This is a genomic window from Apibacter adventoris, from assembly GCF_002964975.1.
GTDB classification, from domain to species: domain Bacteria; phylum Bacteroidota; class Bacteroidia; order Flavobacteriales; family Weeksellaceae; genus Apibacter; species Apibacter adventoris.
The window spans coordinates 1-57671 of the sequence record NZ_PSZM01000025.1 but is presented as its reverse complement, the minus strand read 5'-3'; the positions used below and the strand labels follow the sequence as shown (position 1 = coordinate 57671).

Here is a 57671-nt window from a genome sequence, read left to right as displayed (position 1 = left end):
TTTAACCTTGGAAAGTAACGGGAATTCAGTTTTCATAGACTGGATGCTATCACAAAATAAGACCAAAGACGGAGTCATTATCTTTTACCGTCGCGATGCGATGAGTAAACTACAGGAAGTAAAATTTGAGAAAAGCTACTGCATCTCTTTCGAAGAAGAATTTGATGCCACAGATAACCAGCCGATGCGTATACGCTTACAATTATGTTCCAAGAAGCTGAGTATAGCCAATATCAGCTATGAGAACAGTTGGAAACTGGGCTGAGCAAAATAACCCCAGGGAGAGGGTCAGGGTATATTTTTAAAAACCAATAAAAAAGGAGGAAAAGCCAAGTCCTTTCCCGAATTAAAACCCTAATATATGAGCATAATAGAAGATCCGAATAAAAAGGCACCTCAGGTAGACCTGAGTAAACTCACAGAAAAGCTACAACAATCTGCCCTTGACTCAGCCGAGACGAAACTGGATCAAGCCACCCAAGGCATCCGAGAAGAGGTAAAAAAAGTACAGGAAACAGCCACCCGGGTACAAAACAAACTAACCCGGGTAAACGAAGAACTTAGCCCGATAAAAGGCAACACCTTTGAAATCATCCCCCCGGAAGTATTGGAAAAACAAAAAGCCTTAAGTAGTTTAGTAACCTACGGAGGGGATTTAAAGAGCCTCTACGGCGACAGCCATCTGGTATGGAGCACCGTACAAATAGGCGGGGAATACGTACTAACCGATAGTCATTTTACTCTGAGCATACACTAGCAGGTAGGGACTCATGACAGCTTTGAAATTTTGTGTCCCAGTGAGGCCTTCGGAGAAAAAGACAGCTATCCCTTAACGAATACCCGTAAATATTTAGGGAAACGCTGTACCCTGCAACTCAAACAATACGGACAGACCACCTATATCTTTACCGGAATCATAACCCAGATCCGCAACAAACGTATAGACGGTTATAGCCATATAATCTTAGAAGGAAAATCCCCAACCATCCTGTTAGAGAATGGCTTGGATTGCCAGAGCTTCGAAAAAAAAGGACTTAAAGAAATTATTGAAGAATCTACCCGCGAATATCCCTCCGACCTGATTCAGTGGGATATACGTCCTCACCTACAGGAAAAACTGCTATATACCGTACAATATCGGGAATCCGATTATCAATTTATCAGAAGGTTAGCCACAAGATATGGAGAATGGTTTTACTACAATGGCACCCAGCTGGTCTTTGGCGGTTATGGAGGCAAGACCGTAGAGCTGGTAGAAGAACAAGACCTGTTCGAATACGAACTGAAGATGCAATTAGTCCCCCAAAAGTTCACCTATACGTCCTACGATGCCAAGCAGGCAGAGAACTACACCGTAGAATCCGAAAGTGTAAGCGTACAAGGCACCAAGAACCCCTTTCAGCAATATGCAGAAGAAGCCTCAGCCAAGACCTACAACAAAGTCCCCCTTTCCTTATACAACCAAAGTTTGATGGAAAGTGGCAGGATGGAGCTTACCTCTGCAGTAAAAAGACAGAAACAGAGCCGTCAAAACGTATTTTATTTAGAAGCCAAGACCCATAATCCGAACATACGTTTAGGCGATATTGTGAAGCTCAAAGCTTGGATGCCGGGACATGAGATCTTCAAGAACGGAGAAGTTCCCTTAGAGAGCTACCGCATTATAGAGATCACCCATAACTACGAAGGCATGGAAGGATATCATAACTTCATAGTAGGGGTACCCAAAGAAATAGAGACCCCTCCTTATATGGAAGAAGACGCCATACCCCAATGTGAAGAACAGTCGGCTACGGTTATGGATAACAACGATCCGGAAGGGATGTCAAGAATACGAGTGCAGTTTCTATGGCAGAAGCCCTTTAACGGAATGACCCCATGGATACGCTCCATCACGCCCTATGCAGGAGCCGGCAAAGGGATGCATGTAGTGCCCGAGATAGGCGAAGAAGTGATTGTGAGCTTTGAGAATGGGAATGCAGAGAAGCCTGTTTCTTTGGGAGCGATGTTCAACGGAAAAGGAAAATCCGGTCATGGCGGTAAGGGAAACTATATCAAAGGGATACAAACCCCTACAGGAAATAAGCTACAGTTTAACGATCAAGAAGGTAGTGCTATGCTTACGGATCAGCCTGGTTCTGTAAGTATGAAGTTTGATGGTGGAGGAAACTCATCTATAGGAGCTGCTGCTACGCAAGCTATTACCGTAGGTGCTAAAGAAGGAAGTCCAGATGGAGAAGCTAAATTATTAATGGATAATGCCGGAAATATTACCCTGAAAGCGAATACCAATATTACCTTAGAAGTGGGTAGTAATAAAATTTCAATTAATAATGACGGAACTATAACAATTAATGGAGATAAAATTCTTTCAACCGCCAAAACCGGATTTGGTGTTAACGGAGGAGAAACCGTTTTAATTGCTTCCAAAGCTAATCATATTACGGGAGGACCTACTAAATTGGACGGGGGAGATGTATTTGTTAATTAATCATATAACGGATAAAGTATTATGACAGTACAAATAAAAGAACCGTTTAATGAACAATATACACTCATTATAGATTCGGATATGCAGGCGGTAGATATGCATATTACTACAACTACACAGATGCGTTGGGATTTTACGGTAGTAAAGGTTACAGATCACTCGCTGGAAATTCGTCTGATATTACTAGATCATATTTTATTAGAGACTAATAATCCTATGGTAAAAGAAGTTGCCCAAGTCTCTCAGGTCTTCTCACGCATGTATAATGAACTGCATCTAACAATAGACAAAAAAGGAATGATAAGCCAGATACATAACCTGGATGTAATACAGCAAAAGTGGGAACAAACTAAGAAAGAGTTACTGAAATCTGTAGAGCATAGCCCCGATATTAAAGGCATTATTCAGATAAATGATGAATTATTTGCTGCACCTGATAAGATAAAGCAAGCAATACAAGCCAATGAATTCTTTACTACCTATTTTTCTTATGTGTATGGGAAAGAACTTCCTTATATAGCAAAAGGAATAGTTAAACCTAATTTTTTTAATTCAGCTAATGTGCAGTGGGATCTTTCAATAACAACTGTTGATTCGCAACTCATTCATTTAGAGATGAAGCCTTCATTTTTATTGTCATCCGGATTTTATAACAAAGCTTATGGACAATTTGCCGAAAAAATAGATATATCTAAGCTGTTTACTCAAATGAAAGAAACAGGAAAATATCAAATAGAATCTGGAAGCGGGCGATTGGCAGAAGCAATTATCCATAGAAAAGAAGAAGCCGCTGCTAATCTTTATACAAAAGTATCTTATCATTTTATGAGCGAAGAAAAATATAAAGAAAAATTGAAGAATAAATCTCAAAAATATACTGAAGAAATTAAGGCAGTACAGGAGCATATTTCTACCCAAAATGTAAAAGAAGTAAATGGGAAAAAATATACGAAAGAGCAATGGGAAAGTTTTGAGAGAAAACAATGGGAAATTTATGCAAAAAAGCATAATATCTCGGGTTTTGATGATAAGAATCAAAAAGATTTGCCATCCGGCAGATTTCTGGCAGATGATTAACTATAATAGAAGCAATGCAAGTAGGAAGAATTACCATATATTTTATAAAAAATAAGACTTTTATAGACTCTCATGTCATATGTCATACACTGGCTATGCAGAAAATAACACCCAATAAACAAAATGAGCAGGTAAAGATAAAAACCTGGGGGATTCGTTGTATGATGTATGATACCAGAATGCGAATATTTTTTCTCAGACGAAAACAGGTTCTAATAAAAGCAGAATAAATCATGGGAAATAAAATAATAACAGAAAAAGATTTTTGGATATGCACCCTGGGAAATGTGCCGGCACAATTGCAGGGAACCCGTGAGGGAAGCAAGAAAAAATCCGGAGAAAAATATATAACGGTTGAAGACAAAGCAACCAGTAGCTGGATAGACTTCGGTTGTAAAAAGTATATGTTATTGATGGCCATAGTAGCTGCCGTTTTAGTGGTAGGAGCTGTGGTGTTAGGAGTGGTTACCGTGGCTACCGGAGGGGCAGCCCTTATTGCTATAGGAGCACTGGCAGGATTAGCAGGGGCAGCCATTGGTGCAGTAATGGGAGGTTTACTTTGCGGGCAGAAAATGGGAGGTGGAAGAAAATGGCTGGGAAATAAAAAAGACCTGATTATTCAGGGTTCTCCGGGAATTACCGGTGGGCATCAGATGAAATGCAAAGCCGGAGGAGTAATAACCTTTGCACCGCATATTAAGAATTGGTCGCAGGCCGTAAGCTTAGGTGCGGCTAATTACATTGGCGGATTAATGGAAGGAATGATGGCAGGTGCTGCCATAGGAATGGGAGGTGCAGCCCTAAGCGGGGGGAGCAGTGTTTTTGCTTCTGCCGGATGGAGAGGATTGGGACGTGCTGCTCTGAACTTTGGAAAATCTATTCCTACTAATTTAAAGGTAAATTTTATAGAAAGTTTTAGTAAATTTGGATTAGGAATGCGAGGAGTTATGGGAGTGCAAAATACGGCTGCTACCTATGGAAATACAGGAGAGGCCAGCATTACCGATTTTGCCAAAGGAACCGTAGCTATGGAAACTGGTGCTTACGACTCGGCTAAAAATATCGCAACAGGGCAGGGTACCTGGCAGGATTGGGTAGGAATGGCCATGATGATAGCCCCTGTAGGACAAGGAAAACGGGAACTGGAAGATTCGTTGTTTAATAAAGATGCGGAAGGAAAAGCTAAAGATGCCGAAACCACCAAAGACGGAGATAATGAAACCGCAAAGGTAAAAAGCCAGGAGGGTGAAGCCCCTGCCCAAAGTAGAGATGCAGAGGCGTTTGAAGGTGATTCCATGAAAAGGGAAGCCAGATATAATGCAGAAGGCGAAAGAATGATGACTTCGCGTGAATTTAAAGATTTTAGAAAGAAAATGGCTGATTTGGGAATAAAAATAGAACTAGATACAAAAGGTAAAATATTAGGAGATAAACATGTAGCTGGATTTGATTCTAGTAAAAAAACTTTGTATTTAAAGAAACCACCTAAAACTTATGATGCCATGCACGAAGGATTTCATGCCGAACAATGGTCTAAATTAGGAGATGAAGCTTATAATAAGCAAACAAGATTGGAAAAAGAAACGTATGTTTATGAGCAATTGATGAAAAATAAAGAGATTTTAACTCCTCAACAAATTAATCATGCAGAAGCTTATATTTATTATGTAGAGAACGGTTATTGGCCTTATTTTAATAAGAAAATTAATTTATATGAATTTTAAAATTTTTTGTAATGAAATTGAAAAAAGAAACAGTTTTACAGATTGTTAAAGATTATCAAGATAGATACCCGAATATTAAAGGAAATGGAAATTTTAAGATTCAATCATTCTTAGCAAAAAAAGATAATCAAAAAAATAATATATGGTTTGTTACTGAAGATAATGAACTATTTGGTGAAATACATGAATTTATATATGTTATTTCGGATGAAAAAGGAGAAGTAGAATATACAATGAATGAATTGGGAACTAAAAATCCACATATTCCAGAATCGGACGAAACATGGGATAAATTTACCGATGAAGATATAGAACGGATGAATAATGGAGAATGGGATGATAAATGGGATAATTACTAAAATACTATTATTATAAAAAGCAGAACTTATTCTGCTTTTTTATTTAAGACGCCTAGTCCTCCAAAGACGGAGATAGTGGAACCGCAAAGTTAAAAAGCCAGGAGGGAGAAGCACCTGCCCAAAGCAGGGATGCAGAGGCATTTGAAATGGGAAAAGATGCTTATGTAGACCCATATTTTGATAAGGGAGAAGTCAATGTAGAAACACAAAAAACACTTGAAGGGCAATTTACGGATTATGACTGTACTGCTACGACATTGGATATGATTCTTAAAGATATGGGATATAGCAATATTGAAAGAATAGACTTAATTCATGCTTTAGAACAAAATTTTGGAAGTGGTGTGGACATGTTAAATATACCAAAAGCTATTGAAAATTTAGGTTTAGATATTAATACTACATCTGGTAAAGTATCATATGAACAGTTAAAAATAGGTCTAGAAAATGGAAATTCAGCTGTAGTTAGTGTAAACAATGGACAAGGTGCACATTCAGTTATTATTGATAGAATTGAAAATGGACAAGTAACTGTTAGAGACCCTCTTCCAATAAATAGAGGCTCTTCATATACAATTCCCGAAAAGACATTTCAAGATGCATGGGGAAGATTTGAAAATCAAACGGGTAAAGTTGTCATATTTTAAAAATAAACATTATGTATAAAATAGCTATTTATAAAGACGTAAAAGAACAATTAGATATTAATGTATTAAAAGAAATAAACTCTAATCAATTATATAATTTAGGACAAGCACAAACAATATCAAAAGAAATTAGAAAAAAGGGGGGGGTTTCTTGGATATATGATAATAAATATGATAAAGTTAATATCTCTTATCAAGAAGCTGAGCATAAAGTATTTAATTTCATAGAGAATAAGGGAAATTATTCAAAAACAATTTTAAAAGGGCTTGATACACCTATTTATTATTGTTTTAAAGTTGAAAACTATTTATTAGATATAGAACCAAATTTTGAATTCTTTTATATTGATAAATTAGATGGTCATTTCTTAACTATGGATGAGGTAAAAGATTATCAATTAGTAATTAATAAGATTTTTAGTTAATGTATTAAAATAGAAGATAAAATTTTATTAAAATAATAATTAAGGAAGAGGATTAAATATTCTCTTTTTTTTAACTTTAAAAATTTAGACACTGAGGCCAATAAAGACGGAGATAGTGAAACCGTAAAGGTAAAAAGTCAGGAGGAAAAAGTCCCTGTCCAAAGTAGAGAGGCAGAGGCGTTTGAAATGTGATTAGGTAAATTTGAAGGAGATACAGCAAGAGATTACTATGGAAGTGAGATTCTCATCCGGCAGAATGGCAAGCTATGATAGACGATTTAAAAGCAATGGTGTTGAGATAATTTATAGGGATGGTGATTTATGTGACTTGCTATTAATAAATATGGTATTGAAATTCCTGTTATGCAGCATTTGAATTATAAGAAGCTAAAATTGTAGTCCTAAAAAAATTTTGATTGATTCTCTGTGTTGTAAAAACTTCCTTATCAATTGCCACGGGAATTGTTTCTAGAGTATTAATTAAATTTAATATTTTTCTTTTCTCTAAATCTGCAATCAAAAGCTCACTTTGATAGGCTAATTTATCCCAATTGTTAATATATTCATTCCATATATCCCTATCCAGTTTACTAGTATTAGTTAAACCTACAATTCCCTTAGTCTTTAAGTTTTCATCAAAACTTCCAAAATTACCTATCTTCATTTTAACCGAATTGGGACTTCTTCCTATTAGTTTTGAAATATAAATTATATAAGGATTAGTTGAGGTTGCTTTAGAAAAAGGAATCTGACAATATAATCTTAGTACAATTATCGTTTGATCTCTTGTCCATTTTTCCATTTCTTTTCTTTTTTATTTCTAAATCTTCAACATCATATTCAATTAAAAGATTATTTAAAAGTTCAAAAGTTATATCAGTTTTTCCTAATAATATAGTTGAGAATATTTCAATCCTATCATCAACTGATAAAGAATTTAACATATTATCATCTCTAAAAAAAACGCATGAAATTATCACGATTCATATTTACGAAATTAGCCATATATATCTTTTTACAAATGTATAACATTTAGTTATCTTTTTTTATAATAAAGATAAGCGTTATATATAAATATAATATCAGCGTTCAATTAAACCACGGAGCAGAAAACTGATTATTTGAATCATTATAGTTCTATTAATCAATAAGATATTTTAGTAGAAAAAGTCACAAGCCATTTTTTTCTTAATGCTTGTTTGAAAATCTATCGAGAAATACATGCTATATTTATATTATCTGCTAATGCAAAAGATTGTAAATTGTTTATAAGATTACTGAATAATTTTCATTTCTTTTAGTAATCTGCTTGCTCCTGCATATTTATCTATAATAAATAAAATATAACGAATATCAACCATAATATTTCTACAAATAGATGGATCATAATTCAGATCACTCATAGTACCTTCCCACACACGGTCAAAATTTAATCCGGTCAGGTTTCCGAAGGCATCAAAAGCAGGACTTCCTGAGTTCCCTCCTGTAGTATGATTAGTGGCGATATAATTAACCGGTAAGTTTCCGTCTTGCTCATATTTACCATACTCTTTACTTTTATACAATTCAAAAAGCTTTTGGGGAACATCAAATTCATAATCACTCGGTATATATTTTTCTATTACTCCCTGCAAGGTTGTAAAAGGTTTATAATATACTGCATCTTCAGGAGAATATCCATCAATTTTTCCGTAAGAGACCCGAAGAGTCGAATTAGCATCCGGATAAAACTTTTTTTCCGGAAAAATTTCCAATTGAGCCTTCATATAAATTCTCTGTAAGCTATCTAGTTTTGATTGGTTTGCTATAAAATTTGGTACAATAGATTTTCTATAGATTTCATAATAAGGCTTCATAAAATTGATCACTGGGTCTTGAGACAAAGTTTCAGCAATCTCTTTATAATTACCGGATGAAAGTATTTGTATAATATTTCCGTTTTTTCCTGTAAGGGATGATTTTTCCCATAATTGAGTGATGAAATCTTGAGCAGATACATTATCTTTATAATTTTCATACCCGGAAGCCTGAAATACTTTTTCAACATTTTGAGAATACATAAATAATAATTTAGCGCTTACCTTAGCATCTATTTCAGCATCATAATTTTTATACAGTTCTGATATTATATCTGAAACTTTTTTTTGATTTTTCACAAAATTTTCAGGTGTAGAATTAAGCAGGTTTAATATGATATAAGACATTCTAAAAGTTTCAGAATTTACGTAAAAAACTTCATTAAAATAAGTATGTGCTTTTTTATATTGAGAATTATCTTTATATATTTTATTTAATAAAGAAAGTAAGTTTCCATATTCAGATAAATTTTCTTTTTTTAATTGTATACGTTGTGTAAAAAGAGATTCAAACTCATTTTTTTTCTGTAGTGCATCAGTTCGTTTTAAACCCTGACTTTCTCCCATCCACTTTTTCCATCCGTTTGCAATGCTTGCATATTTAGCAGCATATTTAATCTTAATTTCCGGTTTTGTACGCATTTCTTCATCTAATATTTTTAAAGAAGCATCTCTTAAAGATATTCTTATTGGATTTTCAATTTCCAAGGTTTGAATTAAGGCAGATCCGGGTAAATATTCATCAGTTTTTCCTGGAAATCCATATATAAAAGAAAAATCACCCTCTTTTTTTTCTTTAATGGATATAGGTAAGAAATATTTAGGAGTATAGGGAATATTATCTTTAGAGTATTTAGCAGGATGATTATTTTTATCAGCATAAATTCTAAAAATAGAAAAATCACCTGTATGCCTTGGCCATACCCAGTTATCAGTATCAGATCCAAATTTACCAATTGAAGAAGGAGGAGTTCCTACCAAACGAACATCTTCATAAGTTTCTGTGATAAATGCATAATATTGGTTTCCTTTATAAAAAGGGTAGATCATTACTTGCTGATAATCTTTTTTAGGAATTGTAAGAGAGACTTTTTCAATGATAGAATCAATTAAAATCTTTCTTTTTTCCTCAGTAACTTTAGTAGGTAAATTATTAACTATTTCTTGGGTAACTTCTTTGATATCTACAATAAAAGTAGCAGTCAGATTTTTATTAGGGAGTTCTTCTTCCAGGTTTTTAGCCCAAAATCCATTATTTAAAAGGTTGTTTTCTATAGTGGAATGTGATTGTATTTGACTGTAGCCGCAATGGTGATTTGTTAAAAGAAGACCTTGGGGAGAAATTACTTCAGAAGTACACCCTCTGCCAAAATGAGCAATAGCATCTTTTAGGCTGGGTTTTTGCGAATTAAATATTTGCTTTGTAGATATTTTCATACCTAGTTGTCTCATTTCTTTTTCATTGAGCTGATTAGGAATCCACATTCCTCCTTCCTGAGAAAAGCAATAAGAAGAAAAAAAGATAAATAAAAGATTTAGGATTTTAATTAATTTCATTTTTATCATTATATTATCGCATTTAAAGTATCAAATATAAATATTTTTAAAGAAAATCATTAAATTTGTAATAGAATAGTATGAGGCTATTGACAACTAATAAAAAACTTATTTTTAATATAATGGGTTTAATAAGAACCATAATTAATAAGATATTCTTATTCAATTTATGTATCAAATAGATTTAGATAAAGAGGCAGAAGAAATTGCAAGGCGCTATAAAAATATGCTTCGTAATACTTATAGGGATTTAACCGAGGAAAATAAAATTTTAATTCGGAAGGCCTTTGAGTTAGCCAAAGAGGCACATAAAGACCAAAGGAGAAAAACAGGAGAACCCTATATATATCATCCTTTAGCGGTGGCGAAGATTGTCGCGGATGAGATAGGTTTAGGAGCAACAAGTATAGCCTGCGCATTACTTCATGATGTAGTAGAGGATACAGAATATACCCTTGAGGATATTGAAAAGATGTTTGGACCCAAAATAGCAAAAATTATTGATGGATTAACAAAAATTTCTAATGTGGACCATCAAAATTTGTCTCTACAATCTGAAAATTATAGGAAACTATTACTTACCTTATCTGAAGATATACGGGTAATTCTTATTAAAATAGCCGACCGCCTTCATAATATGAGAACTTTGGATAGCATGAAAGCATCCAAACAAAAAAAGATAGCTTCAGAAACTACTTATATTTATGCCCCATTGGCTCATAGAATGGGATTATATGTAATTAAGTCAGAATTGGAGGATTTGAGTTTAAAATATACAGACCCGGATAGTTATTATTTTGTAGTAAAAAAATTAGAAGAAACAGAAAAAGACAGGCAAAGATATATAGAGGAATTTACTCAGATTATTAGTAAAAGGCTACAAGAAGAAGGTTTAAATTTTAAAATAAAAGGAAGGCATAAATCAGTATTTTCTATTTTCAAAAAAATGAAGAAGCAAAATGTTTCTTTTGAAGAAGTATATGATTTATTTGCCATTCGTGTTATTTATAAATCAGATAGCAAAAATGAAAAATTTTTAGCTTGGAAAATATATTCCATAGTAACAGATGAATTTACTCCCAATCCAAGTAGGATGAGGGACTGGATTACAACTCCTCGTTCTACCGGATATGAAAGCTTACATGTAACCGTTATTGGTCCAGAAAATAAATGGGTAGAGGTACAGATCCGTTCTGTAAGGATGGATGAAATTGCAGAAAAAGGAATTGCAGCACATTATAAATATAAAGAAGGATATAAAATTGAGGAAGATAATCAAATAGAAAATTGGATAGCACAGGTAAGAGAAACTATTGAAAATCAGACATCTACTAACGCAATGGAGCTTTTAGATGATTTTAAACTGAATCTATATACTAAAGATATTTTTGTATTTACCCCTAATGGAGATTTAAAAGTTTTATCTGTAGGGGCGACTGCTCTAGATTTTGCATATTCTATTCACTCCAATATAGGCGACCACTGTTTAGGCGCTAAAGTGAATAATAAATTGGTCCCGTTAAGTCATTTACTTAAAAGTGGGGACCAAGTTGAAATTTTAACCTCTCAGAATCAAAAACCTAAAGCTGACTGGTTGGAATTTGTATCTACTTCAAAAGCAAAATCTAGAATAAAAGCAGCGCTTAATATAGAAAAAAGAAAATACACAGAAGAAGGCAAAGAACTTTTAATAAGGAAATTAAGACACCTAAGAGTTAATTTTTCTGATGCAGAACTGAATTCTATACAAAAGTTTTTTGGAGCAAAAACAAGCCATGATATTTTTTATCAAGTAGCTATAGGACTTATTGATACTAAAGAATTAAAAAAATATATAGATAGTAAAGGAGTTTTCAATAATTTATTATCCAGACTACGGAAAAGACCCACCTTTATTAGCAATAAAGAAAATATAGAACCTAAGGAGGAAGGAACTCTAGATATGATAGTTTTTGGAGATGATGAAAAAAAATTAGATTATCAATTAGCACAATGTTGTAATCCTATACCCGGAGATAAAATTTTTGGATTTGTTACTATAAATAAAGGTATTAAAGTACATAAAGAAACCTGCCCAAACGCTATTGATATGAGGGCTAATTACGATTATAGGGTAATTCCTGCAAAATGGGTCAATAGTGCCAATAGAAATTTCTTAATTGATATATCTATTGAAGGTATAGACAGAAAAGGAATACTTAATGATATAACAAATTTAGTATCCCATACACTCAACATTGACGTGAAAAAATTTACTATAAATTCAGATGATGGAATCTTCCAGGGAATATTAACCTTATTTATAAAAAATACAGTGCAACTTGAAGAGGTATTGCAAAAATTACAAAATCTGGAAGGAGTAGCAAAAGTAAAACGGCTAGAAAAAAAGTAGGTTTTTAATTTTATTTTTCTAATCTCTATATTATCTTTAATTTCTAAAGAATTCTTATGTAATTATAATTTTATTATTGAATTTTATTTTTTTATAATTTAAACAGATAATCGTACTTTTAGTTTTTTATTTGATTCTTAAAATTGGAGGTATTTATTTAACAAGATTTATTATCTTTGAAAGGTTTATTATATATAATATCTTTTTATCATTAAAAAATTAAATTTATAAAAATACATATATATACATTATAGTATTGGTGAAAAAAAATATGAAGAATCAACTAAATGAAGCTATGATATCTTCCATTAGATCGCATATTTCAGAAGGAGATGTACTGGTAAATGTATTAATGGATATACTTTGCATAGGTAAGGAAGCAGCATATCGACGTATTCGAGGAGATGTTTTATTTACATTTGATGAAGTAGCTAAAATATCACATGAATTAGGAATATCTTTAGATACAATTGTAGATACTAATAATAAATCAAAATCTTTTTTATTTAATTTAAATCTATATCCTACAACAGAGTATATATTGGATGTATATTGTAAAATGATGAATGATCATTTAAAAGTATTTTATAAGATGAAAAAAGATTCTGATTCTCTAGCTAAAATTTCATTTAATACTTTGCCATATTATTTTTATAATTCCTTTCAGAATATTTCAAAATTCAGATTATTTAGATGGATGTATCAAACTATGGGGATAAATGCACCGAATAATTTATCCAGTTTTAGTCTTACTTCAGAAATACTAGATTTACAGAAAAAATATGTTATTGAAAGTTCTTTAGTTACAGAATCTCATATTATTTTAGATAAAAATTCTTTTTTATCATTAATTAAGGATATTAATTATTTTTATAAATTGAATTTAATTTCAGATAGTGATCTGAAAAAATTAAAAGAAGAATTATTTGAGCTACTTGCAGGTTGGGAACTAATGGCTATGACAGGAAAAACCGAATCAGGAAAAAATATACTTATATATATATCTAATGTGAATTTTGAATCATGTTATAGTTATTACAAATCAAAATCTTTAGAAATCAGTCATATTAGAGTTTATTCAATTAATGGATTAAGCTCAACCAATCCTTATGTGTGTAAAATTCATAATGAATGGATTGAGTCTTTAAAAAGATATTCAACCTTAATAACACAAAGCGGAGAAATACAAAGAATAGAATTTTTTAGAAAACAAAGAGGTTTTATTAATAAGCTACTTTAATGCAAAATTCTAATAAAAAGAAAAAATATTAAAAAAAGTATAAAAATATCATTTTTTATAAAAAGTGTCATTTAGAATATTTTTTCATTATTCATGAAAAAATATTTAAATCATTATTTATAATTTCATAAAATGAAAATACAAGAGTTATTTTTTTCAAATTCTGAAAAAAAAAATTCGTAACAAAGCATATGAAGGCCCTATAAATTAATATTTAAAAATTACCTTTGCAATAACAAAATATAGGGCTAAATAACACTAAATAATTCAATAAAAATTACAATTTGTTTTTTTAATAAAAAACTATTTGAAAAGTTTGATAACTTCAATATTTTCAAATGATATTAAAAAACAATTAAAAAAACTTTATTCTAAATTTAATAGGATTACTAAAAAAAAATTTATTCTTTAAGTAAATTCTTATATGAAATATCAAGTTCTTTTTTTTCTTGGTTATCTATATTCGGAAATTTAGGATGCATCTTTTTTAATGTTTCTTTAATTAAATATCCCATAATAAGTTGACCATAAGATTTATAATCACAAGGTATAATAAACCAAGGAGAATAATCTGTAGAAGTATTTTGCAAAGCCAAAGTAAATGCTTTTTGATATTGGTTCCAAAATTCTCGTTCTTTAAGATCCGAAGATGAAAATTTCCAATTTTTTTCCTTGTTTTCAATTCTTTTTATAAATCGTTTTTTTTGTTCATCTTTACTTATATTTAAAAAGAATTTTAAAACTTGAGTTCCATTATTTTCTAAGAATTTTTCAAATTTGTTTATTTCATCATATCTTTGATTGAAAAACTTTTCATTAATATCATTTAGAGAATTAACACTAGGGATGTTTTCATTGAGTATAAATTGAGGATGAACCCTACTTATTAACACATTTTCATAATGAGAACGATTGAAAATACCTATTTTTCCTTTCTGAGGAATTTTATTTTGATGTCTCCATAAATAATTATATTTATATTCTTGTGAGGTTGGGGTTTTAAAAGAAGTAACTTCTACCCCTTGAGGGTTGACGCCTGTCATAATTGCACGTATAGAACTGTCTTTTCCTGCTGCATCTATACCTTGAAATACTATTAATAAAGATTGTTTCCCTTCTGCATAAAGAATATTCTGATAATAATCAATTTCTTTTACAATATCAGATAACATTTTTTTATTTTTTTCTTTATCATGAAATTCTTTTGGTGCTTTAGTTTCATATTTTTTTAAATCTAGATCCTTGGAAAAAGGAACTATAAAATCTTTCATTTTAATTTCCATAATAATGTATTTTAAATTAAACTTTATTTAACCTTGTGTATATTTTTTTATTAGAAGTATATGAAATAATAATTATCGTATAATATCTTAATTAGCAATTGTTGTTAATATTAAAAGATCTTGATTAATAAGATAAGAAAAATTCATGCCATATTTTTTTATATTTATGAAATATTAATATATGAGTAAATCCTTCAATGACCATTTATAAATAGTTTTAAGCTGAATGTTTATTAAATATAGTTAAGTCTATTTTTCATATAGAAATATATCATAAACTTCTTTTTCTTTTTTTTGCTGAAAATCAATGAATTGAATTTAAAAATAATTATTTTAATTTGAAAAACTCAGTAAATTAAGAAAAATTATTCAAATACTAAGCGGATTTGTGTTCCTATATCTAAGCCCATTAAAGAACTAGCACCTCCTACAGTTTTTAAATTACTTTTATACATGGAAATTTGTATGTATCCTGAAGAATTGAAGATAGCCAAAGCTTTTCCATGAAACTTTTTTTCATCAGGTTCATTCCCTAAAAGATCTGAATATTTTGTAAATATTTTAGAAAATTTAGTATTTCTTGCAAAAAGAGTAAAAGGTCTGTTTTTACCAAATTGTTGAAATTGTTTTTGAGATATATTAGTTACCGCATTTCCATAATTATCAATATAAATTATTATTCCGGTAATACTATTATCCTCATTTTTTTCAATGGGTTTTAATTGTGTAAGTTTTTTAAATGTAGTTATTTTCCGTCCCACTAAATCGAGTTTTCCCCCTCTCGCTAAGTGACAGGCTACAGGGACAAATAGATCTTTTGTTAAAAAATGTATTTCATCATATTTATTAATGGTGATTTCTATTATTTGATCAGGATTTATTTCTTCAGCAATTAAAGATAAAATACCATTATCATTACAAATAAAAAAATGTCCATTAACTTCTGCCGCAATAGGTTTAATAAATGTATTGGGAAGCGCATCTACTCCTATAATATGAATGGTTCCTTTAGGAAAATCATTGTAAGAATTTTTTAAGATATAGGCCGTTTGTATTAAATCAAAAGGCATTATTTGATGAGATATGTCTACTACAGTTACCTCTGACAATTGAGTGTAGATACTTCCTTTCAAAGAAGCGACATGAAAATCATCTAAACCAAAATCTGTAGTAAGAGTTATTATTCCCATTTTTATTATCTCTAACACAAAGTTATTGCTTATTTTTGTTTTATAAAATTTCAAAATCAAGAAAAATTTGAATCATTTACAGATTAATTTAGAAGGAGTAGATTTAAAAATCTTTTATGGAGAATATAATCAGAATTTTAAAATATTGACCGATTTTTTTCCAAAATTAAAAATTACTGGTAGAGATAGAATTATTTCAGTTTCAGGGAATGATGAAGATTTGTTGTTTTTTAAAAACAAAGTAGCTGAAATTATCAAATACATTAATAAATACAACCGATTAAATGATATAGCATTAGAAGGAATTCTGAATCAAAATAAATTAGTAAATGAAACAGAGGCTAATTTAGATGATGTGATTGTTCATGGAATTGGAGGAAAGTTAATACGGGCTAAAACTGAAAATCTTAAAAAATTAGTAGAATCTGTAGGTTATAATGATATGGTATTTGCAATTGGACCGGCCGGTACAGGAAAGACTTATACAAGTGTAGCATTAGCAGTAAAAGCTTTGAAAAATAAAGAAGTTAAAAGAATAATCTTAACGCGGCCTGCTGTGGAGGCAGGGGAGAGTCTAGGTTTTTTACCTGGAGATTTAAAAGAAAAATTAGATCCTTATCTACAACCTTTATATGATGCTTTAAGAGATATGCTTAGTCATGAAAAATTATCTTCGTATTTGGAAAAAGGAATTATAGAAATTGCTCCTTTGGCTTTTATGAGAGGACGTACTCTAGATGGTGCCTTTGTTATTTTAGACGAAGCTCAAAACACAACTCATTTACAAATGAAAATGTTTTTAACACGCATGGGGCAAGATGCAAAATTTATAATAACAGGAGATCCGGGACAGATAGATTTACCTCACCATCAAAAGTCAGGCTTAAAAGAAGCAATTCGATTACTGCATGGTATAAAAGGAATTGGTTTCATTAAATTAACAGAGATTGATGTAGTTCGTCATAAATTAATTAAAAAAATATTAGAAGCTTATAGACAACACGAAGAAAAAGAATAGTATAAAGATATTAACTATAATATAATTATTTGTAAAAGATATTTTTTACGAATAATCAAAATTTGATAAATAGGATTTTTTAAATTATTATAATTGATTGGAATTTTACTTTATATTAAATTAAATATCAATAAAAATAAGTTATAAAGAAAATCTTTTAATAACAATTTGTTCCATTTTTTTGTAGGTTTCTTCTTGTGTTAAATATGTATTATCGATTAAAAATGCATCTGATGCCATAATTAAAGGAGAATCTTTTCTATTTTCATCTATATAATCCCTTTTTTGTAAATTCTTAGTAACTTTTTCTATGGTTAAAGATTTATCTTTTTTATGAAGTTCTAAAAATCTTCTTTTAGCTCTCTCTTCAACACTGGCAGTGATAAAAAATTTTAGGTCTGCATTAGGGAAAACTACTGTTCCAATATCTCTACCATCCATAACAATTCCTCCATTTTCTCCAATTTTCCTTTGTTGTTCAACCAAAAATTTTCTAATTGCTGATCTTTCTGCTATAGAAGATACCCATTCTGAAACTTTCATATTTCTAATTTCATTCTCAACATTTGCTCCATTTAAATAAGTATCGTTACTATAAAAATTAGGATTAAATTTAAAGTTAATGTGAATATCATTAAGATGTAACTCAAGCTTTGAAATATTTATATTTTGGTCTTCCCAAAAAAATTGAATTCCATACAATGTTACAGCCCGATACATAGCTCCGGTATCTATATGTTTCCAACCAAATTTTTTGGCTAACATTTTAGCATAAGAACTCTTTCCTGTAGATGAATAACCATCTATAGCAATTATAGGACTATATTTTTTAGGTTGTGGTATACTCATGAAATATTTTTAGTAGCATAAATAATATAACAATTAATCATAAAGATAAAAAAACAAATGTTTAATAACCTAAAATATCTAAAATTTCTTTATAAGTCTGTTCCTCTCTGAAAATTTTATAACTAAATTCACCTTCTTTATTCTTATCAATAAGAATATGTTTGGGTTGAGGTACCAAACAATGGTGTATACCTCCGAAGCCGCTAATGGAATCTTGGTAGGCTCCAGTATTAAAAAAACCAATATATAAAGGCTTATCTTCACTATAGATAGGTAAATATATAGCATTTACATGCTGTTCGGAATTGTAATAGTCATCACTATCACATGTTAGTCCCCCCAAAAAAACTCTTTCATAAGAATCTTCCCAACGATTGATTGGGAGCATTAGAAATCTTCTGGAAATAGCCCAAGAATCAGGTAGAGTAGTCATAAACGAACTATTTATCATATTCCATTTTTCTCGATCATTTTGTCTTTTTTGATTGAGAATTTTATATATTATACCACCGCTTTCTCCCACAGTATATGAACCAAATTCAGTATATATAGTGGGTTCTTCAACTCCTTCTTCCTCACAGAATTTTTTAATTTGATAGGTAATCTCATTAATCATATAATAATAATCATATTCAAAATTTAAGGAAGTTTTAATTGGAAATCCTCCTCCAATATTTAAAGAATCTACTTCCGGAGCTAATTTTTTAAGACGAGCATAAACCCTTAGACATTTGTATAATTCATTCCAATAATAAGACGTATCTTTAATTCCAGTATTGATGAAAAAATGAAGCATCTTTAACCTAGCGTGAGGATGATTCTGAATTTTTTGTGCATAAAATGGAACAATATCTCTATAGCCTATTCCTAAACGAGAAGTATAAAATTCAAATTTAGGTTCTTCTTCAGATGCTATACGTATTCCTACATTAAAGGTAGTATCAATACTATCAGAAAGTAAATCTAGTTCTCTAAAATTATCTAAAACAGGAATAATATTCGAAAAACCACCATTTATCATTTCTGAAATAGTCCGTAAGTATTCATCTGTTTTAAAACCGTTACATATTACTTCAATATCCTGCTTCACCAATCCCTTTTTATATATTTTTCTAATAATTTCCATATCATTAGAAAAAGAAGTTTCTAAGCTAATTTTATTTTTAAGAACTTCTTCTAATACAAATGAAAAATGACTTGATTTGGTACAATAACAATACCTGTAATTATTTTTATAATTATTTTCCTTAAAAGCTTTTTTAAACCAACGTTTCGTTTGCTGTATGTTTTGAGATATCTTGGGCAGATAATTAAATTTGAAAGGTGTACCAAATTTTTCAATTAAATCCATTAAAGGAATGTCATGAAAAAAAAGTTTACCTTCTTCCACCTTAAATTCAGGTTGTGGAAAATCAAAAGTTTGTTGTATTAAATCGTAGTATTTTATTTTCATTTGATGTTGAAAATTTAAGATGCAAATATCAAGAAAAAATTAGTACTGAAGTTGGATTTTTGTTAAAACTTAATATAAAAAAAATAAAATAATTAATTTTGAGATACCGCTTTCAAACCAATAATGGAACCAATTAAAGTAGTTATAAAAAATATTCTCCAAAAATTAGCAGGATCTTTAAAAACGAAAATTCCTATAAGTACTGTACCAACCGCTCCAATTCCGGTCCATACAGCATAAGAAGTGCCCAAAGGCAAATTTTGTGAGGCCTTAATTAGAAGTAACATACTCATAGTAAGACAAAGTAAAAATCCGAAAAACCAATAATATTTTTCAATACCGTTAACTTCTTTAACTTTACCTAAACAAGTTGTAAAACCAACCTCAAAAAGGCCTGCGATAACCAAAATAATCCAGTTCATTGAATTTGTTTTATAAAAGTTACAAAAATGAAAAGAAAAAAAGACTTTTTTTAATTTATAAAAAAATATTTTAACATTTTGTTTAAACCATTACTATTTGAAGTTATAATGGAAATAAATAATAGCTATAAACAGTTTCATTATAACTTGATGGTAATTTGTATCTATATAACTTAGTGTTAATTAAAAAAATAATATAATAATCTGGAATTAAGTTGCATACAACTCCGATTAAATTATTTTATGAATAATAATAGTTTGCATACCCATAATTCATCATATCTATAATATAGTAAATGAAAAAAGCAAATCAATAAGCCGGATTCTGTCATTTTTCAGTTCTGAAAAAGCCCTGTTATTTATCTAGAATAAGAATTACTTCTTACTTCAAACTGCTTACCCCCCGACATCGGACGGATAACCCTTATAAGTCGGTATACATAGCATTGCACCTCACAGAGTTTACCTGATTTCACTACAGCCTAACTGTACTTGCTTTCTGTTGCACTTGTCCTCACTTTACAGTGGACGGGCGTTACCCGCTGTGATATCCTATGGTGTCCGGACTTTCCTCTTTCATTAAAAATGAAAGCAACAAGGTTGATTTGCTTTCTGCAAAAATACGATATTTTCCCTAGTTTTGCATGTGAAAACTTTACACTACTTAAAAAACAATATTGTTGATTTATTTTAAATATAATAAATATTATGTATTCATTGAAAGAAATTGAAGATGGTAAAATTTTTTTAATAGATAAACCTTTAGATTGGACTTCGTTTGATATTGTTAACAAAATAAAATGGAAAATAAAAAAGCATTTTAAACTAAAAAAAATTAAAGTAGGACATGCCGGAACTTTAGACCCTAAAGCTACAGGGCTGTTAATTGTTTGTGTAGGCAAAGCAACCAAAAAGATACAAGAAATACAAGATGCATCAAAAATGTATACAGGTACAATAAAATTAGGTGTACAGACTCCATCTTTTGATACCGAAACAGAAGAATTTAATCATAAAAGCATTAATCATTTAACTGAAAAACAAATAAATGAAAATATACAATATTTTATAGGGGAAGAGATTTGGCAAAAACCGCCTGTTTTTTCTGCATTAAAAAAAGAAGGAAAGAGGTTATATGAAATTGCCAGAAAAGGAGAACAAATTGATATACCCTATAGAAAAATCTCAATATATGATTTTAAAATACATCGTATAGAGCTACCTTACATTCATTTTTCAATACATTGCAGTAAAGGGACATATATACGGTCCATCGCTCATGATTTTGGTAATAAGTTAGGGGTAGGAGGATATTTAACCCAATTACGACGTGAGAAAATAGGGAATTATTTAATTGAAAATTCTAATAATTCAATTATCGAAAAAGATGATTTTTTCCTTGAAAAACTTAAATGAAATTATTTAGCAATCACAACTTCAATTCCTAAATCTTCCAGTTTTTTATAGTATATAGAAGAAATTCCATCATCGGTAATTAAAACATGGATTTTATCTAAATCAGTAATCTTGCCAAAACCCCGTTTTCCTATTTTTGATGAATCCGCAACAACAATTACCTTTTCTGAATTGCGGATCATTAACTGATTCATTTTTGCTTCCAAGGTGCTGGAAGTAGATAAACCAAACTCAAAATCAATTCCATCAGCCCCTAAAAAAAGCTTATTACAAGAATAATTAGTAATCATAAGTTCTGCATATGGTCCCATAACAGAGCCAGATTTTGTTCGAACATCACCTCCTAGTTGGATTACATCCAAATTAGGATTGCCATATAATAGAGTGGCAGATTTAAGTGAAGAAGTTAAAATAGTGAGTTTCTCATAATGATTTCCGATGATTTGAGCTATATTCTGAGTGGTAGTACCGGAAGATATTATAATAAAATCATTATTTTTAATAAAATTTAGTGCAGTATTTGCAATTTTTGTTTTTTGTTCTACATTAATTGTTTCTTTTTTATTCACATTTCTTTCACCAATAATAAAAGATTCACGCGTTGCACCACCATGAGTTCTATATAATTTTCCTATTTTTTCTAAATGATTTAAATCTTTACGAATGGTTACTGCTGAAACAGTTAATTTTTTACATAAATCGGCAACTGAAACATAATGATTTACATTTAATTCATCTAAAATTTTTTGTTGACGGATATTATTTATGTTATTATTTTTCATTTAAAAATTACTTTTTATTTAAAGTGATAATGAAATGCAAAAATAAATAATTAATTTTATCCTAAAAATTGAAACATTATAAAGATAAATTATAGCAGATGTAAAGTTTCGTTATAGAAACTTGCAAATATATATATAACTATATGTTTTTCAATAATTTAATATATGTTTTCGATGTTGTTCTCTTATGTTATCTTATCAAACATGTCATTTATCATAAAAAAAATACAGTTTACCCATTGTATAGTTTCGATTTGGTAAATATATTTGCTTTATTGAAAATTAAATAACATTTTAAACTAAAACCAAAAAATTAAAATTATGGATGTAACAACAAAGTTTCTAGGAGAGTTATTAGGCTCATTCACTTTAATAGCCTTAGGGTGTGGAATAAATATGAATCTTAATCTCAACAAATCCTATGGCGAAGGAAACAAAGCAGCGATAAGCGGACCACTATCTTGGGGTTTTGCTGTAGCAATGGCAGTAATTGTATCTTCTCCTTTCGATACAGGGGGACATTTTAATCCGGCTGTAACAGTGGGTCAATGGGTAGCAGGAGTTTTAGATGCTAAATTTTTATTACCCTACATCGTAGCACAATTTATAGGTTGTTTTTTAGGAGCTATAGTAGTGTCATTTGTATATAAAGGACATTTTGATGCCACTTCTGACGACCCAGGAAAACTATTAGGAGTATTCGCTACAAGTGCTTCAATTAGAAAAAATAACGGAGTTTTCAATTTTTCTGCAGAAACAATAGCAACTTGTTTCCTTGTATTTATAGGATTAGCAATGGGGGCTAACCATGGTGGAGAAGTTGTGGTAAATGCTCAAGTAAAAAATGTAAGCCACATGGTAGGATTTGGATCTTTAGGCGCTTTGCCTTCCGGATTTATGATTTTTGCTATAGGTATGGCTTATGGAGGGGTAACAGGTTGGTCTTTAAATCCTGCTAGAGATTTAATGCCTAGATTAGTACATCAGATATTGCCAATAAAAGGAAAAGGTAATAGTGAGTGGGGGTACGGAATAATATATGCTTCTATTGCACCAATGATTGGAGGGTTAATAGCAGCAGCCATATATTTAAGTGTTCAAGATTATTTTATAAAATAAGAATTAAATAATAAAAAATTAGAATATAAATATATATATTCAAAATAAAAAACAAATTAAAATATCTAAGGATGAAATTTTTTATAGACACTGCAGATTTAGAGCAGATTAAGAAAGCTCAAGAATTAGGAGTATTAGATGGGGTTACTACTAACCCCTCTATAATGGCAAAGGTTGGTATTACCGGTAAAGAAAATATTCATGCACATTATAAAGCTATATGCAATATTGTAGATGGAGATGTGAGTGCAGAAGTACTTTCAACAGATTACGAAGGTATAATCAGAGAAGGAGAGGAGCTAGCTAAAATAGATAAACAAATTACAGTTAAAGTTCCTATGATTTATGATGGAGTAAGAGCAATTAAATATTTTTCAAGCAAAGGAATAAAAACAAATTGTACTCTTGTATTTTCTTCAGGTCAGGCTATTTTGGCAGCTAAAGCGGGTGCTACATATGTTTCACCATTTATCGGTAGGTTAGATGATATTTCTACTGATGGGTTAAATCTTATTGAAGAAATTAGAACTATTTATGATAATTATGGTTATAAGACAGAAATATTAGCCGCTTCTATAAGATCGCCTATGCATATTATAAATTGTGCTAAAATTGGAGCAGATGTAATAACATCACCTTTAGCTCCAATTTTAAATCTACTTAAACACCCATTAACAGATAATGGTTTAGCACAATTTATAGAAGATGCTAAAAAATTATAATTTATTTTATTTAATAAACTAAAATATAGAATAAACATTTAAAAAATTAATATGTCAAAAGAAAGTATAGCTTCTGCCCTCAAACAAGCGACAGAAACAAAGTTTTTGGAAATAGGTTCAGGTATTTTAAATAAAGTACCTAATATATTTAAAGATCAGTTTCCAGGTAAAAAAGCTATTATTATAGCAGATCCTAATACCTACAGAGTTGCAGGGAAAGAAGTACATGAAGCCTTAAAAAATGCAAATTTAGAAGGTGTAGAACCCTATATTTTAGATGATCCTAATTTATATGCGGATTATATTTTTGTTGAACAAATAAGAGATTATTTAAGAGATAAAGATGTTACTCCCATAGCAGTAGGATCTGGTGTTATCAATGATTTAACTAAAAGAGCTAGTTCAGAATTAAAACGCCCTTACATGTGCGTAGCTACTGCAGCATCTATGGACGGATATTCTTCTGCTGGAGCATCAATCACTAATAAAGGTGCAAAAATAACTCATGCATGTGAAGCTCCACAAGCATTAGTTGCAGATATTGATATTATATCAAAAGCTCCATCATTAATGACTGCCTCAGGGTATGCAGACTTATATGCAAAAGTAGTTTCAGGTGCAGATTGGCTTCTTGCAGCTGAATTAGCAGATCCAAACAAACCTAAAAAAGGTATAGAACCAATCACAAGTGCATGGAATATTGTACAGGATGGATTAGCAGAATCTTTACAAGATCCTGTAGGAGCAAAAAATGGAGATCATAAAGCTATAGAATTATTAACTGAAGGGTTAATGTTAGGCGGTTTTGCGATGCAATCTATGGAATCATGGGGAGCAGGAGTAAGCCGTCCGGCATCAGGATCAGAACATCAATTTAGCCACCTTTGGGATATGGAACATCATACTTTTAAAGGAGAGATGGCTAAAAAATTTGGATTGTATCCTAACCAAGATGAACAAGCCCCTTCACATGGGTTTAAAGTAGGGATTGGAACTTTAGCAATAACTGCTATGTATGAAGTAATGCTTAAAACTCCAATAGAACAATTAGACGTTGAGGCTGCAGTTGAAAAATGGCCTTCATTAGAAGTACAATTAAAAGAAATTGATGAAATGTTCGGTGGAACAGATATACATCCGTTTGCAACTACTCAAACTTCAGATAAGTATGTAACCAAAGAAGAATTGAGAGAACAATTAAATAAAATTAAATCTAACTGGTCTGTATTAAAAGATAAGCTTAGAAAACAAGTAATTCCTTTTGAAGAAACTAAAAAACGTTTATCAGCAGTAGGAGCTCCTGTAGAACCAGAACAAATCGGAATAACTAGAAAAAGATTAAAAGATAGTTTTTACCGAGCACATAAAATCCGAAGCAGATATACGATTTTAGATTTTGCCTATAGAGCAGGATATTTTGATCAATGGATTGAAGAATTATTTGGAGAAAATGGAGTTTTAAAAGGTTAATATTTAATTATACCACACTTATATTATAATTATTTTTTAGCTTATATAGGTGTGGTTTTTTTATTGAAAATCAAAAAATATGAAAAATCATATTACAGATAATAGTCAAATTTCCCCAGAACTTTTAAATAAAATAAAAAAGATAAAGCATGTAGCATTAGATATGGATGGAACCATATATAATGGAACTACTTTATTTCCATTTACAATTAGTTTTCTAAACAAACTGAAAGAATTAGGCATAAGCTATTCTTTTCTCACTAATAATCCTTCAAAAAGTATTGAAGATTATCTGAAAAAACTAGAAAATTTGGGGATTTCAGCTACAGAAGAAGAAATGTATTCTTCAGCAGTGGCTACGATTGATTATTTGAAAAATAACTATCCGGAAGCAAAAAGATTATTTATACTAGGTACTCCAAGTATGATTAAACAATTTGAAAAAGCCGGATATATTTCAACAGAAGATTCTGCAGAAGATATACCTGATGCATTAGTTGTAGCTTTTGATATGACATTGACTTACGAGAGATTATGTAGAGCTTCCTGGTGGGCAAAACAGAATATTTTATATGTAGCAACAAACCCGGATAGAGTATGTCCTACCGACCAGCCCGTTGTTTTAGTAGATTGTGCTTCAATTTATTCATGTATTGAGACAGCTACAGGACGTAAGCCAGATATTGTTTTAGGAAAGCCGCAAAAAGAAATGCTAGATGGAATTTTAACTTCAAAAAAATTAAAACCAGAAGAAGTAGCCATGGTAGGAGATCGTATTTATACAGATATGATGATGGCTCACAATGCAGGAGCTTTTGGTGTTTTGGTCCTTACAGGAGAAGCAACCTTAGATGATGCAAAAAAAGCAGATCCTGAATTAGACATCATTTTGCCTAGTATTGAAACACTAGGTAATTTAATAGAATATTCACACTTAAAATAGAAAAAAATGGGAAAATATAGCTATATAAAAGAAGAAGCATACGAAGGAAATTTATTACTTCCCAAACTAAACTTAGTATTATTTACTTGGGGAAATGTTAGCGTGGCAGATCATAAAGAAGGTGTATTTGCAATAAAACCCAGTGGAGTTCCGTATGATAAATTAACTATTGAAAGTATGGTAATAGTGGATTTTGAAGGAGAAGTTATTGAAGGAAATTTAAGACCTTCTTCTGATACCCCAACTCATGCAGTTCTTTATCAACATTGGAATGATGTAAATTCTATAGTTCATACACACAGCACCTATGCTACAGCGTGGGCGCAATCACAACTTGATATACCTATTTTCGGGACTACACATGCAGATCATACTACATCTGACATACCATGTGCGCCACCAATGAGTGATGAGATGATAAAGGGAGATTATGAATATCAAACAGGTTTTCAAATACTAAATATCTTAAAAGAAAAAAAATTAAATCATAAAGAAATGGAAATGGTTTTAGTAGGAAACCATGCTCCATTTACATGGGGGGAATCAGCCATAAAAGCAGTTTATAATAGTGCTGTATTGGAAAACGTAGCTAAAATGGCCTATCTAACACGACAAATAAATCCCAAAGCACCTAAATTAAAAGATGCATTAATCAATAAGCATTACGAAAGAAAACATGGGGCTAATGCCTATTATGGACAAAAATAAAATAGACAAATAAATAAGTATAAACACATACAATAAAACTAAATAAAGCAAAAAAAATGGAAAAAATTTCAAATAATTTGGTTATAGGAATTGATTATGGTACAGACTCGGCGAGAGCTATGCTGATGGATGCCGAAACGGGAAAAGAATTAGCACTATCAGTAAAAGAATATCCAAGATGGAAAAAAGGTTTATACTGTGATCCTGTAAATTTTCAGTTTAGACAACATCCGTTAGATTATATAGAAGTGCTAGAATATATTGTAAACGATGTAGTACGTACAGTACCTGATTCGAAAAATAAAATAAAAGCACTAGCTATAGATGTTACTTGTTCAACACCAATAGTAGTAGATAAAGAAGGAACGCCATTAGCTTTAAGATCCGATTTTGCAGAAAATCCTAATGGAATGTTTATTCTATGGAAAGATCATACAGGAGTTAGAGACTGTGATCAGATTAATGAATTTTCTAAAAAATGGCATACAGATTATACAAGATATTGTGGAGGTGGGGGTAATTACTCAGCAGAGCATTTTTGGGCAAAAGCTTTACATATTTTCAGAGTTGACCCTGAAGTAAAGGAAGTAGGATACTCTTTTGTTGATGCCTGCGATTGGTTATCCAATGTAATAGTAGGAATTAACAAACCAGAAGAATTAAAAAGAAATATTTGTACAGCAGGGTTTAAAGTATTATGGAATAAAGAATGGGGAGGCTACCCTCCTAACGATTTCTTTAAGTCATTAGATCCGGCTCTAGACGGGATAGTAGATACTTTCTCTAAAAAAGTCTATACCTGCGTAGAACCTATAGGAAATTTAACAGAAGAATGGGCAAAAAGATTAGGACTTACTACCCAAGTTAAAGTAGCAGCAGGAAATATAGATGCTCATGCAGGAGGTATTGGTGCTGGGGTAAAAAATAAAGCCATAGTACAAATTATAGGAACCTCTACTTGTGACATAATTGTAGGACCTAAGAGCAATGAAAATACATTGATTTCAGGCATTTCAGGACAAGCAGATGATTCAGTAATTCCAGGAATGGTAGGGTATGAAGCAGGACAATCCGTATATGGTGATTATTATGCATGGTTTAAAAAAGTTCTAATGTGGCCGCTTCGAGAAATATTTGCCAAAACCGAATATATAGATGGAGCTACTAAAGAAAAAGTTATACAAGAAGTATATGATAAAATGATTCCTGAGTTAGCTAGACAAGCAAAGGTTATACCTGCAACAGATAGCCATATAGTTGCTACTGACTGGATCAATGGTAGAAGAACCCCTAATGTAGATTATGACTTAAAAGGAACGATTACAGGTTTAACACTTTCAAGTTCAGCTCCTTTATTGTATAAGTCTATAGTAGAAGCAACCGCATACGGTTCAAGAGCTATAGTTGAACAATTTATTAATAATGGAATTGAAATAGAAGAAATTATAGCAGTAGGAGGAATTTCGCAAAAATCACCTTATGTAATGCAAGTGCTTTCAGATGTTTTAGGCATGCCTATTAAAGTAATAGCTACAAGAGAAGCTTGTGCTTTAGGAGTAGCAATGTGTGCAGCTGTAACAGCAGGAGTATACTCTAAACTAGAAGAAGCTCAAGAAAAAATGGGAATGGGAATATCTACCATTTATTATCCTAATGAAGAAAATCATTCACATTATAATATTGAATATAAAAAATACCAACAGTTAGAGAAAATTAAAGATCTAACTAAATAGTTAAAAATAGTATAAATAAGAAAAAAGATAATTTAAATTATTCTTTTCTCTATTTATAAAGTATAAAACTAAAAAAAACAAAAAAATGGAATTATCAAATAATTTAGTAATCGGTTTAGATTATGGAACAGATTCTGGGAGAGCTATCTTAATGGATGCAGAATCTGGTAAAGAATTAGCGCTTTCACTAAAAGAATATCCCAGATGGAAACAAGGATTATATTGTGATCCGGTAAAATCTCAATTTAGACAACATCCATTAGATTATTTAGAAGTATTAGAATATATAATAATTGATGTGTTAAAAAAAGTGCCTGGAGCAGCTGAAAAAGTTAAAGCTATCAGTGTAGATATGACCGGATCTACTCCTGTAGCGGTAAATAGGGAAGGTACTCCATTATCTCTACTTCCTGAATTTTCAGAAAATCCGGATGCGATGTTTGTCCTTTGGAAAGATCACACAGGACAGAAAGACAATGATTATATAAACGATTTTTCTAAAAAATGGCATATTGATTATACAAAATCTGCAGGATGTGGAGATTATTCAACAGAACATTTCTGGACAAAAGCTTTGCATATCTTTAGAATTCCTGAGATAAGACAAGCAGCTCATTCATTTGTAGAATCAAGCGATTGGTTACCAGGTATACTTTGTGGTATTACAAAGCCAGAGGATTTAAAAAGAGGAATGGGGATAGCAGGTTCTCGTGTAATGTGGAATAAAGAATGGGGAGGATACCCGCCAAATGAATTTTTTAAAGCTATGGATCCTGCTCTAGATGGATTAGTAAATACTTTCAATAAACAAGCTTTCACTTGCGATCAGGCAGCTGGTACTATTACAGAACAATGGGCAAATAAATTAGGTCTGCCTAAAAACGTAATTATAGCAGTAGGAAATTTAGACTGTCATGCAGGAGCAATTGGAGCCGGTGTTAAAGATAAAGCAATGGTGGAAATTGTAGGAACTTCTACCTGTGCTATTACTGTAGGGCCTAAAAAATTAGGAAATAAATTAATACCCGGTATACCTCAACAAGCAGATGATATTATTCTTCCAGGAATGACTGGCTTTGAAGCAGGGCAATCTGCATTTGGAGATTTATATGCATGGTTTAAAAGAATGTTAATGTGGCCATTAGACAATATTATGTTAAAATCAAATATTGGAGATGCAGAGACCCGACAAAAACTGAGAGATGAAGTTTATGCAGAAATGATACCTAATTTAGCAAGACAAGCAAAAGTTATCCCTCCTAAAGATAGTCAAATTATAGCGACAGATTGGATTAATGGAAGAAGATCACCTAATGTCGATTATGATTTAAAAGGAACAATTACCGGACTAGCCCTATCAAGTATAGCTCCTTTGGTGTATAAATCACTAGTTGAGGCTACAGCCTATGGTGCAAGAAATATAATTGATAGATTTATAGATAATGGAATAGAGTTAAATGAAATTATTGCAGTAGGAGGAATCTCACAAAAATCACCTTATGTCATGCAAGTAATGGCAGATGTAATCGGAATGCCAATAAAAGTAATCGCCACTAGAGAAGCATGTGCCTTAGGGGTAGCTATGTGTGCTTCAGTTGTAGCCGGGGTATATGAAAATTTGGAAGAAGCACAAAGAAAAATGGGAATGGAAATATCAACTATTTACTATCCTAATCAGGAACATCACGAACATTACAATTCAGAATTCAAAAAATATCTACAATTAGAGGATATAAAAAAACTTGCAGAATAAATAATTAAAAAACTAAAAAATTAATGATTTAGTATCTTTAGAGTATTTTAAATAGTGTTGAAGTTGTTTATATAAAAAAATGGATGAATCCGTAAAATTATAAACAACTTCAATTGCTATTGTAGAAATTTAAAAAAAAGAATATTACTAAGTACAAAATAAGTCAGTATCAAGAAAAAACATTTTTCTTAAAAATCAATCTAAAAGTTCTGATTTTCAACACTATATTATAAATCATGCAAATAAGTTAAAAAGTTATATAGCTGATCATTATATTTTAGATAAATCTACTTTTTACTTCTAGCTTAAATATTAAAGTTTTTAAATACATTTTTTATGTAATACTAAATTTTTTGAGAAGAAAATGATTTTAAAAGTTATAATAACTTATAAATAATCAATAATATACAATAACCAATTAACTTATTAAAGTATAGTAGTTAATTATTAATTATATATAAAATTAAATATATAAAAAAAGCAATATTAAATGATTTTTATATATTTTGAAATCGTAAATTATATTTCTTTTATTTTATTATATATTTCGAAAAAATAATTAATAAATATTAATTAAATATGGATACATTTATTTATATGTCTGTAAATTAGTATTTTATATTTATATATTTGCATATATGATTTCTTTCATATATGATATATTTTTATATAATATAGCCTGAAAATATTTTTTAATTCTTTATTTTTGTAAAATAATAATTACCAAACAGAAATTGAATAAATTTTTTGTATATAGAGTTTTAATTATATAATAAAGATTAAATAATATATTAGAATTAAAAAAATAATACAATATTGAATAAAATGGCAAATACTGAAAAAGCAAAAGTAGCAATAATAGGATCAGGAATTATGGCGACAGCCTTAACATTTCCGTTAGCTGAAAATGGACATGAAGTGCATTTAGTAGGTACGCATTTAGATAGGGATATTATAGATTCAATACAAAAAACGGGAATTCATCCTAATTTAGGATTAAAAATACCTTCAAGTGTAAAAGCTTACCAATTAGAACAAATAGAAGAAGCCTTTGATGGAGCAGATGTAGCCATGTCTGGAGTGAATTCATTTGGTGTAGATTGGGTAGGAGAGCAGTTGGCAAAGGTAGTTAAACCAGGAATGATGGTATTTTCCATAACCAAAGGTATGCAGGCAGATTCAGAAGGAAATCTGGCTATTCTTCCTGAAGTGATTAAAAAGTATTTTCCTGAAGATTTAGTTCGTTCTGTTACATGGTCAGCAGTTGTAGGTCCTTCTATAGCCGGAGAAGTAGCAGTACATCACGATACTTGTGTAGTTTTTTGTGGAGAAGATCAAGCATCATTAAATAGACTAGCTAATATGTTCCGTACAGATTATTATCATGTTTGGACATCTACTGACATTGTTGGTATGGAAGTAGCTGCTGCAACAAAAAATATATATGCTTTTGCTGCAGGATTTAATGAAGGTATCAGAGATAAAAATAGAGAGCAAAATGATCGTTATGTGAGATTCAATTACGGTTCGGCTGTATTTGCTCAGGGGCAGGTAGAACTTACACAGTTTATGCAATTACTATCAGATAACCAAGTATTAAGTCCTAAGCATCTCTTAGTAGGATCAGGAGATATGTTTGTAACCTCTATGGGTGGAAGAAATGTGAAAGCAGGTCGATATGTAGGAGCAGGAATTCCATTTTCAGAAGTAAGAGATGTCCATATGAAAGGAGTTACTATGGAGGGTGTGGCAGCAATAAAAGTAATTGGAGGAGCTATGGCACCTTTAACTAAACGAGGAATAATAAAAGAAACGGATTTCCCTTTATTAAGACATCTTTATGATATTATAGTTAATGACAAACCACTTAATATGCCTTGGGAAAAGTTTTTTGACGGAGAAAAATAGAAAAATCTATTTAAAAACTAAAAAAGAAAGAAAAATAAACACAAAACAAAACTACACAAAATAATGGAGAAAGATAGTTATATATTAGGAGTAGACTTTGGTACTCTTTCAGTAAGAAGTACAATTGTTAGAGTAAGTGATGGCTTTGAAAAAGGAACAGCAGCCGTAGAGTATAAGCATGGAGTTATGGATACTCACCTTACAGCTAGTGAAGGTGAACCTTTGCCTCCTGACTTTGCATTACAGGTACCTGCAGACTACTTAAAAGCATTTCACAAATCGGTTCATGGGGCTATTGAAAATTCTGGAGTATTAATACGCCATATTATAGGAATAGGGATTGATTTTACCTCTTCAACAGTTTTAGCTACAGATGAGAAAGGTACTCCATTAAGTGATTATCCTCAATTCAAAAATCGTCCACATGCATATGCAAAATTGTGGAAACACCATGGAGGGAATAGCCAAGCAAAACGTTTGCTAGAAGTGGCAAAAAAAAGAAATGAATCGTGGTTACCTCGTTATGGAGGATTACTATCTTCAGAATTGGCATTACCTAAAGTATTGGAAACCTTTGAAGAAGATCGGGAAATATATGATAAAGCTGCCTATTTTGTAGATGCAACAGATTGGATTGTTTGGCTTTTAACAGGGAAATTAGTATATGCCAGTGGAGACTCAGGATTTAAAAGACATTTTCAGGATGGGCAATATCCAAGCTCTGAATATTTAGAAGCAGTAGCGCCCGGATTTGGGAACATGTTTATTGATAAAATGAGTGGCCCTGTACAACCTTTAGGGTCAAAAGCTGGAGAGTTAACAGATAAAATGGCAGAATGGTTAGGATTAAATCCCGGAATATCCGTAGCTGTAGGTAATATAGATGCGCATGTAACCGCTGCAGCTATTAAAGCAGTAGAACCGGGTATTATGACAGCCATTATCGGAACTTCAGCTGTTTATTTAGTGAATGCCGAAGATTTTAAAGAGGTTCCGGGTATGTTGGGAATTGTGTATGAAGGAATTAATGAAGGATTATGGTGTTTTGAAGCAGGACAGTCGGCATTTGGTGATTTATTTGCTTGGTTTATATCAAATTGCGTACCCGAAGAATATGAAGTAGAAGCTAAAAAAGAAGGGATAAATATTCATGATTACCTAACCAGAAAGGCCTCATCTCAGGAAATAGGAGAACATGGACTTATCGCATTAGACTGGCATAATGGCAATCGATCCATTTTATCAGACGCACATCTTTCCGGACTTATTTTAGGACAGTCATTAATAACCCGGGCTGAAGATATTTACAGAGCATTATTAGAATCTTGTGCATTTGGAGCTAGAAAGATCATTGAAACAATTAAAAATAACGGAGTAGAAATTAAAGAAATTGTTGCAGCAGGAGGTTTATTAAAAAACAAATTTTTAATGCAAATGCTCAGTGATGTTACCCGAATTCCACTTTCAATTTCAGATGCCTCCCTAGTAGGAGCTTTAGGCTCTGCAATATACGGAGCAGTAGCCGCGGGGTGTTATAAAAACTTGCAAGAGGCTTCAAATGCAATGGGAAATAAAGTGCCTAATGTATATAAACCTCATGAAAATAGATCAATAAAATATGACAAATTATATCAGGAATATTTAATTTTACATGATTATTTTGGAACAGGGCAAAATAATGTAATGCATAGACTTAAAGCCATTAGAGAGGAAGCAATTAAAGAAAAAAACTATAAAAAAAATTAAGATAAAACAAAAAAATAAACATGAACGATATTAAAATTTTAAATAAAGCAGCAGATAACATTAGAATTTTAGCTGCTTCTATGGTAGAAAAAGCAAAATCAGGGCATCCGGGCGGAGCTATGGGAGGAGCTGATTTTATAAATATTTTATATTCCGAGTTTTTAGAATATGATCCTAAAAATCCAAGATGGGAGGGAAGAGACAGATTTTTTATGGATCCGGGGCATATGTCTCCGATGTTGTATTCTACTCTGGCTTTAGTAGGTAAATATTCTATGGATGATCTAAAACAATTCCGCCAATGGGGAAGTGTTACTCCTGGACATCCGGAATTGGATGTAGATAGAGGGGTAGAGAACACTTCAGGACCTTTGGGACAAGGCCATGCTTATGCAGTAGGAGCCGCTATTGCTGCAAAATTTTTAAAAGCACGTTTAGGAGATGTAATGAATCAGACTATTTATGCTTTTATTTCTGACGGAGGAATTCAAGAAGAAGTTTCCCAAGGAGCAGGACGTATTGCAGGACATTTAGGATTGGATAATCTTGTTATGTTTTATGATTCAAACGGCATACAACTATCTACTAAAGTAGCAGAAGTAAATGAAGAAAATGTAGCTGCTAAATACGAAGCATGGGGGTGGAAAGTAATTACTATAGAAGGCAATAATCCGGAAGCAATACGTAATTCATTAAAAGAAGCAAAAGCCGAAAAAGCAAAACCTACTTTAATTATAGGTAAAACTATAATGGGTAAAGGAGCGGTAACAAAAGAAGGTAAATCTTTTGAAAATCAAGTATCTACTCATGGACAACCTTTAGGAGATGCCGGAGCAAGTTTAGAAAAAACTATTGAAAACTTAGGTGGAAATCCACAAGACCCATTTGTTATTTTTCCTGAAGTAAAAGAACTATATGCCAAAAGAGAAGCAGAGTTATTAAAATTAGTAGAAGAAAAAAAATCTCAAAAAAATAAATGGGCTCAGGAAAATCCTGAATTAGCTAAAAAGTTAGAAGTTTGGTTTAGTGGTGTAGCACCTAAAGTGGATTGGAGCAAAATTGAACAAAAACCTAATGCAGCTACTCGTGCAGCTTCTGCAACAGTATTAGCAACCTTAGCCCAACAGGTGGAAAACATGATTGTTTCTTCTGCCGACTTGTCTAATTCTGATAAAACTGATGGGTTTTTAAAACATACACATGCTTTAACCAGAGGAGATTTTTCTGGTGCATTTCTTCAGGCAGGAGTTGCTGAATTTACCATGGCTTGTTTATGTTTAGGAATGAGTTTACATGGAGGAGTTATTCCGGCTTGTGCAACATTTTTTGTATTCTCAGATTATATGAAACCAGTAATCAGAGTGGCAGCTTTAATGGAGCAACCTGTTAAATTTATTTGGACACATGATGCTTTCAGAGTAGGAGAAGATGGACCTACCCATGAACCTGTTGAGCAAGAAGCACAGATACGTTTAATGGAAAAATTACAAAATCATAAAGGTCATAATTCTATGTTAGTTTTACGACCTGCAGATGTACAAGAAGCAACTGTAGCTTGGAAATTAGCTATGGAAAATACACATACACCTACAGGACTTATTTTTTCTCGCCAGAATATAAAAGATATTCCATCTCAGGGAAAAAGATATGAAGAGGCATTACAATCAGAAAAAGGGGCTTATATTGTACAAGAAGATAAAAACTTTGATGTTATTTTATTAGCTTCTGGATCTGAGGTATCAACATTAGTAGAAGGAGCTGAATTATTACGAAAAGACGGAATAAAATCAAGAATTGTATCTGTTCCTTCAGAAGGGTTATTCAGAAGTCAATCTAAAGAATATCAAGAATCTATATTACCTAAAGATAAAAAGAAATTTGGTTTAACTGCAGGTTTGCCTGTAAATTTACTAGGATTAGTAGGAGATTCAGGTAAAATATGGGGATTAGAATCTTTTGGTTATTCTGCACCTGCTTCAATCCTAGATCAAAAGTTAGGTTTTACCCCTGAAAATGTATATAAACAAGTTAAAGAATATTTAGGTTAAAATTCATAAAATTGTAAAGGGTCCATATTTGTGGTTATTTGTGGACATATATAGAAAGAAGAATTATTTTAATTCTTCTTTCTTAATTTTACTAAATTAAAAAAAGAGTATGGAAAATATAAAAGCTTTTTTATTGGACATGGATGGTGTGGTTACCAATACGGAATCACAGTATGAAGCCTTTTGGGATCGGTTGAAAGATAAGTATGGATTAAAAATGGATGATTTTAAACATAGAGTAAAAGGTAAAAGATTAAAAGACATTGTATCTGAATTTTTTTCATTCCTTCCAATAGAAAAACAAAAAAATGTAGCCAATGACATAAGAACTTATGAATTGGAAGAAATGGTTTACACACCAATTAATGGGGTATTAGAATTTGTGAAATCCTTAAAAAAATCTAAATATAAAACAGCTTTAGTTACAGGATCTTTAAGAATAAGAGCCCAAAAAGCGATGAAAGACATAGGTCTTACAGATTATTTTGATATTTTAATTACTGCAGATGATGTAACTAAAGGAAAGCCTGATCCAGAATGTTTTAGAATGGGTGCTGAAAAATTAGGAGTACTACCATCTGAATGTATTGTATTTGAAGATGCTTTTAATGGAATAGAATCTGCAAAGTTAGCAGGAGTTGAAAAGATTGTTGGAATTATGACTAATTATTCAAAAGAAGAACTGACTAAAGTGGCAACCATAGCTATTCCCGATTTTGATGGACTTACTATAGAAGACGTTTTACTTAAAATTAAATAAAAAAATATATGAGTACATTAAAAGCTTACCTTTTTGATATGGATGGGGTGGTTGTTAATACAGAGCCACAATATGATTTATTTTTAAAATCTTTTATAGAGGAATATAATTTACCTTCAGATTTTTTATCAAAAATAAAAGGTGTTCGTTGGCCTGAAATTATTAGTATGTATTTCTCTGATTTATCAGAAAGTGAGAAAAAAAAGTTGTCTGATAGAGTGGCTAATTTTGAAATAAATGAATTAAAATATATTCCCATACCTGGAGTTAGTGAATATATTCATCAACTAAAAAAACAAGGAATAAAAATAGCACTAGTAACCAGTTCTTTAAAATTTAAAGCTGATATTGCTTTGCATAAAATGAAATTAGAAAATGTCTTTGATGTAGTAATTACAGGGGATGATATAAAAAATGGTAAACCGGATCCGGAATGTTACTTATTAGCTGCTGAAAAATTATGTATTAAACCAGAGGAATGTGTTGTTTTTGAAGATTCCTTTGCCGGTATAGAAGCCGGTAAAAGAGCTGGTATGAAGGTTATAGCTCTATCTACAACCAATTCAGAAGAATCTTTACATTTAAGGGTAGATAGAGTAATACCAGATTTTATAAATTTTACCATTTAATTCATCTATATAAGTAAATTATAAACATTTATTAGTGTTTTTTCAAATCTAAAAGAGAAAATATATTATTATAACAGGCGTAAGATTGTTGGTAAGAGAGGTGATTTATATTATGTCATATTTATAATAAACAATTAAAAATAATGTAAAAAAACAATATTTATAAAGTTATAATTTTTAGTTATGAAATTAGAAATTTATGTTATTAATATATAAATTCAAAAATAAAATTATGGATTAAGCTTTTTAAATTGTTCTTCGTATATGGGAAGAGATATTTCATTTGAGTTATCATAATATATATTTATGCTATCACCGGGTTTATTTTTAGTTTTCTCTAGTTTTTTTATAATAGTTGAGTGAATATTACCCTGACTGTCAGTATATATAATAGTCCATACATCTTTTTTTACATTTCCAATATCAACATTTTTTCTTTCTCCTGTAATTAGAGCTTTAGTTTTTTGAGCATTTGAAATATTTATAATATCCTCAGGAGGCAATGCGATCAGATCTCCTTTTTTTTCTTTTTGCGTACAATTGATTAAAAAAGAAAAATTTATAAGGCAAAAAAGAAAAAGAATTTTTTTCAATATGTTCATAATTATTAGGATTTGAGTAATATAAATTTTTTGCGAAAAGATTATTCTATTTCGTAAGTGGTTTCTCCTTTTCCATCTTTCAAAATAATTCCCGATTCAGCTAATCTATCTCTGATTTCATCTGATAAAGCCCAATCTTTTTCTAAACGAGCTTTGTTTCTTAGATCTATTAATACTTTCATGGCATGGTCTAATTTGCTATGATCATTTAGAGTGTCAGATAATAATTCTAACCCTAAAATATCATAGAAAAAAGCATGAATAACTTCTTGTAATTTAGATAAATCTTCCTGATTTAATGTTTCGTTACCTAGTTCTAAATTATTTATCAATTTTACCGCCTCAAATAAATATGAAATTAAAATTGGAGTATTAAAATCATCATTTATTGCTTCATAACAAAGGTCTATCCAGTCCTGAATATTAAAAGTAGAAATTTTTGAAGATTTTATCGAAGATAATTTTTCTATAGCAGAAGAAAGACGTATAAATCCTTTTTCAGCAGCTATCATAGCTTCATTCGATAAATCCAAAACACTTCTGTAATGTGCCTGTAAGAAGAAAAAACGAACAATAATTGGATGAAATGGTTTTTCAAAAAAGTTATTATTTCCTTGGATCAATTCTTCCGGTAAAATAGTATTTCCTGTAGATTTACTCATTTTTTGTCCATTGAGTGTTAACATATTGGTATGCATCCAATATTTTACAGGTTCTACACCCAAAGTACCTTTGGCCTGTGCAATTTCACATTCATGATGAGGAAATTTTAGATCCATGCCTCCACCATGAATATCAAACTTTTCACCTAAATATTTTGTACTCATAGCTGTACACTCTAAGTGCCACCCAGGGAAACCATCTCCCCAAGGGGAAGGCCAACGCATGATATGTTCTGCCGAAGCTCGTTTCCAAAGCGCAAAATCTTGAGGATTCTTTTTTTCTCCCTGACCGTCTAAATCACGTGTATTGGCAATCATGTCTTCAATTTTACGTCCACTTAATTCCCCATAATTACCTCCTTCCATATTATATTTATTTACATCAAAATATACAGAACCATTAACCGTGTACGCCAATCCGTTTTTCAGTAATTTTTTTATAAGTTCTATTTGTTCTACAATATGTCCGGTAGCTGTAGGTTCTATATTCGGAGGTAGTAAATTAAAAAGAGAAAGAACATTATGGAAATCTACCGTATATTTTTGCACAACTTCCATAGGTTCTAGTTTTTCTAAAACAGATTGTTTTGAAATTTTATCTTCTTCATTATCTAGCAGATGTCCGGCATCTGTAATATTTCTTACATATCGAATTTTATATTTAAGATGTCTAAAATATCGATTAATTACATCAAAAGATAAAAATGTTCTTACATTGCCTAAATGCACTTTATTATAAACTGTAGGTCCACAAACATACATTCCTACAAATCCTTCATGTAAAGGAATAAAGAGTTCTTTTTTACCATGTAAGGAATTAAAAAGTTTAATTTTATTGTTATGATAAGTGCGCATTTAAACTAAATTTTAAAGTGGGAATCTATCCCTATATAATGAAGAAATTCTTTTCGTGTGGTAGGATTATTTCTAAACATGCCACTAAGTTCAGCAGTCACTGTGCTGCTGTTAGTATCCTGTATTCCTCGGGAATTTATACAAAGGTGCTTGGCATCAATAACACAAGCTACATCTTTAGTGTTGAGTGCTTCACTCATTGCTTTAACAATTTGTCTAGTAAGCCTTTCCTGTACTTGTGGGCGACGAGCATAATAGTTTACAATCCGGTTTATTTTAGAAAGACCAATTACAGTACCGTTTGATATATAGGCAACATGAGCTCTTCCAATAATAGGTAAAAAATGATGTTCACAAGTAGAATATACGGTAATGTCCTTTTCAATTAACATTTGACGATATTTATATGTGTTTTCAAATGTTGAGATTGAAGGTTTATTTTCAGGTAAAAGTCCCCCAAAAATTTCTTTCACATACATTTTAGCAACCCTTTTAGGGGTATCTTTTAAACTGTCGTCATTCATATCCAAACCTAAAATTTTCATTATTTCTGTGAAATGATCTTGTATGAGTTCCTGTTTTTTTTCAATAGGCATTTCAAAAGCATCCTTTCGGATGGGAGTATATTCTGCATTAGAAAGATGGTCTATATCTTCGTCTTCGGTAAACATATTATATGCTAAAAGTTATATTTTACAAAAATAAGATTTTTTAGCTTTGGTGAATGTATGTTCAGTTTAAAAATAATAATAGATGAAAATTTTAATTTTATTTATATAAAATTATTAATTTTATTTTTTTTATATATTTTAATTAAAAACATTTTATATATTTGCTTTTATAATAAAAAAAGTATTTAAAATTATGTTCTTTATTTATAAATTTGATATTCTTTATATTATAAAAACTTTTTAAAAAATCAAAATATACATATTATGATAAAAATTAAGCCATTGATTGTTATATTATCGATCTTTATTTTATGTACAAATCTTTCTTGTAATGACGATGATGATCACTCAGGAAATTATCAGTTAAATGTTTCAAGTACAAAAAAAATAAATGATTTTATTTCTTCTATAGAAGATAATGATAGAGGGATGGGAAGTGTGTCAATTTTCATAGGAGATCAGCAAGTATATAGTAGAAGTTATGGTTATGCAGATATAGATACAAAATTAAAAGCTAATAATAATACCATATATAAGATTGGTTCTGTAAGTAAAACCTTTACAGCTACTGTTATTATGAGGCTAATAGAAGAAAAAAAATTAACTTTAGATACTAAACTTAGTAAATTTTATCCTCAAATTCCTAATTCAAATCAAATAACAATAGAATATTTGTTGAGACATAAAAGTGGTGTTATAGACTTTACCTCGGATCCGGATTATTTGACATGGTATACCCAACCTCAAACAAAAGATTATTTGATTAATAGATTGACATTAGGTTCAGATTTTCCCCCAGGTACTCAAACCTTGTATTGTAATTCAAATTATTTATTGTTGGCTTATATTGCAGAAGATGTAAGCAATCAGTCCTATTCTAATTTGATTAAGAAATACATTTCAATTCCTTGCAAATTAAGTAGAACAGGGGAAGGAGATGTTATCAATATCCATAATAATGAAGCTAATTCTTATCTAAGAGCAGGAAATGGATGGAAATTGGATAAGGAAACTGATAAGACGGTTTCAATAGGAGCTGGGTCTATTGCTACTACAGCCTATGAATTGAATGTGTTTTATAATAATTTATTTTCATGTAAGATTGTTTCTAAAAACAGTTTAAATCTTATGAAAGAAATTATAAATGGATATGGTTTGGGATTAACTCAGTTTAATGCTGATGGAGAAATAGGAATAGGGCACAGAGGGGCAATAGATGGTTTCTATACGGCAGTATTTTATTATCCGCAATATGGAGTTACAATTTCTATATTAACAAATGCATCAAATTACTTTGTAGATGATATGATGAAAGGAATATTAAGTATATACTTAAATAAACCTTTTGATTTACCGGTATTTAAAAAGCCTTTGGATTTGAAAAGTGAAGATTTAGATAAGTATTTAGGTAATTATACCAGTCAAACATTTCCATATCCTATTACCGTAAGTAAACGAAATAATATATTAGTTGTTAATATTGCTGGATTATTGGAATATGAACCCATATGTTATGAACCAAATGTTTTTGTTTATGAATCTTTAGGTGCTGTATTTACTTTCATTCCCCAAGAAAATAAAATGCGATTATTTTATGGACAGCAAGAATATATTTATAACAGAGTAAATAAATAGAATTTTCTTTATAGGTATATATTTCAAATTATAGAATTTTTAGTTACTGCGTTAATTATAAGGGATTAACCAATTACTTTTAAATTATTTATAAATTTTATTTTAACTAATTAAAGTAAAATGTTGTAAATTTGTATAGATTAAGTCTAAATAAAAAATTATGAATATTTATGTTCAATATATTTTTATAGCAATAGTATTGGTTTTTGCGGTAGGCTATGTAGTTAAATTATTTAAAAATACTTTTTTTAATAAGAAAAAAGGATGTGGAAGTACAAATTGTAAATGTGGAAAGTAGATAAATTTTTTTATTTTTGGAACAATAATTGAAATTATTCGCTATAAAAGATATTTATTTCATTCAATGAAAGCAAAGACAATTATAAATATAGTTTCAAAAGATAAATCTTTTTTAACAAAAATTCCTCAATTATTTAAAATGTTAAGGCAGTCCTTGCAAGGTAAATATAAACCGGGCAGAAATAATATATTTATATTTTCTTTTTTAATGCTATATTTATTATCTCCTATAGATCTTATTCCTGATTTCATTATCGGAATAGGTTTTTTAGATGATATAACAATTGCATTTTTTGCGCTAAACAAATTATTCCGAGAAGTAGATAAGTTTACGGAATGGCAGAAAAAAAAGGATTCAGTTATTACCATTGAGTAAAAATCATAAAACGTTATTGTGTATAATAGGTCCTACAGCTATAGGTAAGACAAGTTTATCTATTTCCATAGCTCGAAATTTTAATACAGAGATTCTTTCTTGCGATAGTCGCCAGTTTTTTAAAGAATTAAAAATCGGTACAGCAATGCCTTCACAGGAAGAACTCGATTCTGTTCCGCATCACTTTATTGGAAATATCAGCATAAAACAAGAATATTCGGTAGGAGATTTTGAAAAAGAAGCTATTGCTAAAATAGATCAATTGTTCACCAAGTATGATGTATTGGTAATGGTTGGTGGATCAGGTTTATACGAAAAAGCCATTACAGAAGGGTTAGATACTTTCCCGGAAGTTACACCTGTTATTAAGTCTGGGTTAATTAAAGAATTACAAGAAAAAGGAATTGAATTTTTACAAAAAAGACTATTAGAGACAGATGAAGAATACTATCATCTGGTAGATATACATAATCCTGCAAGAATAATTAGAGCCTTGGGAGTATATGAAGTTTCAGGAAAACCGTATAGTTATTTTCGGAAAAATAAAAAGAAAACCAGAAATTTTGAATATTTAAAAGTAGGTTTAACAGCTCCAAGAGAAATTATTTATAGTAGAATTAATTTACGGGTAGATAATATGATGGAGGAAGGATTATTAGAAGAAGTGAAATCATTATATTCCTATAGAAACCAAAATGCTTTGCAAACTGTAGGTTATAAAGAACTATTTGATTATCTGGACGGGAAAATTTCGCTCGATTTTGCTGTGGAAGAAATAAAGAAAAATACACGCAGATATGCTAAAAGACAACTTACCTGGTATAGACGCGATGCACATGTTCATTGGTTTGATTATCAGAATACAAATCAGATTGTAGATTTTATATCTAAAGAAATAAAATATTAATGTTAAATTTTTTTTGTTTTTTAATTTTAAGTAAGGTCATAATCATATTTGCTTAATTAGTAGATTTCATAAAACGTAATTTATTTTTGTTTAAATTTTTTTCCAATAAATTCAATTTAATTATTAAATAAATTGAATTTTAATATATAATATTTATTTTATAAACTTTATTATTAACAATAAATGAATTTTCTTTTTTATCTAATTTATCTCCATATATCAGGCTTTGTTAAAGCATCATGTGCTAAATGATTTAATCCACTGGTAATTATCCCTTGTCTAACTCCCATCCAAAAATTACCTCTGGTAATATAGGAGAAAATACCTCCGCTTAGCCTTCTGGAAGCAATTGATGCTGCTTTATAATAGTTTTTGTTTATTCTTCTGAAGCAAACCATTCTTTTTTTTGCTACCTCTATCATATGAGCAATAGTTATAGGTGGTTTCTGTAAAGGCTTATATTTTCTTAATTTTAAAAGACTTAACCAATACCTCCATCCAAAATCTGAAAGATTATAAAAATATTTATCAATTTCTAAATATCCTTTTTGACATTAATATAGATATTAGAAAAGTATTGTGAAGAAAATGCAAACTGAGGGTTGAAAAAAGTGTATAGATAAATTTTCTTTAGTTTTGAAGTTTTATTTAAAAAGCGAAATAGAGTTTTTAAACAGCTTTGTGCTGAGTATAAAACCTTTAAAGCATTTTGAAATTTCCTTTTTACATGATAAAAGTAAAATAAAAAAAACAAACATGAAATTTGTCATATTATAAATATATCTAAGGATAACCTAAATAAAATAATAATTTCATGGAATTTTGTGAAAATTCTGCATAAAAAAAGTATTATAATTTTGTAGGTTTTGTAAAAAGTTATATTTTTGCACCGGCAAGTCCTGCACAACCAGCTCCTGTGAATCCTCCAGGGTGGGAACGCAGCAAAGGTAAACGGTTGTAGCGGTGTGATGCAGGTAGCTTGCCTTTTTTTATTGGTACTGACTAAACTATTCTTAAACTATAAAAGTAAACGTAATATTCTAAAATTTTTTTATTTAAACTATGTCTGACCAATCTTCTCCAAAGTATATATTTGTTACGGGTGGGGTAACTTCTTCCCTAGGAAAGGGAATTGTAGCCGCATCTTTAGGGATGTTGTTAAAAGCCCGTGGTTATAGGGTAACCATTCAAAAATTAGACCCTTATATTAATGTAGATCCTGGTACTCTAAATCCTTATGAGCATGGAGAATGCTATGTTACAGAAGATGGAGCAGAAACAGATTTAGATTTAGGACATTATGAAAGATTTTTAAACAGTCCTACCAGCAAAAATAATAACGTTACTACGGGAAAAATTTATCAAACAGTTATTGATAAAGAAAGAAAAGGTGATTTTTTAGGGAAAACCGTGCAAATTATTCCTCATATTACCAACGAAATCAAAAGGAGAATTAAAATTCTTGGAAAGAAGAATGAATTCGATATAATAATTACAGAAATAGGAGGTACTGTAGGAGATATAGAGTCTTTGCCTTATATTGAAACAGTGCGTCAATTGCGTTGGGAATTAGGGTATCAAAATTCATTAGTCATTCATCTTACTTTAGTCCCATATTTAGCAGCAAGTGGAGAATTAAAAACAAAACCTTCTCAGCACTCTGTACGGCAGTTAATGGAAAATGGACTTCAGGCTAATTTTTTAGTTTGCAGAACAGAACACCATATACCGAAAGAAGTACGCTCTAAATTAGCACTATTTTGTAATTTAAATATAGATAATGTAATAGAAAGTAAAGATTTACCCACTATCTATGAAGTACCTTTGTATCTACATAAACAAAATTTTGATTCTTTAGTGCTTAAAGAATTGGGTTTGTCTTCTGAAACAGAGCCCGATCTAAAACAATGGAACAGTTTTTTACAGAAATATAAAAACCCTAAAAGTAAAGTTGAAATAGCTCTGATAGGGAAGTACGTTTCCTTACAAGATTCCTATAAATCTATTGTTGAAGCTTTAATACATGCGGGTGCCTATTCGGATATAAAAGTGAATATCCGTTGGATTTATAGTGGTGATTTAACGCCGGAAAATATTTCAGATTATTTACATGGGGTTAATGGAATTATTATAGCTCCAGGATTTGGAGATAGAGCAATTGAAGGGAAAATCATTTCATGTCAATATGCTAGAATAAATAAAATTCCATTATTAGGTATATGCTTAGGCATGCAAGTTTCAGTAATAGAGTTTGCTAGAAATGTATTAGGTTATAAGGATGCAGATAGTATAGAATTTAATTCGCAGACCACACATCCAGTAATTTGTCTTATGGAAGAGCAAAAAAATATTACCAATAAAGGAGGAACTATGAGATTAGGAGCATGGTCATGTAAACTTAAAAAAGATTCTGCTTTAGAAAAAATATATAATAATCAAGAAATAAAGGAAAGACATAGACATAGATATGAATTTAACAGTGAATATTTAGCAGAATTTGAAAAAAACGGTTTAGAAGCTATAGGCTTTAATCCGGATACAGGTTTGGTAGAGGCTATTATAATTAATGAACATCCGTTTTTTATAGGGGTTCAATATCATCCGGAATATAAAAGTACCGTGGCTTCTCCACACCCTTTATTTTCAGCTTTAATCAAAGCTTCACAAAACTATCAAATAAATAAAGTAAAGAATGCAAAAAAATAAATTAGATAAAAATCAACTCATAGGTTTTATTCTGATAGGAATAATTTTAATTGGATTTCTGATATATTCTAATAATCAGCAAAAAGAAGCTATAACAGAAGCACAGAATACAGAAAAAAAGGTAGTAGAAAATGAAAAATCAACAGTAGCTGTTAATACTCCTGAGCCAATAAAGCCTGATCCCGATTCTCAAGCAAAAGTCGAATTAATTCCTTTTACTAATGATAACTTAGATATAAAAGTTAGTACATTAGGTGCTCAATTGAGAGAAGTACGATTAAAAAAGTGGACTGCTTATGATAAAGATAATAATTCGCATAAAAAACCCTTATATTTAGTAAACAAAAATAATTCCGACTTTAATATATCCTTTAAAGATAAAAATGGAAAGATTATAAATACAAGAGACCTAGTATTCACCCCTTCAGTACAGGGAAATGAAGTTATTTTCTCTGCTAATTTAAAAGACGCTCTTATACAATTTAAATATAAATTAAAAGGAAAATATTCCTTAGACTTTTCAGTATTTACTCAAGGTTTATCTAAAATTACCTCAGTACAAAATGCTTTATTAGAATGGCAACAAAATGCCTTAGCATTAGAAAAAGGTAAATCCCAGGAAACTATTTATACAGAATACAGATATAGTTTAAATAATTATTCTCAAACAGACTATGATACCAATGGTTTTGAAGAAGAAAAAGACAAAATTGATTGGATAAGTGTTAAGCAGCAATTTTTTGCAACTATTTTAGAATCTCAAAATGGCTTTTATAAATCTAAAGGAACACAACAATCAGAAAAAGAAGATCCCGATTACCTTAAAAATTTTGTTTTTTCTACTATTGTTCCTTTACAAAAAGGAGATATTAAACAAAATTATACATGGAATTTTTTACCTTTAGATTATGACTTATTAAAATCCTACAAAACCGAATCTGGCGATAGCAAACAGTTTTCTTATAATATTCCATACGGATGGATGAAATGGTTGTGTATTTTTTACTTATGGGTATATGAGTTTTTAGCAAAATTTGGAATAGCTGCAGGATGGATTATTTTTCTAATGACTATCGTAGTAAAATTAGTTACTTCTCCAATTATGTATAAACAATATATACAAGGGGCTAAAATGAGAATTTTAAAACCCGAGATAGAAGAACTAAATGAAAAACATAAAAACTCAGATCCTATGAAAAAGCAACAGGCGACTATGGATCTGTATAGAAAAGCAGGAGTTAATCCTTTAGCCGGATGTTTACCCGCTTTAATTCAAATTCCTATTTTCTATTCCTTATTTAGATTTTTCCCTAATAATATAGCATTAAGAGGACAATCTTTTCTATGGGCAGACGATCTTACAGCCTATGATTCTATTTATGAATGGACTACACATATTCCACTTTTATCAAGTATATATGGTAATCACATTAGTTTATTCACAATTTTGTATTGTATCGTTCTATTAATATACACAAGAATGTCTACATCAACCATGCAACAACCGACACAAGAAGGGATGCCCGATATGAGATTTATGATGTATCTAATGCCTGTAATGTTTATTTTTTGGTTAAACTCATATGCTTCAGGTTTATCCTGGTATTATTTAGTCTCAAATGCAATTAATATTATATTAATCTTATTAATTAAAAACTTTTTGATTAATGAAGAAAAAATTCATGCTAAAATGCAGCAAAATAAAGCTAAACCAGCTAAAAAAAGAAGCAGATGGCAACAAAAAATGCAAGAAATGATGGAACAAGCACAGCAACAACAAAAGCAAATACAAGAACAAAAAGCTAAACAACAAAACAAAAAAAAATAACGATATATTAAGTTAATTAAAAGAAAAGGCTTCTAATTTTTTTAGAAGCCTTTTCTTTTAGAGAAAATATTATTTGGAATTATTTTAAATAAATACTAATAATCCTTTTTATTTTTGTAACTTTATATAATAAAAACAATAAAAAAATGAATTATCGTATAGAAAAAGACACTATGGGAGAAGTTAAGGTTCCTGCAGATAAATATTGGGGAGCTCAAACAGAAAGATCAAGAAATAATTTTAAAATAGGACCAGAGGCTTCTATGCCTGCAGAAATTATAGAAGCTTTTGCATATTTAAAAAAAGCTGCTGCACATGCGAATTATGACCTAGGAGTGTTACCCATAGAAAAGAAAGATCTAATATCAAAAGTTTGTAATGAAATTTTGGAAAAAAAACTATCAGATCAGTTTCCTTTAGTTATTTGGCAAACAGGTTCAGGGACTCAGTCTAATATGAATGTAAATGAAGTCATTTCCAATAGAGCATTAGTTTTAGATGGTGGAAAATTAGGTGAAAAAAGCCCTATTCATCCTAACGATGACGTAAATAAATCTCAATCATCCAATGATACATTTCCAACAGCTATGCATATTGCTGCCTATAAAAAAATAGTAGATCACACCATTCCTGCAATTGAAAAATTAAAGAATACACTAGAAAAAAAATCAGAAAAATTTAAAGACATTGTAAAGATTGGTAGAACCCATTTAATGGATGCTACCCCTTTAACTTTGGGACAAGAATTTTCAGGTTATGTAGCACAATTAAATCATGCGATAAAAGCCATAAAAAATACACTTCCACATCTATCCGAACTAGCTTTAGGAGGAACTGCTGTAGGTACAGGATTAAACACCCCCAAAGGATACGATGTGAAAGTAGCTAACTATATAGCAGAATTTACCAAACTTCCATTTATTACGGCCCATAATAAATATGAAGCATTAGCAGCACATGATGCTATAGTAGAAACACATGGAGCTCTAAAACAAGCAGCAGTTTCATTATATAAAATAGCACAAGATATACGCTTGTTAGCCTCAGGTCCAAGAAGTGGAATAGGAGAAATTCATATTCCGGAAAATGAACCCGGTTCATCAATTATGCCTGGAAAAGTAAACCCTACACAAAATGAAGCTATGACAATGGTTTGTGCACAGGTATTAGGAAATGATATCACTATATCATTTGCAGGTACCCAAGGTAATTATGAATTAAATGTATTTAAGCCAGTAATGGCATATAATTTTTTACAATCTGCCCAATTAATTGGAGATGCTTGTATATCATTTGAAGAACACTGCGCTATAGGTATAGAACCCAACCTAAAAAGAATAAAAGAGTTAGTTAATAATTCACTAATGTTAGTTACAGCTTTAAATACCCATATAGGTTATGAAAATGCAGCTAAAATTGCAAAAACAGCACATAAAAATGGAACCACTTTAAAAGAAGAAGCAGTAAATCTTGGACTACTTACACCGGAACAATTCGATGAATGGGTAAAACCAGAAGATATGGTTGGAAATTTGAAGTAAGTATAGACAACAAATTTAACAAATAAATTATAAAAAAAAACAAATACACATATGATATATTTCTTATCTAATATTTAATAAATGATTAGTATATTTGCAAAAGTAAAATTGATATAAATATGCCTCAAAACATTAGTAAAATTAAGAAAATAGGAGTACTTACTTCAGGAGGAGACTCTCCGGGGATGAATGCAGCTATTAGGTCAGTCGTAAGAGCATGTAATTATTACGGAATAGTCTGCTGTGGAATAAGAATGGGCTATGAAGGACTTATTAATGATTATGTGGTAGAATTAGGTCCTCGATCAGTGCGAAATTTAATAAATAGAGGTGGTACAGAACTTAAATCAGCTCGTTCCCAGGAATTTAGAACAAAAGAAGGAAGAGAAAAGGCAGCAAAAACTGTAAAGAAACATAATATCGATGCCTTGGTAATAATTGGGGGTGATGGATCATTTACTGGAGGAACAATATTTCAAAAAGAACATGGAGTTCCATTTATAGGAGTTCCGGGGACTATTGATAATGATATTTTTGGTACAGATTATACCGTAGGTTATGATACAGCTCTTAATACAGCCGTAGATGCCATAGATAAAATTAGAGATACAGCTACCTCTCATAATCGTGTGTTTTTTGTAGAAGTTATGGGAAGAGATGCTGGCTTTATAGCTTTAAATAGCGGAATAGCCACAGGAGCATTAGATATTCTTATTCCTGAAGAAAAAGATAGCATAGAAGATTTATTTATAGCTTTCGAAAAAGCACAGGAAAAAGGAAAAAGTTCTAGTATAGTAATTGTAGCAGAAGGTGAAAAATTAGGAGGAGTGTATGATTTAGCTAAATTTACTAAAATGAAATATCCTGAATTTGATGTAAAAGTGACAGTTTTAGGTCATATTCAAAGAGGAGGATCTCCTACAGTTGCTGATAGGGTATTAGCATCCCGATTAGGAGTAGCAGCAGTAGAAGGATTAATAGCAGGTAAATCAAATGTAATGGCTGGTATGCAATCTAGTAAATTAGTATTTACTCCTATAGAAGAAGCCATAAAAAAACATAACGAAATAGATAAAGACTTAATTAAAGTAGCAGATATTCTTTCAACATAAAAATATAATAATAAAAAATAAATATTATGTCAAAAATTAAAATTGGTATTAATGGTTTCGGTCGAATCGGGCGTTTAGTATTTCGTGCAGCACAAGGAAGAAACGATATAGAAGTAGTAGGAATTAATGACCTTATAGATGTAGAATATATGGCATATATGCTTAAATATGATACAGTACATGGTAAATTTAATGGCACAGTAGAAGTTAAAGATGGAAAATTAGTAGTTAATGGAAATGCTATTCGTGTTACAGCAGAAAAAAATCCTGCAGATTTAAAATGGAATGAAGTAGGAGCAGAATATATTGTAGAATCAACAGGTTTATTTTTAACTAAAGATAAAGCTCAAGCACACGTTCAAGCTGGAGCAAAATATGTAGTGATGTCTGCACCGTCTAAAGATGATACTCCTATGTTTGTGTATGGAGTAAATACAGATTCTTATGTAAAAGGAACACAATTTGTATCTAATGCTTCATGTACTACAAACTGTATATCTCCAGTAGTTAAAGTATTAAATGAAAAATTTGGTATTTTAGAAGGACTTATGACTACAGTACATGCAACAACTGCTACCCAAAAAACAGTTGATGGACCATCAGCAAAAGATTGGAGAGGAGGTCGTGCTGCTGCAGGAAATATTATTCCTTCATCTACAGGAGCTGCAAAAGCAGTTGGTAAAGTTATTCCAACATTAAACGGTAAATTAACAGGTATGGCATTTCGTGTACCTACCTTAGATGTTTCTGTAGTAGATCTTACAGTTAATTTAGCTAAAGAAACTACTTATGAAGAAATTTGTAAAGCTATGAAAGAAGCTTCAGAAGGAGAATTAAAAGGAATTTTAGGATATACAGATGAAGAAGTAGTATCATCAGATTTCATTACAGATCCACGTACATCTATTTTTGATGCAAAAGCAGGTATTCAATTAAGCCCTACTTTTGTTAAAGTTGTTAGCTGGTATGATAATGAATGGGGATATTCTAATAAAGTATTAGAATTAGTAGCTCATATGGCTAAAGTAAATAACTAAAACTAATTCTTATTAAAATAAAAAGCATCTTAAATAATAATAAGATGCTTTTTTTTATTATGAACAAAAAATATAGTAAAAAAGAAAAACTATTAAAAAAAAATACTATCTTTGCAACCTTGAAAAGAAAATTAAATTATAAAGATAAAAAGATAATATAATAATGAAACGTACATTTCAACCTTCCGAAAGAAAGAGAAGAAACAAACATGGTTTTCGCGAAAGAATGTCATCTGTTAATGGAAGAAAAACTTTAGCAAGACGTAGAGCAAAGGGCAGAAAGCAATTAACTGTTAGTGAATATAGAGCTAAAAGATAAATGCTTAGAAATATATTTATGGAAAAATCGTTAAGAGAACTTAACGATTTTTCTATTTTATACTTTATTATAAACATAGTTATAACTTAAAAAATATGTAAAAAAAATTAATTACTTTTTTTTCAAATTCTTTTTTTAGGAGTATTTTATAATAGAGAAATATTATGGGTCAACAGAAACATTAAAAGAGATAAAGACAATAAAATAAGAGACAAAAGAACGAGAGAGATAAGACGAGCGCGCGCGAGAATAGAAAAGAAGAATAACAACCGGATAAATAAAAAGAGAGAGAAAGAAGGGGTAAAAGAGATAAACGAAGAATATGAGCGAAAAAAAGTAAAAAAAAGTGGGATAAAAAAATAGAATATAAAATATTGATAAATAATAATATAGTGATAAGGGAGGTGAAGGTGAATAAAAAAATATTAAAAAAAGTTTTGTAAAAATTTGTGAGGGAATAAAAAGTATGTATCTTTGCACCCGCAACTCAGGAACAGAGGAAAAGAGAAGAAAGGAGAGGAGCGAAAACGAACAGATCATTGACATAAAAATTTTAAGATAAAAAGTAGCAAAAACGACTTGGGAAAGCTCTATTAAGAATTAGGGTGCAGGAAAAAACTTTTGTAAGATTAAAAGAATTACAATGGAGAGTTTGATCCTGGCTCAGGATGAACGCTAGCGGGAGGCCTAACACATGCAAGCCGAGGGGTATTTTGGAGCTTGCTTCAAGAGAGACCGGCGTACGGGTGCGTAACGCGTATGTAACTTACCTATATCACGGGGATAGCCCGGGGAAACTCGGATTAATACCGGATAACATATGATGTAGCCTTACATTGTATTAAAAGATTTATCGGATATAGATAGGCATGCGTAGGATTAGTTAGTTGGTAAGGTAACGGCTTACCAAGGCAATGATCCTTAGGGGGCCTGAGAGGGTGAACCCCCACACTGGAACTGAGACACGGACCAGACTCCTACGGGAGGCAGCAGTGAGGAATATTGGACAATGGGTGAGAGCCTGATCCAGCCATCCCGCGTGAAGGACGACAGCCCTATGGGTTTTAAACTTCTTTTGTATGGGAATAAACCACATTACGCGTAATGTGCTGAAGGTACCATACGAATAAGCATCGGCTAACTCCGTGCCAGCAGCCGCGGTAATACGGAGGATGCGAGCGTTATCCGGATTTATTGGGTTTAAAGGGTCCGTAGGCGGATTTGTAAGTCAGTGGTGAAATCCTACAGCTTAACTGTAGAACTGCCATAGATACTGCGAGTCTTGAATAGTATTGAAGTAGCTGGAATGTGTAGTGTAGCGGTGAAATGCATAGATATTACACAGAACACCGATTGCGAAGGCAGGTTACTAAATACCGATTGACGCTAAGGGACGAAAGCGTGGGGAGCGAACAGGATTAGATACCCTGGTAGTCCACGCTGTAAACGATGGATACTCGTTGTTGGGGAGTAAATTCTCAGTGACTAAGCGAAAGTAATAAGTATCCCACCTGGGGAGTACGACCGCAAGGTTGAAACTCAAAGGAATTGACGGGGGCCCGCACAAGCGGTGGAGCATGTGGTTTAATTCGATGATACGCGAGGAACCTTACCAGGGCTTAAATGGGAATTGACGTACTTAGAAATAAGTATTTCTTCGGACAATTTTCAAGGTGCTGCATGGTTGTCGTCAGCTCGTGCCGTGAGGTGTCAGGTTAAGTCCTATAACGAGCGCAACCCTTATCATTAGTTGCCAACGGGTAAAGCCGGGAACTCTAATGAGACTGCCAGTGCAAACTGTGAGGAAGGTGGGGATGACGTCAAATCATCACGGCCCTTACGCCCTGGGCCACACACGTGCTACAATGGCCGGTACAGAGGGCAGCTACACAGTGATGTGATGCGAATCTCGAAAGCCGGTCTCAGTTCGGATTGGAGTCTGCAACTCGACTCTATGAAGCTGGAATCGCTAGTAATCGCATATCAGCCATGATGCGGTGAATACGTTCCCGGGCCTTGTACACACCGCCCGTCAAGCCATGGAAGCTGGGGGTACCTGAAGTCGGTGACCGTAAAAGGAGCTGCCTAGGGTAAAACTAGTGACTGGGGCTAAGTCGTAACAAGGTAGCCGTACCGGAAGGTGCGGCTGGAACATCTCTTTTTTAGAGTAAAAAACAAAAGGACTGTATCCCAAATACAGAGTTTTTCCAAGATTCGCTACTAAAAATATTAAAATTAAATCATATAACACACCCCTAAATAGGAATATCTTGGAACGAAAGGCAAGATAAAGGACAAGAATCTGAAGGTAAAAAATCTGACAGAAAAAAGAGAGTCTCATAGCTCAGCCGGTTAGAGCGCTACACTGATAATGTAGAGGTCGGCAGTTCGAGTCTGCCTGAGACTACAAGAAAGATCTAGAGGGGGAATTAGCTCAGTTGGCTAGAGCGCCTGCCTTGCACGCAGGAGGTCAAGGGTTCGACTCCCTTATTCTCCACAAAAGTTATAAAAAGATACTGGAATTAATAGGAAAAATATTAAAAGAAAGGATCAAAAATAACCGTGTTATAACCGATCATTGACATTATTGGAATTTTATATAATAAAAAAACAAACGATCACCAGTTTATACTAGGTGAAAGGAAAGAAATCGTTAAGAGCGTACGGCGGATGCCTAGGCTTCGAGAGGCGAAGAAAGACGTGGTAAGCTGCGAAAAGCTGCGGGGATTGGCACACACGAAACGATCCGCAGATCTCTGAATGGGGCAACCCACTATACAAGAGTATAGTATCTCTGCAAAGAGAGGCAAACCTTCTGAACTGAAACATCTAAGTAGGAAGAGGAAAAGAAATCAAACGAGATTCCGGGAGTAGTGGCGAGCGAAACCGGATTAAGCCCAAAAGTTTATGAAAATATAGTAGAATACTTTGGAAAGAGTAACCAAAGCGGGTGAAAGTCCCTTATACGAAATATTGAATAGATGAAAATGAGTAGGTCGGGACACGAGAAATCCTGATTGAATATGGGGGGACCATCCTCCAAGGCAAAATACTCCTCGAAGACCGATAGCGAACTAGTACCGTGAGGGAAAGGTGAAAAGTATTTCGAAAAGAAAGATGAAAAAGATCCTGAAACCGTACGCTTACAAGCGGTCGGAGCATCGAAAGGTGTGACGGCGTGCCTTTTGCATAATGAGCCTACGAGTTAATTTCACTAGCGAGGTTAAATAGTTAAGCTATGGAGCCGAAGCGAAAGCGAGTCTGAATAGGGCGGTATAGTTAGTGGGATTAGACGCGAAACCTTGTGATCTATCCATGGGCAGGTTGAAGCTTTGGTAACACAAAGTGGAGGACCGAACCGGTTGACGTTGAAAAGTCTTCGGATGACCTGTGGTTAGGGGTGAAAGGCTAATCAAACTGGGAGATAGCTCGTACTCCCCGAAATGCATTTAGGTGCAGCGTTAAGAAAGAGTATAATAGAGGTAGAGCTACTGATTGGATGCGGGGGTTTCACCGCCTACCAAATCCTGACAAACTCCGAATGCTATTATATGCTTCTTAGCAGTGAGGGCATGGGTGCTAAGGTCCATGTCCGAGAGGGAAAGAACCCAGAGCAACAGCTAAGGTCCCGAAATGTATACTAAGTTGAAAAAACGAGGTCAGATTGCCCAGACAGCTAGGATGTTGGCTTGGAAGCAGCCATTCATTTAAAGAGTGCGTAACAGCTCACTAGTCGAGCGATCAGGCATGGATAATACTCGGGCATAAGTATACTACCGAAGCTATGCGAAATGAAAATTTCGGTAGGGGAGCATTCTATAAGCACAGAAGGTTTAAGGTGACTTAGGCTGGAGCATATAGAAAAGAAAATGTAGGCATAAGTAACGATAATGAAGGTGAGAAACCTTCACGCCGTAAATCCAAGGTTTCCTCAGCTATGCTAATCAGCTGAGGGTTAGTCGGGACCTAAGGTGGATCCGAAAGGAGGAATCGATGGAAAATCGGTTAATATTCCGATACCCGTTATAAATTCGATGGAGGGACAAAGTAATGAAACTGCCGCGTACTGACGGAATAGTACGTTAAAGCATGTAGGTAAATCTAAGATAGTAAAATGCGTTTTAGATGCCGAAAGTAATAGTACCAGGAAGCTTCGGCGGAATGGATAGAGCAGGTAAGCGCTTTCAAGAAAAACTTCTAAGGTTAGTTTATAACGGCCCGTACCAAAACCGACACAGGTGGATGAGGAGAGTATCCTAAGGCGCTCGAGTGAATCATGGTTAAGGAACTAGGCAAAATAGACCTGTAACTTCGGGAGAAAGGTCGCTCCCCGTAAAAAGGGAGCCGCAGTGAAAAGGCCCAGGCGACTGTTTATCAAAAACACAGGACTCTGCAAAATCGAAAGATGAAGTATAGGGTCTGACACCTGCCCGGTGCTGGAAGGTTAAGGAAGGATGTTCGAGGCAACTCAAAGCATTTGACTGAAGCCCCAGTAAACGGCGGCCGTAACTATAACGGTCCTAAGGTAGCGAAATTCCTTGTCGGGTAAGTTCCGACCTGCACGAATGGTGTAACGATCTGGGCACTGTCTCAACCATGAGCTCGGTGAAATTGTAGTATCGGTGAAGATGCCGATTACCCGCAATGGGACGAAAAGACCCTGTGAACCTTTACTATAGCTTCGTATTGACTTCGGGTAAATGATGTGTAGGATAGGTGGGAAACTAAGAAGCGGCTTCGCCAGGAGTCGTGGAGTTAACGTTGAAATACCACCCTTTATTTATCTGGAGCCTAACTTCCTAAGGAAGGACATTGCGTGGTGGGTAGTTTGACTGGGGTGGTCGCCTCCAAAAGAGTAACGGAGGCTTTCAAAGGTACCCTCAGCACGCTTGGCAACCGTGCGTAGAGTGTAATGGCATAAGGGTGCTTGACTGCAAGACCAACAAGTCGAGCAGGTGCGAAAGCAGGACATAGTGATCCGGTGGTTCCGTATGGAAGGGCCATCGCTCATAGGATAAAAGGTACTCCGGGGATAACAGGCTAGTCTCCCCCAAGAGCTCACATCGACGGGGAGGTTCGGCACCTCGATGTCGGCTCGTCACATCCTGGGGCTGGAGAAGGTCCCAAGGGTTGGGCTGTTCGCCCATTAAAGTGGCACGCGAGCTGGGTTCAGAACGTCGTGAGACAGTTCGGTCTCTATCTATTGCGGGCGTTAGAATTTTGCGTGGAGTTGACTCTAGTACGAGAGGACCGAGTTGAACAAACCTCTGGTGTATCAGTTGTGCCGCCAGGTGCACTGCTGAGTAGCTAAGTTTGGAAGAGATAAGCACTGAAAGCATATAAGTGCGAAACTCGCCACAAGATAAGAATTCTTTTAAGGGTCGTGGGAGATCACCACGT

Annotated in this window: 46 protein-coding genes, 2 tRNA genes, 2 rRNA genes and 2 other RNA genes (1 of these 52 running past the window's edge); 39 read left to right on the top strand and 13 right to left on the bottom strand. The window is 31.9% G+C overall.

Annotation, left to right across the window (positions count from 1 at the left end):
- The 9 genes from tssD to C4S77_RS04030 form a co-directional block, all read left to right on the top strand.
- Positions 1–265, top strand: the 3' portion of a protein-coding gene (gene tssD, locus C4S77_RS04070; RefSeq protein WP_105193622.1) for a type VI secretion system tube protein TssD. Its footprint begins 131 nt before the window's first position; 265 of the gene's 396 nt are visible here — the last part of the coding sequence; the start codon falls outside the window, past its left edge; it ends in the stop codon at positions 263–265.
- 96 nt (positions 266–361) lie between these two features.
- On the top strand, positions 362–757 hold the full coding sequence (locus C4S77_RS04065; protein ID WP_105246246.1) for a hypothetical protein: 396 nt from the start codon (positions 362–364) through the stop codon (positions 755–757).
- Positions 758–787: 30 nt separating this feature from the next.
- Positions 788–2491 carry a type VI secretion system Vgr family protein gene (locus C4S77_RS04060; protein WP_181042808.1) on the top strand — a complete coding sequence of 568 codons (1704 nt, stop codon included), beginning with the start codon at positions 788–790 and terminating at the stop codon, positions 2489–2491.
- 21 nt (positions 2492–2512) lie between these two features.
- Positions 2513–3568, top strand: a complete 1056-nt coding sequence (locus C4S77_RS04055) for a hypothetical protein (protein ID WP_105246242.1) — start codon at positions 2513–2515, stop codon at positions 3566–3568.
- 14 nt (positions 3569–3582) lie between these two features.
- A complete protein-coding gene (locus tag C4S77_RS04050; protein WP_105246240.1) occupies positions 3583–3798 on the top strand; it encodes a hypothetical protein in 216 nt (71 codons plus the stop codon).
- A gap of 3 nt (positions 3799–3801) precedes the next feature.
- Positions 3802–5292 carry a zincin-like metallopeptidase toxin domain-containing protein gene (locus C4S77_RS04045; RefSeq protein WP_105246238.1) on the top strand — a complete coding sequence of 497 codons (1491 nt, stop codon included), beginning with the start codon at positions 3802–3804 and terminating at the stop codon, positions 5290–5292.
- Between the two features lie 11 nt (positions 5293–5303).
- Positions 5304–5651 carry a hypothetical protein gene (locus C4S77_RS04040; RefSeq protein ID WP_105246236.1) on the top strand — a complete coding sequence of 116 codons (348 nt, stop codon included), beginning with the start codon at positions 5304–5306 and terminating at the stop codon, positions 5649–5651.
- Between the two features lie 146 nt (positions 5652–5797).
- Entirely contained in the window at positions 5798–6298 is a 501-nt protein-coding gene (locus C4S77_RS04035; RefSeq protein ID WP_105246234.1) for a cysteine peptidase family C39 domain-containing protein, read from the top strand.
- Positions 6299–6309: 11 nt separating this feature from the next.
- Positions 6310–6723 (top strand): hypothetical protein, encoded by a 414-nt coding sequence (locus C4S77_RS04030; protein WP_105246232.1) that lies wholly within the window; start codon positions 6310–6312, stop codon positions 6721–6723.
- Between the two features lie 361 nt (positions 6724–7084).
- On the opposite strand, the gene C4S77_RS04025 is transcribed toward C4S77_RS04030, so the two are convergent.
- Positions 7085–7525 carry a hypothetical protein gene (locus C4S77_RS04025; protein ID WP_146106033.1) on the bottom strand — a complete coding sequence of 147 codons (441 nt, stop codon included), beginning with the start codon at positions 7523–7525 and terminating at the stop codon, positions 7085–7087.
- 472 nt (positions 7526–7997) lie between these two features.
- A complete protein-coding gene (locus tag C4S77_RS04015; protein WP_105246250.1) occupies positions 7998–10136 on the bottom strand; it encodes a S46 family peptidase in 2139 nt (712 codons plus the stop codon).
- Between the two features lie 169 nt (positions 10137–10305).
- Here C4S77_RS04015 and C4S77_RS04010 point away from each other — a divergent pair, with 169 nt between their 5' ends.
- Together C4S77_RS04010 and C4S77_RS04005 are read left to right on the top strand one after the other, a co-directional pair.
- On the top strand, positions 10306–12528 hold the full coding sequence (locus C4S77_RS04010) for a RelA/SpoT family protein (RefSeq protein ID WP_105246228.1): 2223 nt from the start codon (positions 10306–10308) through the stop codon (positions 12526–12528).
- A gap of 271 nt (positions 12529–12799) precedes the next feature.
- Entirely contained in the window at positions 12800–13768 is a 969-nt protein-coding gene (locus C4S77_RS04005; protein WP_146106032.1) for a hypothetical protein, read from the top strand.
- Positions 13769–14169: 401 nt separating this feature from the next.
- On the opposite strand, the gene C4S77_RS04000 is transcribed toward C4S77_RS04005, so the two are convergent.
- Both C4S77_RS04000 and C4S77_RS03995 read right to left on the bottom strand, forming a co-directional pair.
- Complete coding sequence (locus C4S77_RS04000) at positions 14170–15051, bottom strand: PPK2 family polyphosphate kinase (protein ID WP_221404990.1); 882 nt, start codon at positions 15049–15051, stop codon at positions 14170–14172.
- Between the two features lie 365 nt (positions 15052–15416).
- Positions 15417–16241 (bottom strand): SAM hydrolase/SAM-dependent halogenase family protein, encoded by an 825-nt coding sequence (locus C4S77_RS03995; RefSeq protein ID WP_105246224.1) that lies wholly within the window; start codon positions 16239–16241, stop codon positions 15417–15419.
- Positions 16242–16308: 67 nt separating this feature from the next.
- Between C4S77_RS03995 and C4S77_RS03990 the strand changes: the two genes are divergently transcribed.
- A complete protein-coding gene (locus C4S77_RS03990) occupies positions 16309–17259 on the top strand; it encodes a PhoH family protein (RefSeq protein ID WP_105193522.1) in 951 nt (316 codons plus the stop codon).
- A 141-nt stretch (positions 17260–17400) separates the two neighbouring features.
- Here the strand turns inward: C4S77_RS03990 and cmk are convergent, their stop codons facing one another.
- The 4 genes from cmk to rnpB all read right to left on the bottom strand — a co-directional run bounded on the left by cmk (position 17401) and on the right by rnpB (position 20595).
- On the bottom strand, positions 17401–18108 hold the full coding sequence (gene cmk, locus C4S77_RS03985; RefSeq protein WP_105246222.1) for a (d)CMP kinase: 708 nt from the start codon (positions 18106–18108) through the stop codon (positions 17401–17403).
- A 61-nt stretch (positions 18109–18169) separates the two neighbouring features.
- A complete protein-coding gene (locus tag C4S77_RS03980; protein ID WP_105193524.1) occupies positions 18170–19561 on the bottom strand; it encodes a type III PLP-dependent enzyme domain-containing protein in 1392 nt (463 codons plus the stop codon).
- Between the two features lie 92 nt (positions 19562–19653).
- On the bottom strand, positions 19654–19983 hold the full coding sequence (locus C4S77_RS03975; protein WP_105193525.1) for a DMT family transporter: 330 nt from the start codon (positions 19981–19983) through the stop codon (positions 19654–19656).
- Between the two features lie 298 nt (positions 19984–20281).
- Positions 20282–20595: RNase P RNA component class A (gene rnpB / locus C4S77_RS03970), an RNA gene on the bottom strand.
- Between the two features lie 96 nt (positions 20596–20691).
- Between rnpB and truB the strand changes: the two genes are divergently transcribed.
- Positions 20692–21399 carry a tRNA pseudouridine(55) synthase TruB gene (truB, locus tag C4S77_RS03965; RefSeq protein WP_105246220.1) on the top strand — a complete coding sequence of 236 codons (708 nt, stop codon included), beginning with the start codon at positions 20692–20694 and terminating at the stop codon, positions 21397–21399.
- A 2-nt stretch (positions 21400–21401) separates the two neighbouring features.
- Here truB and C4S77_RS03960 read toward each other — a convergent pair whose 3' ends face one another.
- Positions 21402–22181, bottom strand: a complete 780-nt coding sequence (locus tag C4S77_RS03960; protein ID WP_105193527.1) for a DeoR/GlpR family DNA-binding transcription regulator — start codon at positions 22179–22181, stop codon at positions 21402–21404.
- Positions 22182–22502: 321 nt separating this feature from the next.
- Between C4S77_RS03960 and C4S77_RS03955 the strand changes: the two genes are divergently transcribed.
- The 12 genes from C4S77_RS03955 to C4S77_RS03900 all read left to right on the top strand — a co-directional run bounded on the left by C4S77_RS03955 (position 22503) and on the right by C4S77_RS03900 (position 37720).
- A complete protein-coding gene (locus C4S77_RS03955; RefSeq protein ID WP_105246218.1) occupies positions 22503–23300 on the top strand; it encodes an MIP/aquaporin family protein in 798 nt (265 codons plus the stop codon).
- Positions 23301–23371: 71 nt separating this feature from the next.
- On the top strand, positions 23372–24022 hold the full coding sequence (gene fsa / locus C4S77_RS03950) for a fructose-6-phosphate aldolase (RefSeq protein WP_105193529.1): 651 nt from the start codon (positions 23372–23374) through the stop codon (positions 24020–24022).
- A 51-nt stretch (positions 24023–24073) separates the two neighbouring features.
- Positions 24074–25492: a sn-glycerol-1-phosphate dehydrogenase gene (locus C4S77_RS03945; protein WP_105193530.1), complete on the top strand. Its 1419-nt coding sequence runs from the start codon at positions 24074–24076 to the stop codon at positions 25490–25492.
- Positions 25493–25571: 79 nt separating this feature from the next.
- Positions 25572–26435 (top strand): HAD-IIA family hydrolase, encoded by an 864-nt coding sequence (locus C4S77_RS03940; protein ID WP_105193531.1) that lies wholly within the window; start codon positions 25572–25574, stop codon positions 26433–26435.
- Between the two features lie 6 nt (positions 26436–26441).
- On the top strand, positions 26442–27143 hold the full coding sequence (gene araD, locus C4S77_RS03935) for an L-ribulose-5-phosphate 4-epimerase AraD (RefSeq protein WP_105193532.1): 702 nt from the start codon (positions 26442–26444) through the stop codon (positions 27141–27143).
- A 56-nt stretch (positions 27144–27199) separates the two neighbouring features.
- Positions 27200–28876 carry a ribulokinase gene (locus C4S77_RS03930; protein ID WP_105193533.1) on the top strand — a complete coding sequence of 559 codons (1677 nt, stop codon included), beginning with the start codon at positions 27200–27202 and terminating at the stop codon, positions 28874–28876.
- 85 nt (positions 28877–28961) lie between these two features.
- Positions 28962–30629, top strand: a complete 1668-nt coding sequence (locus C4S77_RS03925; RefSeq protein WP_105193534.1) for a ribulokinase — start codon at positions 28962–28964, stop codon at positions 30627–30629.
- 825 nt (positions 30630–31454) lie between these two features.
- Positions 31455–32537, top strand: a complete 1083-nt coding sequence (locus tag C4S77_RS03920) for an NAD(P)H-dependent glycerol-3-phosphate dehydrogenase (protein WP_105246216.1) — start codon at positions 31455–31457, stop codon at positions 32535–32537.
- A gap of 63 nt (positions 32538–32600) precedes the next feature.
- Positions 32601–34283, top strand: coding sequence for a ribulokinase (locus tag C4S77_RS03915; protein ID WP_105246214.1), 1683 nt, complete (start codon positions 32601–32603; stop codon positions 34281–34283).
- A gap of 20 nt (positions 34284–34303) precedes the next feature.
- Positions 34304–36331 (top strand): transketolase family protein, encoded by a 2028-nt coding sequence (locus tag C4S77_RS03910; RefSeq protein WP_105246212.1) that lies wholly within the window; start codon positions 34304–34306, stop codon positions 36329–36331.
- A 109-nt stretch (positions 36332–36440) separates the two neighbouring features.
- A complete protein-coding gene (locus C4S77_RS03905; protein ID WP_105246210.1) occupies positions 36441–37091 on the top strand; it encodes an HAD family hydrolase in 651 nt (216 codons plus the stop codon).
- Between the two features lie 8 nt (positions 37092–37099).
- Positions 37100–37720: an HAD family hydrolase gene (locus C4S77_RS03900; protein ID WP_105246209.1), complete on the top strand. Its 621-nt coding sequence runs from the start codon at positions 37100–37102 to the stop codon at positions 37718–37720.
- A 230-nt stretch (positions 37721–37950) separates the two neighbouring features.
- Here C4S77_RS03900 and C4S77_RS03895 read toward each other — a convergent pair whose 3' ends face one another.
- Genes C4S77_RS03895 through folE form a run of 3 tightly spaced genes read right to left on the bottom strand, consistent with a single transcriptional unit; the run spans position 37951 to position 40510 of the window.
- Entirely contained in the window at positions 37951–38322 is a 372-nt protein-coding gene (locus C4S77_RS03895; protein WP_105246207.1) for a hypothetical protein, read from the bottom strand.
- A gap of 41 nt (positions 38323–38363) precedes the next feature.
- Positions 38364–39839 (bottom strand): cysteine--tRNA ligase, encoded by a 1476-nt coding sequence (gene cysS, locus C4S77_RS03890; RefSeq protein ID WP_105246205.1) that lies wholly within the window; start codon positions 39837–39839, stop codon positions 38364–38366.
- Between the two features lie 5 nt (positions 39840–39844).
- Positions 39845–40510 (bottom strand): GTP cyclohydrolase I FolE, encoded by a 666-nt coding sequence (gene folE / locus C4S77_RS03885; RefSeq protein WP_105246203.1) that lies wholly within the window; start codon positions 40508–40510, stop codon positions 39845–39847.
- A 264-nt stretch (positions 40511–40774) separates the two neighbouring features.
- On the opposite strand from folE, the gene C4S77_RS03880 reads away from it, so the two are divergent.
- The 3 genes from C4S77_RS03880 to miaA all read left to right on the top strand — a co-directional run bounded on the left by C4S77_RS03880 (position 40775) and on the right by miaA (position 43728).
- Entirely contained in the window at positions 40775–42145 is a 1371-nt protein-coding gene (locus tag C4S77_RS03880; protein WP_105246201.1) for a serine hydrolase domain-containing protein, read from the top strand.
- A gap of 364 nt (positions 42146–42509) precedes the next feature.
- Positions 42510–42821 carry a YkvA family protein gene (locus C4S77_RS03870; RefSeq protein WP_105246199.1) on the top strand — a complete coding sequence of 104 codons (312 nt, stop codon included), beginning with the start codon at positions 42510–42512 and terminating at the stop codon, positions 42819–42821.
- A 16-nt stretch (positions 42822–42837) separates the two neighbouring features.
- A complete protein-coding gene (miaA, locus tag C4S77_RS03865; RefSeq protein WP_105246248.1) occupies positions 42838–43728 on the top strand; it encodes a tRNA (adenosine(37)-N6)-dimethylallyltransferase MiaA in 891 nt (296 codons plus the stop codon).
- A 206-nt stretch (positions 43729–43934) separates the two neighbouring features.
- Here the strand turns inward: miaA and C4S77_RS03860 are convergent, their stop codons facing one another.
- The gene (locus tag C4S77_RS03860; RefSeq protein WP_105246197.1) at positions 43935–44150 is read right to left on the bottom strand and encodes a hypothetical protein; all 216 of its coding nucleotides are present in this window, start codon (positions 44148–44150) and stop codon (positions 43935–43937) included.
- Between the two features lie 468 nt (positions 44151–44618).
- On the opposite strand from C4S77_RS03860, the gene ffs reads away from it, so the two are divergent.
- The 11 genes from ffs to C4S77_RS03805 all read left to right on the top strand — a co-directional run.
- Positions 44619–44716: signal recognition particle sRNA small type (ffs, locus tag C4S77_RS03855), an RNA gene on the top strand.
- 74 nt (positions 44717–44790) lie between these two features.
- Positions 44791–46434, top strand: coding sequence for a CTP synthase (locus C4S77_RS03850; RefSeq protein WP_105246195.1), 1644 nt, complete (start codon positions 44791–44793; stop codon positions 46432–46434).
- Positions 46421–48262: a membrane protein insertase YidC gene (yidC, locus tag C4S77_RS03845; RefSeq protein WP_105193568.1), complete on the top strand. Its 1842-nt coding sequence runs from the start codon at positions 46421–46423 to the stop codon at positions 48260–48262. The genes C4S77_RS03850 and yidC overlap by 14 nt, the downstream gene beginning before the upstream one ends.
- A gap of 146 nt (positions 48263–48408) precedes the next feature.
- Positions 48409–49803 (top strand): class II fumarate hydratase, encoded by a 1395-nt coding sequence (gene fumC, locus C4S77_RS03840; protein WP_105246193.1) that lies wholly within the window; start codon positions 48409–48411, stop codon positions 49801–49803.
- A 119-nt stretch (positions 49804–49922) separates the two neighbouring features.
- Positions 49923–50915 (top strand): 6-phosphofructokinase, encoded by a 993-nt coding sequence (gene pfkA, locus C4S77_RS03835; RefSeq protein ID WP_105193570.1) that lies wholly within the window; start codon positions 49923–49925, stop codon positions 50913–50915.
- A gap of 26 nt (positions 50916–50941) precedes the next feature.
- A complete protein-coding gene (gap, locus tag C4S77_RS03830; protein WP_105193571.1) occupies positions 50942–51952 on the top strand; it encodes a type I glyceraldehyde-3-phosphate dehydrogenase in 1011 nt (336 codons plus the stop codon).
- Positions 51953–52115: 163 nt separating this feature from the next.
- Complete coding sequence (rpmH, locus tag C4S77_RS03825; protein ID WP_105193572.1) at positions 52116–52271, top strand: 50S ribosomal protein L34; 156 nt, start codon at positions 52116–52118, stop codon at positions 52269–52271.
- A 640-nt stretch (positions 52272–52911) separates the two neighbouring features.
- Positions 52912–54433, top strand: a 16S ribosomal RNA gene (locus C4S77_RS03820).
- 171 nt (positions 54434–54604) lie between these two features.
- Positions 54605–54678, top strand: a tRNA-Ile gene (locus C4S77_RS03815).
- A 16-nt stretch (positions 54679–54694) separates the two neighbouring features.
- Positions 54695–54768 (top strand) — tRNA-Ala (locus tag C4S77_RS03810).
- A gap of 146 nt (positions 54769–54914) precedes the next feature.
- Positions 54915–57671, top strand: a 23S ribosomal RNA gene (locus C4S77_RS03805); the annotation flags it as partial.

What these genes read in the sequence shown, in the direction of transcription:
- gap (WP_105193571.1), top strand. Translation starts at nt 50,942, where the DNA reads ATGTCAAAAATTAAAATTGGTATTAATGGTTTCGGTCGAATCGGGCGT.
- C4S77_RS03920 (WP_105246216.1), top strand. Translation starts at nt 31,455, where the DNA reads ATGGCAAATACTGAAAAAGCAAAAGTAGCAATAATAGGATCAGGAATT.
- C4S77_RS03870 (WP_105246199.1), top strand. Translation starts at nt 42,510, where the DNA reads ATGAAAGCAAAGACAATTATAAATATAGTTTCAAAAGATAAATCTTTT.
- yidC (WP_105193568.1), top strand. Translation starts at nt 46,421, where the DNA reads ATGCAAAAAAATAAATTAGATAAAAATCAACTCATAGGTTTTATTCTG.
- C4S77_RS03895 (WP_105246207.1), bottom strand. Translation starts at nt 38,322, where the DNA reads ATGAACATATTGAAAAAAATTCTTTTTCTTTTTTGCCTTATAAATTTT.
- C4S77_RS03960 (WP_105193527.1), bottom strand. Translation starts at nt 22,181, where the DNA reads ATGAAAAATAATAACATAAATAATATCCGTCAACAAAAAATTTTAGAT.
- C4S77_RS03955 (WP_105246218.1), top strand. Translation starts at nt 22,503, where the DNA reads ATGGATGTAACAACAAAGTTTCTAGGAGAGTTATTAGGCTCATTCACT.
- C4S77_RS03915 (WP_105246214.1), top strand. Translation starts at nt 32,601, where the DNA reads ATGGAGAAAGATAGTTATATATTAGGAGTAGACTTTGGTACTCTTTCA.
- C4S77_RS03980 (WP_105193524.1), bottom strand. Translation starts at nt 19,561, where the DNA reads ATGAAAATAAAATACTACGATTTAATACAACAAACTTTTGATTTTCCA.
- C4S77_RS03900 (WP_105246209.1), top strand. Translation starts at nt 37,100, where the DNA reads ATGAGTACATTAAAAGCTTACCTTTTTGATATGGATGGGGTGGTTGTT.
- C4S77_RS03910 (WP_105246212.1), top strand. Translation starts at nt 34,304, where the DNA reads ATGAACGATATTAAAATTTTAAATAAAGCAGCAGATAACATTAGAATT.
- C4S77_RS03945 (WP_105193530.1), top strand. Translation starts at nt 24,074, where the DNA reads ATGTCAAAAGAAAGTATAGCTTCTGCCCTCAAACAAGCGACAGAAACA.
- C4S77_RS03930 (WP_105193533.1), top strand. Translation starts at nt 27,200, where the DNA reads ATGGAAAAAATTTCAAATAATTTGGTTATAGGAATTGATTATGGTACA.
- truB (WP_105246220.1), top strand. Translation starts at nt 20,692, where the DNA reads ATGTATTCATTGAAAGAAATTGAAGATGGTAAAATTTTTTTAATAGAT.
- C4S77_RS04025 (WP_146106033.1), bottom strand. Translation starts at nt 7,525, where the DNA reads ATGGAAAAATGGACAAGAGATCAAACGATAATTGTACTAAGATTATAT.
- C4S77_RS03860 (WP_105246197.1), bottom strand. Translation starts at nt 44,150, where the DNA reads ATGATAGAGGTAGCAAAAAAAAGAATGGTTTGCTTCAGAAGAATAAAC.
- fsa (WP_105193529.1), top strand. Translation starts at nt 23,372, where the DNA reads ATGAAATTTTTTATAGACACTGCAGATTTAGAGCAGATTAAGAAAGCT.
- fumC (WP_105246193.1), top strand. Translation starts at nt 48,409, where the DNA reads ATGAATTATCGTATAGAAAAAGACACTATGGGAGAAGTTAAGGTTCCT.
- C4S77_RS04055 (WP_105246242.1), top strand. Translation starts at nt 2,513, where the DNA reads ATGACAGTACAAATAAAAGAACCGTTTAATGAACAATATACACTCATT.
- C4S77_RS04015 (WP_105246250.1), bottom strand. Translation starts at nt 10,136, where the DNA reads ATGAAATTAATTAAAATCCTAAATCTTTTATTTATCTTTTTTTCTTCT.
- C4S77_RS04040 (WP_105246236.1), top strand. Translation starts at nt 5,304, where the DNA reads ATGAAATTGAAAAAAGAAACAGTTTTACAGATTGTTAAAGATTATCAA.
- C4S77_RS03850 (WP_105246195.1), top strand. Translation starts at nt 44,791, where the DNA reads ATGTCTGACCAATCTTCTCCAAAGTATATATTTGTTACGGGTGGGGTA.
- C4S77_RS04050 (WP_105246240.1), top strand. Translation starts at nt 3,583, where the DNA reads ATGCAAGTAGGAAGAATTACCATATATTTTATAAAAAATAAGACTTTT.
- C4S77_RS04045 (WP_105246238.1), top strand. Translation starts at nt 3,802, where the DNA reads ATGGGAAATAAAATAATAACAGAAAAAGATTTTTGGATATGCACCCTG.
- C4S77_RS04035 (WP_105246234.1), top strand. Translation starts at nt 5,798, where the DNA reads ATGGGAAAAGATGCTTATGTAGACCCATATTTTGATAAGGGAGAAGTC.
- rpmH (WP_105193572.1), top strand. Translation starts at nt 52,116, where the DNA reads ATGAAACGTACATTTCAACCTTCCGAAAGAAAGAGAAGAAACAAACAT.
- C4S77_RS04065 (WP_105246246.1), top strand. Translation starts at nt 362, where the DNA reads ATGAGCATAATAGAAGATCCGAATAAAAAGGCACCTCAGGTAGACCTG.
- C4S77_RS04030 (WP_105246232.1), top strand. Translation starts at nt 6,310, where the DNA reads ATGTATAAAATAGCTATTTATAAAGACGTAAAAGAACAATTAGATATT.
- C4S77_RS04010 (WP_105246228.1), top strand. Translation starts at nt 10,306, where the DNA reads ATGTATCAAATAGATTTAGATAAAGAGGCAGAAGAAATTGCAAGGCGC.
- C4S77_RS03880 (WP_105246201.1), top strand. Translation starts at nt 40,775, where the DNA reads ATGATAAAAATTAAGCCATTGATTGTTATATTATCGATCTTTATTTTA.
- C4S77_RS03925 (WP_105193534.1), top strand. Translation starts at nt 28,962, where the DNA reads ATGGAATTATCAAATAATTTAGTAATCGGTTTAGATTATGGAACAGAT.
- cmk (WP_105246222.1), bottom strand. Translation starts at nt 18,108, where the DNA reads ATGAGTATACCACAACCTAAAAAATATAGTCCTATAATTGCTATAGAT.
- folE (WP_105246203.1), bottom strand. Translation starts at nt 40,510, where the DNA reads ATGTTTACCGAAGACGAAGATATAGACCATCTTTCTAATGCAGAATAT.
- C4S77_RS04000 (WP_221404990.1), bottom strand. Translation starts at nt 15,051, where the DNA reads ATGGAAATTAAAATGAAAGATTTTATAGTTCCTTTTTCCAAGGATCTA.
- C4S77_RS04005 (WP_146106032.1), top strand. Translation starts at nt 12,800, where the DNA reads ATGAAGAATCAACTAAATGAAGCTATGATATCTTCCATTAGATCGCAT.
- C4S77_RS03975 (WP_105193525.1), bottom strand. Translation starts at nt 19,983, where the DNA reads ATGAACTGGATTATTTTGGTTATCGCAGGCCTTTTTGAGGTTGGTTTT.
- C4S77_RS03995 (WP_105246224.1), bottom strand. Translation starts at nt 16,241, where the DNA reads ATGGGAATAATAACTCTTACTACAGATTTTGGTTTAGATGATTTTCAT.
- C4S77_RS03940 (WP_105193531.1), top strand. Translation starts at nt 25,572, where the DNA reads ATGAAAAATCATATTACAGATAATAGTCAAATTTCCCCAGAACTTTTA.
- cysS (WP_105246205.1), bottom strand. Translation starts at nt 39,839, where the DNA reads ATGCGCACTTATCATAACAATAAAATTAAACTTTTTAATTCCTTACAT.
- araD (WP_105193532.1), top strand. Translation starts at nt 26,442, where the DNA reads ATGGGAAAATATAGCTATATAAAAGAAGAAGCATACGAAGGAAATTTA.
- C4S77_RS03905 (WP_105246210.1), top strand. Translation starts at nt 36,441, where the DNA reads ATGGAAAATATAAAAGCTTTTTTATTGGACATGGATGGTGTGGTTACC.
- pfkA (WP_105193570.1), top strand. Translation starts at nt 49,923, where the DNA reads ATGCCTCAAAACATTAGTAAAATTAAGAAAATAGGAGTACTTACTTCA.